The 56724-nt window shown below is 67.0% G+C and carries 55 protein-coding genes and 1 pseudogene (2 of these 56 running past the window's edge); 23 read left to right on the forward strand and 33 right to left on the reverse strand.

Features of this window, described 5'->3' with window-relative positions; genetic code table 11:
- A protein-coding gene (locus tag ABTW72_RS19440; protein ID WP_350860569.1) for a CATRA conflict system CASPASE/TPR repeat-associated protein crosses the window boundary here: on the forward strand, positions 1-1076 show its 3' portion. It extends 412 nt beyond the left edge of the window; only the last 1076 of its 1488 coding nucleotides appear in the window; its start codon lies off the left edge, out of view; the stop codon is at positions 1074-1076.
- Between the two features lie 142 nt (positions 1077-1218).
- Here ABTW72_RS19440 and ABTW72_RS19445 read toward each other — a convergent pair whose 3' ends face one another.
- Positions 1219-2091 (reverse strand): hypothetical protein, encoded by an 873-nt coding sequence (locus ABTW72_RS19445; protein ID WP_350860571.1) that lies wholly within the window; start codon positions 2089-2091, stop codon positions 1219-1221.
- Positions 2092-2259: 168 nt separating this feature from the next.
- Positions 2260-3405, reverse strand: coding sequence for a hypothetical protein (locus ABTW72_RS19450; RefSeq protein WP_350860573.1), 1146 nt, complete (start codon positions 3403-3405; stop codon positions 2260-2262).
- 1327 nt (positions 3406-4732) lie between these two features.
- Between ABTW72_RS19450 and ABTW72_RS19455 the strand changes: the two genes are divergently transcribed.
- Positions 4733-5353, forward strand: coding sequence for a hypothetical protein (locus ABTW72_RS19455; RefSeq protein ID WP_350860575.1), 621 nt, complete (start codon positions 4733-4735; stop codon positions 5351-5353).
- A gap of 629 nt (positions 5354-5982) precedes the next feature.
- Here the strand turns inward: ABTW72_RS19455 and ABTW72_RS19460 are convergent.
- Entirely contained in the window at positions 5983-6162 is a 180-nt protein-coding gene (locus ABTW72_RS19460) for a hypothetical protein (protein WP_350860577.1), read from the reverse strand.
- A 162-nt stretch (positions 6163-6324) separates the two neighbouring features.
- Between ABTW72_RS19460 and ABTW72_RS19465 the strand changes: the two genes are divergently transcribed.
- Positions 6325-7080 carry a hypothetical protein gene (locus ABTW72_RS19465; RefSeq protein ID WP_350860579.1) on the forward strand — a complete coding sequence of 252 codons (756 nt, stop codon included), beginning with the start codon at positions 6325-6327 and terminating at the stop codon, positions 7078-7080.
- An 89-nt stretch (positions 7081-7169) separates the two neighbouring features.
- On the opposite strand, the pseudogene ABTW72_RS19470 reads toward ABTW72_RS19465, so the two are convergent.
- The 3 genes and pseudogenes from ABTW72_RS19470 to ABTW72_RS19480 form a co-directional block, all read right to left on the reverse strand.
- Positions 7170-7289, reverse strand: a pseudogene (locus tag ABTW72_RS19470) (IS5 family transposase); the annotation flags it as partial.
- Between the two features lie 1035 nt (positions 7290-8324).
- On the reverse strand, positions 8325-8450 hold the full coding sequence (locus ABTW72_RS19475; RefSeq protein ID WP_350860581.1) for a hypothetical protein: 126 nt from the start codon (positions 8448-8450) through the stop codon (positions 8325-8327).
- 260 nt (positions 8451-8710) lie between these two features.
- Positions 8711-10399, reverse strand: coding sequence for a hypothetical protein (locus tag ABTW72_RS19480; protein ID WP_350860583.1), 1689 nt, complete (start codon positions 10397-10399; stop codon positions 8711-8713).
- Between the two features lie 301 nt (positions 10400-10700).
- On the opposite strand from ABTW72_RS19480, the gene ABTW72_RS19485 reads away from it, so the two are divergent.
- Positions 10701-10874, forward strand: coding sequence for a hypothetical protein (locus ABTW72_RS19485; RefSeq protein WP_350860585.1), 174 nt, complete (start codon positions 10701-10703; stop codon positions 10872-10874).
- A 260-nt stretch (positions 10875-11134) separates the two neighbouring features.
- Here ABTW72_RS19485 and ABTW72_RS19490 read toward each other — a convergent pair whose 3' ends face one another.
- The 3 genes from ABTW72_RS19490 to ABTW72_RS19500 all read right to left on the reverse strand — a co-directional run bounded on the left by ABTW72_RS19490 (position 11135) and on the right by ABTW72_RS19500 (position 13101).
- Complete coding sequence (locus tag ABTW72_RS19490) at positions 11135-11284, reverse strand: hypothetical protein (RefSeq protein ID WP_350860587.1); 150 nt, start codon at positions 11282-11284, stop codon at positions 11135-11137.
- 9 nt (positions 11285-11293) lie between these two features.
- Positions 11294-11635 (reverse strand): hypothetical protein, encoded by a 342-nt coding sequence (locus tag ABTW72_RS19495; RefSeq protein ID WP_350860589.1) that lies wholly within the window; start codon positions 11633-11635, stop codon positions 11294-11296.
- A gap of 1211 nt (positions 11636-12846) precedes the next feature.
- The gene (locus ABTW72_RS19500; protein WP_350860591.1) at positions 12847-13101 is read right to left on the reverse strand and encodes a hypothetical protein; all 255 of its coding nucleotides are present in this window, start codon (positions 13099-13101) and stop codon (positions 12847-12849) included.
- A gap of 722 nt (positions 13102-13823) precedes the next feature.
- Between ABTW72_RS19500 and ABTW72_RS19505 the strand changes: the two genes are divergently transcribed.
- Positions 13824-14222, forward strand: a complete 399-nt coding sequence (locus ABTW72_RS19505) for a hypothetical protein (protein ID WP_350860592.1) — start codon at positions 13824-13826, stop codon at positions 14220-14222.
- 131 nt (positions 14223-14353) lie between these two features.
- Here ABTW72_RS19505 and ABTW72_RS19510 read toward each other — a convergent pair whose 3' ends face one another.
- Together ABTW72_RS19510 and lepB are read right to left on the reverse strand one after the other, a co-directional pair.
- Complete coding sequence (locus tag ABTW72_RS19510; RefSeq protein ID WP_350860594.1) at positions 14354-15058, reverse strand: hypothetical protein; 705 nt, start codon at positions 15056-15058, stop codon at positions 14354-14356.
- Positions 15059-15386: 328 nt separating this feature from the next.
- Entirely contained in the window at positions 15387-15908 is a 522-nt protein-coding gene (lepB, locus tag ABTW72_RS19515) for a signal peptidase I (protein WP_350860596.1), read from the reverse strand.
- 331 nt (positions 15909-16239) lie between these two features.
- On the opposite strand from lepB, the gene ABTW72_RS19520 reads away from it, so the two are divergent.
- Positions 16240-17259, forward strand: coding sequence for a carboxypeptidase-like regulatory domain-containing protein (locus tag ABTW72_RS19520; RefSeq protein WP_350860598.1), 1020 nt, complete (start codon positions 16240-16242; stop codon positions 17257-17259).
- Between the two features lie 157 nt (positions 17260-17416).
- Here the strand turns inward: ABTW72_RS19520 and ABTW72_RS19525 are convergent, their stop codons facing one another.
- Positions 17417-17548, reverse strand: a complete 132-nt coding sequence (locus ABTW72_RS19525; protein ID WP_350861007.1) for a hypothetical protein — start codon at positions 17546-17548, stop codon at positions 17417-17419.
- Positions 17549-17582: 34 nt separating this feature from the next.
- Between ABTW72_RS19525 and ABTW72_RS19530 the strand changes: the two genes are divergently transcribed.
- Positions 17583-17927: a hypothetical protein gene (locus tag ABTW72_RS19530; RefSeq protein ID WP_350860600.1), complete on the forward strand. Its 345-nt coding sequence runs from the start codon at positions 17583-17585 to the stop codon at positions 17925-17927.
- 671 nt (positions 17928-18598) lie between these two features.
- On the opposite strand, the gene ABTW72_RS19535 is transcribed toward ABTW72_RS19530, so the two are convergent.
- The 9 genes from ABTW72_RS19535 to ABTW72_RS19575 all read right to left on the reverse strand — a co-directional run bounded on the left by ABTW72_RS19535 (position 18599) and on the right by ABTW72_RS19575 (position 28881).
- Positions 18599-18856 carry a transcriptional regulator gene (locus ABTW72_RS19535; RefSeq protein ID WP_350860602.1) on the reverse strand — a complete coding sequence of 86 codons (258 nt, stop codon included), beginning with the start codon at positions 18854-18856 and terminating at the stop codon, positions 18599-18601.
- Positions 18857-19403: 547 nt separating this feature from the next.
- Positions 19404-19607 (reverse strand): transcription antiterminator/RNA stability regulator CspE, encoded by a 204-nt coding sequence (gene cspE, locus ABTW72_RS19540; RefSeq protein WP_043326981.1) that lies wholly within the window; start codon positions 19605-19607, stop codon positions 19404-19406.
- A gap of 815 nt (positions 19608-20422) precedes the next feature.
- Positions 20423-21676 (reverse strand): iron-containing alcohol dehydrogenase, encoded by a 1254-nt coding sequence (locus tag ABTW72_RS19545; RefSeq protein ID WP_350860604.1) that lies wholly within the window; start codon positions 21674-21676, stop codon positions 20423-20425.
- Between the two features lie 66 nt (positions 21677-21742).
- The gene (locus ABTW72_RS19550; protein WP_350860606.1) at positions 21743-23203 is read right to left on the reverse strand and encodes an NAD-dependent succinate-semialdehyde dehydrogenase; all 1461 of its coding nucleotides are present in this window, start codon (positions 23201-23203) and stop codon (positions 21743-21745) included.
- 270 nt (positions 23204-23473) lie between these two features.
- Complete coding sequence (locus tag ABTW72_RS19555; RefSeq protein ID WP_350860608.1) at positions 23474-24550, reverse strand: ABC transporter ATP-binding protein; 1077 nt, start codon at positions 24548-24550, stop codon at positions 23474-23476.
- Complete coding sequence (locus tag ABTW72_RS19560) at positions 24550-25617, reverse strand: ABC transporter ATP-binding protein (protein ID WP_350860609.1); 1068 nt, start codon at positions 25615-25617, stop codon at positions 24550-24552. Before ABTW72_RS19560 ends, ABTW72_RS19555 begins: the two co-directional genes overlap by 1 nt.
- Positions 25617-26528, reverse strand: a complete 912-nt coding sequence (locus ABTW72_RS19565; RefSeq protein WP_350860611.1) for a carbohydrate ABC transporter permease — start codon at positions 26526-26528, stop codon at positions 25617-25619. Before ABTW72_RS19565 ends, ABTW72_RS19560 begins: the two co-directional genes overlap by 1 nt.
- A complete protein-coding gene (locus ABTW72_RS19570) occupies positions 26528-27394 on the reverse strand; it encodes a carbohydrate ABC transporter permease (protein WP_350860613.1) in 867 nt (288 codons plus the stop codon). The genes ABTW72_RS19565 and ABTW72_RS19570 overlap by 1 nt, the downstream gene beginning before the upstream one ends.
- Positions 27395-27474: 80 nt before the next feature.
- Positions 27475-28881, reverse strand: a complete 1407-nt coding sequence (locus ABTW72_RS19575; protein WP_350860615.1) for an extracellular solute-binding protein — start codon at positions 28879-28881, stop codon at positions 27475-27477.
- Between the two features lie 420 nt (positions 28882-29301).
- Here ABTW72_RS19575 and ABTW72_RS19580 point away from each other — a divergent pair, with 420 nt between their 5' ends.
- The 3 genes from ABTW72_RS19580 to ABTW72_RS19590 all read left to right on the forward strand — a co-directional run bounded on the left by ABTW72_RS19580 (position 29302) and on the right by ABTW72_RS19590 (position 31545).
- Complete coding sequence (locus tag ABTW72_RS19580; RefSeq protein ID WP_350860617.1) at positions 29302-30045, forward strand: GntR family transcriptional regulator; 744 nt, start codon at positions 29302-29304, stop codon at positions 30043-30045.
- A gap of 89 nt (positions 30046-30134) precedes the next feature.
- Positions 30135-30704, forward strand: a complete 570-nt coding sequence (locus tag ABTW72_RS19585) for a DJ-1/PfpI family protein (RefSeq protein ID WP_350860619.1) — start codon at positions 30135-30137, stop codon at positions 30702-30704.
- Positions 30705-30723: 19 nt separating this feature from the next.
- Positions 30724-31545 carry an alpha/beta fold hydrolase gene (locus ABTW72_RS19590; RefSeq protein WP_350860621.1) on the forward strand — a complete coding sequence of 274 codons (822 nt, stop codon included), beginning with the start codon at positions 30724-30726 and terminating at the stop codon, positions 31543-31545.
- Between the two features lie 111 nt (positions 31546-31656).
- Here ABTW72_RS19590 and ABTW72_RS19595 read toward each other — a convergent pair whose 3' ends face one another.
- Positions 31657-33228, reverse strand: coding sequence for a cell wall anchor protein (locus ABTW72_RS19595; RefSeq protein WP_350860623.1), 1572 nt, complete (start codon positions 33226-33228; stop codon positions 31657-31659).
- A gap of 196 nt (positions 33229-33424) precedes the next feature.
- On the opposite strand from ABTW72_RS19595, the gene ABTW72_RS19600 reads away from it, so the two are divergent.
- Both ABTW72_RS19600 and ABTW72_RS19605 read left to right on the forward strand, forming a co-directional pair.
- The gene (locus tag ABTW72_RS19600) at positions 33425-33766 is read left to right on the forward strand and encodes a VOC family protein (RefSeq protein WP_350860625.1); all 342 of its coding nucleotides are present in this window, start codon (positions 33425-33427) and stop codon (positions 33764-33766) included.
- A gap of 200 nt (positions 33767-33966) precedes the next feature.
- Positions 33967-34728 carry a hypothetical protein gene (locus ABTW72_RS19605; RefSeq protein WP_350860627.1) on the forward strand — a complete coding sequence of 254 codons (762 nt, stop codon included), beginning with the start codon at positions 33967-33969 and terminating at the stop codon, positions 34726-34728.
- 37 nt (positions 34729-34765) lie between these two features.
- Here ABTW72_RS19605 and ABTW72_RS19610 read toward each other — a convergent pair whose 3' ends face one another.
- The 4 genes from ABTW72_RS19610 to ABTW72_RS19625 form a co-directional block, all read right to left on the reverse strand.
- Positions 34766-35335 carry a DinB family protein gene (locus tag ABTW72_RS19610; RefSeq protein WP_350860629.1) on the reverse strand — a complete coding sequence of 190 codons (570 nt, stop codon included), beginning with the start codon at positions 35333-35335 and terminating at the stop codon, positions 34766-34768.
- A gap of 351 nt (positions 35336-35686) precedes the next feature.
- The gene (locus ABTW72_RS19615; protein WP_350860631.1) at positions 35687-37804 is read right to left on the reverse strand and encodes a double winged helix-containing putative transcriptional regulator; all 2118 of its coding nucleotides are present in this window, start codon (positions 37802-37804) and stop codon (positions 35687-35689) included.
- 272 nt (positions 37805-38076) lie between these two features.
- A complete protein-coding gene (locus tag ABTW72_RS19620) occupies positions 38077-38739 on the reverse strand; it encodes a response regulator transcription factor (RefSeq protein WP_350860633.1) in 663 nt (220 codons plus the stop codon).
- Entirely contained in the window at positions 38736-39884 is a 1149-nt protein-coding gene (locus tag ABTW72_RS19625) for a sensor histidine kinase (RefSeq protein ID WP_350860635.1), read from the reverse strand. Before ABTW72_RS19625 ends, ABTW72_RS19620 begins: the two co-directional genes overlap by 4 nt.
- A gap of 197 nt (positions 39885-40081) precedes the next feature.
- Between ABTW72_RS19625 and ABTW72_RS19630 the strand changes: the two genes are divergently transcribed.
- Both ABTW72_RS19630 and ABTW72_RS19635 read left to right on the forward strand, forming a co-directional pair.
- Positions 40082-40594, forward strand: coding sequence for a DUF1772 domain-containing protein (locus ABTW72_RS19630; protein WP_350860637.1), 513 nt, complete (start codon positions 40082-40084; stop codon positions 40592-40594).
- Entirely contained in the window at positions 40591-41100 is a 510-nt protein-coding gene (locus tag ABTW72_RS19635) for a hypothetical protein (protein WP_350860639.1), read from the forward strand. Before ABTW72_RS19630 ends, ABTW72_RS19635 begins: the two co-directional genes overlap by 4 nt.
- Before the next feature lie 101 nt (positions 41101-41201).
- Here ABTW72_RS19635 and ABTW72_RS19640 read toward each other — a convergent pair whose 3' ends face one another.
- The gene (locus ABTW72_RS19640; RefSeq protein WP_350860641.1) at positions 41202-42443 is read right to left on the reverse strand and encodes a PQQ-dependent sugar dehydrogenase; all 1242 of its coding nucleotides are present in this window, start codon (positions 42441-42443) and stop codon (positions 41202-41204) included.
- A gap of 184 nt (positions 42444-42627) precedes the next feature.
- On the opposite strand from ABTW72_RS19640, the gene ABTW72_RS19645 reads away from it, so the two are divergent.
- Positions 42628-43182, forward strand: a complete 555-nt coding sequence (locus ABTW72_RS19645; RefSeq protein ID WP_350860643.1) for a hypothetical protein — start codon at positions 42628-42630, stop codon at positions 43180-43182.
- A 3-nt stretch (positions 43183-43185) separates the two neighbouring features.
- Here the strand turns inward: ABTW72_RS19645 and ABTW72_RS19650 are convergent, their stop codons facing one another.
- Positions 43186-43599 (reverse strand): DUF6896 domain-containing protein, encoded by a 414-nt coding sequence (locus tag ABTW72_RS19650; protein ID WP_350860645.1) that lies wholly within the window; start codon positions 43597-43599, stop codon positions 43186-43188.
- 230 nt (positions 43600-43829) lie between these two features.
- Here ABTW72_RS19650 and ABTW72_RS19655 point away from each other — a divergent pair, with 230 nt between their 5' ends.
- From ABTW72_RS19655 to ABTW72_RS19670, 4 genes are all read left to right on the forward strand, one after another.
- Positions 43830-45065, forward strand: a complete 1236-nt coding sequence (locus ABTW72_RS19655; protein ID WP_350860647.1) for a low temperature requirement protein A — start codon at positions 43830-43832, stop codon at positions 45063-45065.
- 228 nt (positions 45066-45293) lie between these two features.
- Positions 45294-45593, forward strand: a complete 300-nt coding sequence (locus ABTW72_RS19660; RefSeq protein WP_350860649.1) for a hypothetical protein — start codon at positions 45294-45296, stop codon at positions 45591-45593.
- 80 nt (positions 45594-45673) lie between these two features.
- Positions 45674-46231 carry a hypothetical protein gene (locus ABTW72_RS19665; RefSeq protein ID WP_350860650.1) on the forward strand — a complete coding sequence of 186 codons (558 nt, stop codon included), beginning with the start codon at positions 45674-45676 and terminating at the stop codon, positions 46229-46231.
- 1 nt (position 46232) lies between these two features.
- A complete protein-coding gene (locus ABTW72_RS19670; RefSeq protein WP_350860652.1) occupies positions 46233-47672 on the forward strand; it encodes a dihydrolipoyl dehydrogenase family protein in 1440 nt (479 codons plus the stop codon).
- Between the two features lie 138 nt (positions 47673-47810).
- Here ABTW72_RS19670 and ABTW72_RS19675 read toward each other — a convergent pair whose 3' ends face one another.
- Positions 47811-48419, reverse strand: a complete 609-nt coding sequence (locus ABTW72_RS19675; protein WP_350860654.1) for a TetR/AcrR family transcriptional regulator — start codon at positions 48417-48419, stop codon at positions 47811-47813.
- A 244-nt stretch (positions 48420-48663) separates the two neighbouring features.
- Between ABTW72_RS19675 and ABTW72_RS19680 the strand changes: the two genes are divergently transcribed.
- A complete protein-coding gene (locus tag ABTW72_RS19680) occupies positions 48664-49437 on the forward strand; it encodes an alpha/beta fold hydrolase (RefSeq protein WP_350860656.1) in 774 nt (257 codons plus the stop codon).
- 97 nt (positions 49438-49534) lie between these two features.
- Positions 49535-49879: a hypothetical protein gene (locus tag ABTW72_RS19685; protein ID WP_350860658.1), complete on the forward strand. Its 345-nt coding sequence runs from the start codon at positions 49535-49537 to the stop codon at positions 49877-49879.
- A gap of 209 nt (positions 49880-50088) precedes the next feature.
- On the opposite strand, the gene ABTW72_RS19690 is transcribed toward ABTW72_RS19685, so the two are convergent.
- Positions 50089-50961 carry a DUF1152 domain-containing protein gene (locus ABTW72_RS19690; RefSeq protein WP_350860660.1) on the reverse strand — a complete coding sequence of 291 codons (873 nt, stop codon included), beginning with the start codon at positions 50959-50961 and terminating at the stop codon, positions 50089-50091.
- A gap of 162 nt (positions 50962-51123) precedes the next feature.
- Positions 51124-52170 (reverse strand): aldo/keto reductase, encoded by a 1047-nt coding sequence (locus ABTW72_RS19695; RefSeq protein WP_350860662.1) that lies wholly within the window; start codon positions 52168-52170, stop codon positions 51124-51126.
- Between the two features lie 71 nt (positions 52171-52241).
- Between ABTW72_RS19695 and ABTW72_RS19700 the strand changes: the two genes are divergently transcribed.
- Together ABTW72_RS19700 and ABTW72_RS19705 are read left to right on the forward strand one after the other, a co-directional pair.
- Positions 52242-52778, forward strand: coding sequence for a TetR/AcrR family transcriptional regulator (locus tag ABTW72_RS19700; protein ID WP_350860664.1), 537 nt, complete (start codon positions 52242-52244; stop codon positions 52776-52778).
- A 157-nt stretch (positions 52779-52935) separates the two neighbouring features.
- Entirely contained in the window at positions 52936-53301 is a 366-nt protein-coding gene (locus ABTW72_RS19705) for a VOC family protein (protein WP_350860666.1), read from the forward strand.
- Between the two features lie 202 nt (positions 53302-53503).
- On the opposite strand, the gene ABTW72_RS19710 is transcribed toward ABTW72_RS19705, so the two are convergent.
- Both ABTW72_RS19710 and ABTW72_RS19715 read right to left on the reverse strand, forming a co-directional pair.
- Complete coding sequence (locus tag ABTW72_RS19710) at positions 53504-55756, reverse strand: HelD family protein (RefSeq protein WP_350860668.1); 2253 nt, start codon at positions 55754-55756, stop codon at positions 53504-53506.
- A gap of 669 nt (positions 55757-56425) precedes the next feature.
- Positions 56426-56724 carry the 3' portion of a hypothetical protein gene (locus ABTW72_RS19715; RefSeq protein ID WP_350860670.1) on the reverse strand. Its footprint extends 256 nt past the window's final position, so the window shows 299 of its 555 coding nt (coding positions 257-555); its start codon lies beyond the right edge, outside the window; it ends in the stop codon at positions 56426-56428.

Below are 56724 nucleotides of genomic sequence, written 5' to 3' on the forward strand. Positions count from 1 at the left end.
GCTCGCCCGCCCAGCGGTGCCGAGCCATCGAGCGGGATCTCCCAACCGCACTCCGGCCGATCGACCCCCGATGGGCGGACTCTGCCGTCGATCTGGACGCAGGCGTAATCGCCCACCGGCTCGACCCGGCCCGAGACCCGGGACCGATGCGACTGCTCGCCGTCACCGCGCCAGTGCGGCGCGACCACGACCTAGGCGACCGCGTCTGGGCATCGGACCTCGGCCCTGTGGGGCGGTACCTGCTGCACGCAGGAAAGCTCGACTACCAGCGCCGCATCCTGGACGGCGACCGGGACGGCCTACGCGCACAGTTGGTGCGCGTCAACGAGGCACTGGACCGGCTCCAGGGGGAGCTTGCCGCCGGGCCCGGCGGGTTCGGTGACGACGCGCTGCACCGGGCGCAGGACGAACTGTCGCTGCTGCGGACCGATCGCTCCGGCATCATCGACACCTCAATCCAGGCGCGCCGGATGCGGCGTACTGTGCAGATCACCGCCGCCAATATGGCCGCCATGTTGCCGGCCGGGCCGGGTTTCGCCGCTGCCGACCAGCGCGCCGCTGCCGAGCTCGACCAAGACCTCGACGACCTGAGCGCCTACCTCGACGCCGCTGCCGAGCGTGCGAATCACATCGCCGAGATCGCCGAACGGGAGGTCACCCGCCGCGCGCAGCAGCGGACCGAAGCCGCCCGCCGCCGTCAGGAACGCTTCACACTGACCCAAACCGCAATTATCGGAACGCTGTTGATGGTGCTTACGGCCATCCAGGCGCTCAGTTACCGGGTCCCGCTTCCCGGGCCTGTCAGGCCCGCGCTGATCACCACGCTTGGCGCCGCGGTGCTCTGGCTGTCCGTCGTCGCCGTACGCCTGGTGGGCGCCTCCGCGTCCCGCGCAACGGTCGAGTGCGCCGCCTTCGGCGCGCTCGTCGCGGCGCTCACCTGGCTGGCAACCTCATGGCTCGCCGGGTCGGTCTCGTGGATTCCGGTGGGCCCTCTCGCCACCACGCTGATGTCCGCGGCCGGCCTAGTTATCGGATACGCCGCGGCGGCGTTCTGGTCGCGGCGGTCCTCAGTCTAGGTAGTTCCGCGTGTCCGGCAGCTTAAATCTAGCCAGGGCGTCGCCTGGCTGCCGCTTGCCACGGCGTCAGGTCGCGTTCCTCCCGGCGGATCGTGCCTGCACTGATGGTCAGTTCTGGGGTCAGATGCACTGCCCTGCCGCGTTAGTCGTTGTCCGGCGCTGGAGTTCCGGCCGCTTGCCGGATCAGGTCCAGTAGCAGCTGCTGGTGCGCGGTGATGTGGGCTGAGTTGACGCTCATCCGGTACCGGCCCCACCGCGCTGCGTACGACAACACATCGAGGCCGGAAGCCTCCAACAGGGCACTGGTTTCGTCGCTGCGTGGCAGCCGGATCTCCAACACCGCGTGGCTGCGCCGCGGTCGCACTTGCACGAAGTTGTCGGCGATGCCGTCGCGGGCCAGACCGATGTAGTGCTTGTTGTACTTCAGCTGCATACCGGGTGTGATGGCGTTGACCAGCGCCAGCACCTCGTCGGCGATCGATACGGACGCCAACGAGCTGCGTTGTACCCAGTACGACCGGTCGGTCGCCTGCCCTGGCTCGTCCTCTTCATCCGTGCCCAGCCGGGTTACGTCCAGTACGGTCGTGGCACTCAACGTCAGCGTCCCGCCCACGTCTAGAGCACGCATTTGGATCGCAACAAGCGGGATGGCCCGGTTGAACAGGCTGATCACGTTCAGGAACCGGCTGGTGATGTCCTCGGCGACCAGCACGGCGACATGCTCGTACTGCGGGTACCGGGACCGCTCGATGTCCCAGTACTCGATGGTGCGGATGATGTGCGCCTCGTCGGTGGGACCGAGCTGGATCTCCACCTCGTATCGGGTGGGCTCGTCCGGGTCTACCAGGAGCAGGTCCAGCCGGCCTGCACGCGGTTGCCGCCGCTCTGCCTGCATCAACACCAGATCGCCCAACCCGAGCAGGCTCGGGTCCTCGGCAATCAAACCTTGCAGCCACTTCTCCGAGAACCGCGGGTTACCCCGCAGGCTGATCGGCTTCGCCTTGCGAAACTCCACCTCCGGTGCCCCTTCCTCCTCTGCAACTACGCCCGCGACTCAAGCACTGACCATAGCTGAACTTTCGCCCGCGCTTCCTGAACCGATACTTGACCTTCTGCGGAGGCCAGCGGCGAACCAGTCCACCGCCTCTAAGTGAACAATACTGCGAAGTCCCAAAGCGATTTGTCAAAGCGCCTTCTCGGCATTCTTTTGCAGCAGCCAGAAGAAGTAGACGCCCTGCTGTCTCAGCTTGGAACGCTCTTCCCAATACTGGTCAACGGCGGAGACAATGGACCATGCCCCACCGCTCACTCCTAGGATCGGAATTATCGCCGCAAGCTCCGGCCCGGTAATCGCGACTAAGGACGCCGTAGCCGTCGCCAAGACGGCGCCACTCGCGCGGACGGCATTCCGTCTAAGCATCGCCTTCGACTCGGAGCGCAAGCTTCTTAGCGCCTCTTCGATCTGCGAACTTAGCCTCGCCGATGAGAGGCTTGCCTCATCGTCGGTTACGGAATCCAACTGAAGTAAAATCGATCTCAGGTAGCTCTGAGCCGTGCGAAAGTGTTCGCTTTCTCCTGTGGCTATGGAGCAGTAGTCGCGAAGGGAGGTTCCCTCCAGATATGGAATCTCAACTTGCAGCATAGGTTGCAGCAGCTTTAGCTTGGACGCCGCGGATGGGGCACTGTCGAAAACCCTCCGCCCGACTGTGAGAAAATCGACCAGGTTTCGCAGCTTTACCAGTTCGTCAGAACTGGCTGGACCATTTCCCAAATCACCACTTCCGAGTGAATCGGGATTGTCATCGTAAGTCCACGTACTGACCTCGATATCCGGCTGGTAGATCATCTGTCCGGTTTCTATGAACGGCATAACGTCTCGCAGATATTCTCCCAGTTCCGGGAGGTTGTACAGGGACTCGCCGTAAAGTCCGAAGCTTCTTGCTGGCCTTGAATCCACCGATCTCACGGTAATTTGCTGCCTTTGCCACAAGCCATGATTGTATCGATCAAGCTTTCTCTTTTCCTCCCTCAATGGCAGCGTCTGCATCTGTCCATCTAGCGCTTGGGCGAGTACAAGGCGATCGGAAATCAGGGATGCTCGCTTTGTGAGCGATGTTAGGTCGTTTTCGTGCGCAATTATTGAGACATCGTGCATGCGATTCAGTGCGAGATCGCCTTGAATTACGCGCGCCATCTTATGGTCCACGAACGCACAGATATACTGCGCCGCATATTCTGACGGATCCGTAGGCGAAATCCCACCGACCTTCCTCCTGAACTCGTCGAAACCCTCCGGTGTGCTCGCGTCGTAGATCCAATCGTCGCGCATCTCGGCACCGCCTTACCGACCAGTGATCGTCGCGGGCAACGATAGTCTGCGGCGTCAATATGGCAGGCCGCACACCTCCATCGATGTCTCGATCCGAGCATCCACATCTGCCGCCGGTCGGGTACGGCGCAGCAGTCACGCTACGTGCGGCCTACCCGCGCAGACTTACTCACAAGCTGCAGGTGGGAATGTGTCCAGCCGATGCACTCCGCAACACGACTGGAGTTGACAGGGAAAGTCAGGGGCGCGGAGACGGAGCTGGTCGCGCGCCCGTCCGGGCCGCATCGGTGACGACCACATCGTCAGCGTAGGCGTCGACAAGGTCGAGGGTGTCCGGACGAACGCCTCGCCGGGTGTGGCGCGGACGGCTGCTTCGACGGCGGGATTGGTGATCGCGCCGGCGACGTCGGTGGACAGACTGGGCACGTCGGCGAGGTTGCCGTCCGGGCTGCTGGCTATGGCCGTGTGCAGGTGGAGCCGGCGCGTCCGCCGGTCACCCACCCGCTTACCCCGTATCTAGCTCGATGGTGGAGCGGGGGAGAGGGGTCGGTCAGGCATTGCCGTACCCGGCGAGCCAGATCTCGTTGTCTCGGACGGGCAACCGATACCTGCAGGGCTTCGTGCTTGTGCCGGTGACGGCGCGCAGGGCTGTTCGCCGTCCCATGGCCCTTCGGCGGACCCACGCCGACGCCGGGTGGCTCGGTTTTGGGTAGGCATCACGACCTCGTCGGGACCAGGTCGTAGTACCTCACCGGCCAGCCTGAGCCGGTGCGGCGAAGGGTGCGGTAGGCGGCGGTGTGCTCGGTCCCTCCCCGCCAGTCGTCGATGCCGACCGGTGTGACGCTGGCCCGCTGGGCGGTACGCCTCGACGCTGCCGTCCGGCGGTTGATGGATATCGGCGTGCGCGAACTGCTCAACCCTCCGCCGGGCTTGATGCAGGACCGGGCCCCGCGCCGTACTCCCCAGCTCACACCGGCCGCCGAGCGCCGCCGGGTGGACCTGCGCCTTCGGAGTGCTCGGCGGGATCCTCACTCTGCTCGGCCTCGGCATGACCGTGACTCACCCGCTGGCACAGGCAGCAACGCACATCGACACGCTGTTCGGCGAAACCATCGCTCATGCTTGGCGCGTCGTGGTGGCATTACCGACCAAGCGCGGGTGATGCTCGGAGTGTTGCCGAGCCGAGCGGTGCGCGTGGACGGACGGTGGCGTCGGTGGTTCATTGACGGGATCCTGCAAGCTGCATACACGGTGCGGGACATCAGTGGCGGTCCGCCTGCTTGTTATTCCACAGCAAGATGGAAGGCCGACCCGGGAGGGGCCTGCGATGCGACGACCGGTGCGGAAACCGCGGGCGCGGAGGCGAGGGAGGGATGAGCCCCTCAGGTGGACGGAGAAGGTTCACGCACTGTCGTCGCTGGTAACACTGGTAGTGGCGTTACCAGCGCTGGTCGTGGCCGGTGTGACATACCGTGACCAGCAGGAGATCAACCGAGCACAGTTAGAGTCGACGCGGCTGGAGTTCGAGCGGTATAAGCAGCGTTTCGCGTCGCGGGTAGCGGTGTGGATGACCAACGCCACGCCGCCCGGACAAAGCCCAGCGTCCCTGACGCTGCGGGTTCAGAACCGGTCGCCGGTGCCGGTTAGGTGGATGCGTTTCGACCTGCGTTACCAAATAGGGGCCACTGAAATGTCCTCCGGGTCGTATGAGGCAGGTGGCGATGCGCCGCCATGTTCTCTCATGACCTTCAAAATTGACATCGTCGGCTCTCCTCCCTCGACGAGTTTTCTTCAGCTCAACCTCGTGTTCACGGATGTGGTCGGCGGATGGGAACTCGGGTCATGGGGTCTTAGAGCGGGGCGCCCTGACTCGATGAGCAGAGATCGGCAGGCAGTTGAGATTCCAGAGCAGCGGGAGACGGTGGGTGACTGCGGCGAGGGCAACTGACGCTGCCGGCTACAGACCAGGCGTTGCTCTCTGCTCAGCGATCCGGTCCTTGTCTTCGGCCTCGTTTGCCGCCGTCAGCCCTAGGGTCCTGCTCGCGTGCGCTCTCCTCTTAGGATCGCCGCAGCTGCCGCCGCTCTCCTCCTCACCGTCGTGACCGGATCGGCCATCGTCCAGGCGGTGCCGGCCCTGACCGCCACACAGGCGCCCGTGTAAGTCCAGACGAGCGGCAAGCGAGATGCCACATCTTCCGGACCAGCGCCGACTGCGGTCCCCTCTATGTCGGCTACGACAAGCGTGAACGCGCTGCCATCAAACTGTTCCTGGTCGTGGCCGACGCCCATGCGACCGCAGAGCTGAAAGGCGACGGAAGCGCGGCCCAGCGTGGAAAAGGAATCAACGTGTTGCGGCCCGGCCTGCCCGACGGTGCGGAGCGAGTCAGCATCACCCGGAACTTGGTCTTGAAGGACTGAGCAGGGCCGACAGGGTGGCCAGGACCGGGTCTTGGCCACCCCGCCGCGTACGGGATCAGAGCTTGCCTCAGAGCTGGTCGGCGGCGTCGGCGCAGTCCCCATACCTGCCGGCCGGTTGAGCGGGGATTGGCGAGGATCGCCGCGACACCTCGGAGGGGCTCACCTTTCACCGGTGCGGTGGTGGTTGCGGCCGGGTCGGGTTCGAGTCGCCGAAGTGGCGTGGTCAAGTGCCGATAGGTCATCGAACGCACCCCGGGATAGCTCATGCAGCACCGTCGACTCGTCCGCGATGACGAAGCACGCCCCGACAACTCCCGCCAGCATGATCAGGATCGCCATGATCAACAACCTTTGCCAAGCGCCTCACCGCCGAAAACGCCCCAAGTTGGCGCGAACCCTTAGAAAAACAACACACACAAATCACGTGAATCAAACCTCCTTTAAGGTATTCCTGGATATGTCTGGGACAGGGAGACACGCGCTTGAAGGAGTATGAGGCATATGCGGTTCTTTGAACGGATGGTCGCACACGTCGGCCTAGCCGCTATCGGCGCAGTGGCACTGTTGTGGGGAGTATTCGATGTGTGGGTGCCGGGCCAAGCAGACTTAAGTAGGGTATTGGGCTTCATTCTCGGCCTCATGGCAATCGTGGCGACTTACACTTGGACACGACTTTCGGACACCAAGGAATCTCTTGATGCCTTCCGTCGGGAGATCACATCGCTCACTGAGAGGATAGCGAGCCTCACTGACTCCCTCGATTCACGTCGCGACTCCCTCACCATGAGGGAAGCGTTCGACCTCGCGTATCTCCGCTGCCCCTCGTCCGGCAGGGTGAGGATTTATGCGGTGACCAGCCAGGTTATTCAACAGAACCTCTTTGCCCACGACTTCCAGATTGCGAGATGTGACGTATTGGTTTTTGAGCCGGCCAACGGTGAGAAAGATGACCTAAGAGAGAACATCAGTTCCGTTGTCAGAGATTGGAAGGACCGATACGTAAGGCGCGGAATTGGGAGATTGGAAGTTCGGCGCTACACAGACTTTCCTACTGAATTCATGGTAGTTTTCGATGACCGACTAGTCCTTTGGGGAATGTATATAATTGATCCAGTGGACCGCACGGGCGTCCGCTACAGCAAAATATCTTTCCTGGGCGCCCTTGGGGGCGCAAACAGGAACATGATTCAAGACTTCATAGAGAAATTCGACGGACTCTTCGATCTGAGTCGGAAAGAGTTCTCTAGCCAGGACTGATTACATCCGCTACACATCTGCGGTAACAGCGAACTCCGCCGAAGCCTAAGGGGGTGCCTAATTCATGAATTTTGTGAGTGATTCCGTCTTCAGTCGGCTCGCCAGGTTGGGATGGTTTCGCTGGTGCCGCGTTTGTTAAGATTGTCGATCACCGCGATGCGGATCATGCTGGTGGAGTTGCCCGGCAGGGCTTCGTATTCACGGGCCAGAGTGCCAGAGGACTGACAACGACGCGCCCGTCAACCACCACGGGAATGTTCAGGGCCCGGGCTCGCCGCCCGTGTTGGCACGGCGTGATGGGCGCAACAGGGACTACGGGGCAGGACTTCGCTGCGCCTCATGGCAAAGCGCCACGTGCTGGGCGCCGAACATGCATGCGCCCCCGCTTACCCTCGAAAACCCCTGCGAGCATGACCTCCAGTGACTGGCATTGACCAGTCATCGACAGGGTTCGAGCCGGTCAATGTCAAGATTTGACGACTAACGACAAGCTCAGGGCCGAGACGCTCGGTAAGTGGAGTTGACAGACGGTTCGATTGTCGTACCGGCACGCGGGCTCCGCTTCAGCGCACCAGCCAGGGGACCAGGCGAGGCGGTCGGCAAGGTCCGTATTACCGACGGCTACCGTCTAAATTCGATAACTACGTCATCGTCCATGGACTGTGGCGGTGAGGTTGCGGTATCGATCGCCAACGACACATACCCCCACGGCTGCAGTAGGCGGGTCGCGATGGACGGGGGTACGTCGTTCTCTTGGCGACGGCAGGCCCCGACGGTGGGGCGGTGGGCGCGGTCGGACCCTGGCGACCTGTCCGTCTGCCCCCGCTTACCCCCAAGAACCACCACCCGCGCTTGACAACCACCCAGGCCGATCGCGGCGCGGCTCATTCCGACCGCCTGAAGGGCGACCGCCCGGCGGCAGTCAGCACGCATGCCGTAAGGCGGGCGCGACACGGCGGCAGGGCTAACGGGGGCGATCAGACCTGGCGGGTCCTGTTTGCGACCCCCGTTTACCCCCCGAAAACCCCGCCCAATTGTTGACGAAGGGTGACAAGGGGCGATGAGCGCCTGGCGGTGTCTTCGCAGCTCAGCGACCACTTTCGGCAAACAATGGCAAGCTTGGTTCGGTTACTGTTGGCAACAAGGGGTCGTCGGTTCGAATCCGGCCGTCCCGAGGCAGGTGAGGGGCCATCTCGGAAGATCGAGGCGGCCCCTTTGTCGTACCTGGGTGGCTAATTGAGTGACTACGCCTCAGCGTCGAAGATCCGGTCCGTCGCGACTGCGCCGGCAGGCTTGCCGAGCAGGATCTCGTGCAGTCGTTGCCATGCGCTGGCGTCGTTCCAGTCCCGCACCCTGTGCCAGCAGGTCATGCCAGAGCCGAACCCAACGCCTTGGGGCAGGTACCTTCACGGAATCGCGGTGTGAAGCACGAACAGGATTCCGCACAACACTCTGCGGTCGTCGAGGGGTTTACGCTCGGGAACCGGTGCCGGCGTGGTGGTCGGGGCGGCAACAGTGGTTCGATCTCGACCCAGAGTTCGTCCGAGACGATCCACGGCGGCTGCTCACCCCTTTTCACGCTCAGACGGAACGATCCTCGTGTCCCGAGGGCACGCCCAACATCGTTTCGTTAGGGGTTCTTGGTGTTGGTGTCGATGGTGTAAACCACGTCTGGCCCGACGTCACGGCGGGTGATGCCGGGTACGTCCGGGATGTAAAGCAGTGGTTCGTACGGGGTGCCTTGGACCCGGTCGCGCAGCAGGACGACGCTGCGGATGCCGAGCTGGTGTAACCGATCCAAGGCTTGCTGGCTGGGGAAGGTCGCCATAACGTCGCGGATCGCCTGGCGGTTGGGTGTGGTGTAGCTGGCCGCACCGTTGACCATGGTGGGAAAACCGTTGGTCGACCAAAGGAGGACGTTGAGGTCGATGCCGTCGTTGGACGGCAACACCATGATCGGAGCGTGCGCGGAGGCTAGCGCCATCGCGGCCGGTTCGGCTGGGGTTTTGGGGTGGTTCAGGTCAGGCAGGCCCTCAGCTAGCACGAGGACCAGCAACGGAACGGTCAGCAGCCGTGCCGCTCCCACCGACCATTTCGGCTTGGCGCCCCTGCGAGCCACCTCGGCCAGGTGGGTGACCAGGCCAGCCGCGAGGATGGCCAGGCAGAGGGTGGGCCACAAGATCAGCCGGCCTGGTGTACGGGATCCATCGAACCCGGGCACGTAAAGATAGAGCAGGCGGTAGATCGGCCCGTTCGTGCCCAGCGCGAACAGCACTCCGACGACCGCCCCAAACAGCAGCAGAAGCCGTTGCAGCGGTGACCAGCGGGATAGAAACAGGCCGGCGAAGGCCAGTAGATACAGTGCATACCCGCATAGCAGCACTTTCTCAGTCGGTACGCCACCAAGAGCGGTGCGGGCCTCGTTGTGCAGGGTGCCCCAGGGCAGCGAGGACTGCGGCGCCACGAGAAGCCCGCGCAGTGTCGGGGAGAAAAACGCGACGTAGTCCCAGTCCCGGGTGACATCGGGGTTGAGCTCGCGCACGTGTTTGTACGCGTACGCGAAGTATCCGGTCACCGCGGTGAAGACCAGCCCGCCGATCAGATCACCGACGATCAGCCGAAGGCTAAGGCGTGGGCGGTGAATCAGCCAGGCTGTCAGTGTGATCAGGCTGAGGGCGGCAAGGACGTATACGAATCCCAGCCCCACGCCGAAGCCTAGGCTGACCTGCCAGGCCGCGACCAGCCAGCCAGCGAACGCCCAGCCCGGCCGGACTCGTTCGGCAAGGTAGCCGCGGGTGAACGAGAGTCCGTGGCCGCGCGCCAGCATCGCCAGGGCCAGAGTGATACCACCGGTGGAGAGAATGTTCAAATGGCCGTCGTGGCCGTAGCGCCAGGGCGCGTAGGCGAGAGCGGCCCCGGCTACCGCGGCGGCGACCTTGTTCGCGCCAAGCTGGCGCAGGAGCGCATAGCCGCCGAGGAAGGCGAGCGCGAAAGCCAGCACGAACAGGATGTTGTAGCGCAGCACGGCACCGACTACACCGGTGCCTATCAGCCCTGCCGGGGCATAGCCGAGCAGGCTGTCGTTCAGGGCCAGGCCGTACGTGTCGGGATAGAAGGCGTTGGTATCCCACAGGCCCCGCAGACCGTGGGTGAGAGCGTGGCCACCCCATCCCACCAGCCATGCTTGGGCCGTTGGGTCACCCACGTCACCGACGATGGTGTGGGCCGGGTCGGCGATCGGCACAGTCTTGGCGCCGGCAGTCACCACGCGAAGCGCGTACGGCGGAATCAGCCAGATCATCGCGACAGCGAGGAGCACCGAGCCGAGGCTCGCGATACTCAGTTCCCGCCGATGGGCCCCACGCGTCAGCCAGTCCCTCGTGCCTCGGCCCGCGCGCGCGAGTCGGCCAGTTTGCCCAAGCTCGCTTGGAGCGGCGGTTGATGTGGGGCCTCCTGCCGCTGGCTCTACCTGCGTCATCACATCCACCCTCACTTTGAACCGCCGCAGTAAATCATCAGCAGGCCGGCGCATAGAGTCAAGACCATCGATCAATGTCTTTCAGGTAGCTGGGCCGTACGCTGTTTATCAAAGGCGCCTTGTCAGGCAGGAGTCGCGATCGGTGCAGCGGCGAATATTGCCGCTGTCGGAACAGGACACGCCAGGGTTGCTGCAGGCCCTCGCCCCGGGTTCCGGCCCACGGGACGCCGGCGGCCGGATCCATCCGCTGCCGGGACTGCTCGCGATCGCGGCGGTGGTTTCGGGATCGAGCCGCGTCGTGGAGATCGTCGAATAACCCGCCGACCTGCCGGAGCGGCGTGGGAGCGTCTCGGTGCATCCCGCGACGCGTTCACCGGTGTCCGGCGGGTGCCTGACGACAGCACCCTGTCCCGGGTACTGACCGGTATCGGCGCGGACGCCATCGATGCTGCGGTGTGCCGGTGGCTGCTCAGCCGGCCGGGTCTGACCGGGGCCGGCAGACGAGTGATCGCGGTCGACGGCAGGACACTGCGCGGCAGTGGGCCAACCGGGGCCCAGGTGCACCTGCTGGCCGCACTAAACCAGGCAGGCGATGGTCGGGTCGGTGAGGTCGGGGATGAATGTGGCGTCGTGCCGGTGGTATTTCATCGACTTCGTGTAGTCGCGCAGCACGGCGGCGCCGGTACCGAGCCGGATGCGGGCCTGGGCGAATGCGGCCCGTTCCATGCTGGTGGTTCAGGTGGAGGTTGGGGTGACCGGGGCGAGTTGGTGGTTCCAGCTGGGAAGTTCGTGCGCGCGGCGGTAATCATCGCCGCTGGTGCGGAGGGTTACGCCACGAGCGGCGATGGCGTCGTCGAAGGCCGCGTACTGGTCGCTGCAGAGCATCCACCAGTGGTAGACCGCGGCGTCGTCGGCGGGCACGGCCGCGATCGCGCGGTGCGGCTCTTCGCGGGTCAGCGCGTCGTGGTCGATCGCCGCGACGTCGATTCCGGCGGCACGGGCCGCGTGGGCTTCGGGCGCGAAGTGGTCGTCGGGCCGGCGTGGCTGTAGGGGGTTCGCAGGGACCAGCAACATCATCGAGGCATCGTGCCGGAGGGGCGACCCCGGGTGCAGAAGGGCGGGCAGCAACAACTGTTGGAGATGCGTCACGGTGAGCCATGCCCACTGCCGAACGGCGGTCATGGATTCGGGGTCGAGCCTCCTCGATGTTGCACTGGATTCACATCATCGAGGCCGGGGTCGGCATCTTGGCGACCGCCCGCTGCTGGTACCCGTGTCAGTGGATGGCCGCATCGATGCCTTGCCTCCCTTGACACGCTGCGCGTCGCTAAGTTGACGGCGTCCGTGATTGCGTCGATCTCTGCGGTGGATGTCGCCAGATGGCAGAGGAGGGTTAACCATGCGTATCTGCGTCGCCTGTCGACTGGACCAGCGCACCGTTGTTCGTATCGGCAGTTGGGGCGTGCCGCACGGTACTCCCGGGCACCAGGTCAACCACCGCTGGAGCAGCCTGTTCGCCTGTCCTCAGTGTGGGACCGGCCTTCTCGTGCACTTCGATCATGACTGTTTCCACCAGCCCTGGGAGGAGCCGTGGGACATGGACTGGTCGTGGCCGGTCGCCGTTGACGGGGTCCAGCAGCTGAACGTTGCTCTTGCCCGGTGTCCGAAGCCGCTGCATCCGTCGTGCGAGTGCCCTGTGCACCGGTCGTTGCGGGACAGCATCGAAAGCACGCCGTCACGTGAGGTTCCGCTGACGGTTGCGCTGACCGAGGAAGGGCTGCCACAGATTCGGTCAGCAGGGGTGCCATAAGGCCAGCGGACACGGTGGCAGGGCCAGCGGGGGCGATGAGCGCCTGGCGCTGTCTCCGCAGCTCAGCGACCACTTTCGATAATCAATGACAAGCTTGGTTCGGTTATTTTTGGTAACAAGGGGTCGCCCGTTCGAATCCGGCCGTCCCGACGCAGGCGAGGCGCCATCTCGGAAGATCGCGACGGCCCTTTTGTCGTACCTGGGTGACTAACTGAGTGACTACGCCTCAGCGTCGAAGATCCGCCCCATGGCGACCGTACCGCCCAGGAGCACCAGCCGTAGTGGGTGCCGGTAGACGCTCTCGGTGACCGTCGTACCGGAGTGAGGGAGCGCACGCCGGCCGCGCCGGCGAGCTGGCGGCAGTCGGGGGTTGCGGTTAGAGCGCCTCCGTCGGGGCGCTCCGGCTCCAGGATGGCCAAGCCACCGTCGGCGGGTCGCGGTCCGTGGGTGGCCTGCTGTCCGGCGGTGGCGGCCGGTGCTACCGGTCGGCCCTTGTGCGAGCGATCAGGGGAGATCCATGGTCGGGCAGGACGACGATGAACTGCCACGGTCCGTGCTCGACCCTGGCAAGCCCGACGGATCCGTTGACGCTGAGCGCCGCGATCAGGGCGGGGCTGCCTTCGACGATCCGGTCCAGCTGGGCGTAGTGCTTGGCCAAGCTGGCGGCGGGGCCGTTGATCCACAGCTTGATCTCGGCACCTTGGCGCAGAGCGTCGAGCAGGTCCTCGCGCATCGGTCCCGCCGCAGCCGCCAGAAGCCGGGTCGTGCAAGCGTTCCTGTTCGCAGGGCCAGGTCGGCGCGGCGGTGGCCTGCTGCCGGCAGGTCGGGCACGCCGAGGCGTCCTCACGGTCGAAGAGGTGCCGGTACAACTCAATCTGGTCCTCGACGAGGCCGCACAGGGTTTCCTCGTCGCCCAAGCGTGCTGCACAGCGGGTGTGAGCGGGTGGATCGCAGCGCCGAACTGGGCCGGAACCCGTGCTGTGGCAAACGACCAGCCTTCTTGATTATCAGACGTCACGGCGCGAGGTTACTGACCTAAGGCTTGAGGTGCTGCGCCTCTGCCGCCAGGACCCAAGGCCCGACGCGGGCAAAGAGCCTCCCGGCAGCGCCGGGGCACACAGGGGGCACAAGATGACGTGAAACCTCGTCAAGCAACGATCAACGCTGGCAACCCGGAATGCCGTGTGAGCAGGTGTTGAGCGTCGTCTCCGCTGGTGGCGGAGTAGTGGCTCTGGGGTTCCGCTTCAACGTCTGTCGTTGGCGGTTGGTGACCAACTGGGTGACAACCAACGCAGGCAAGGACGGACGAAGGTGAACGCTGGCGGACCGTTCGGGCCGCCGCTCTTGCAGCTATCGACGACTGATCGTTCCTTCGGGGACGAAGAGTTGCTTCTCTTCTCGTATACCCGTGGCCGATGGAGGAACCGCGCCAGGCCGTGGGGGCACACTTGGAACGTGCAGAGGTCTCTGGGCGATGGTTGGTCGATCGAGCTTTCTGATACCTGGACGAGGGGTTCCGCCAAAGACGGCGTCACGACGTGGCGCGCACCCGGCCGTACAATGTGGGTCGGACCGGGAGGTTCATGGCGGTGCGCCAACGGGGCCGACATCATCGCCTCGCTCGATGCCGAGCTACCGCCAAACCCAACAGGCAAGGTGGGTGAGGGTGGCCGAGACGGGGTCGGTCATCGTGCCGCCTGGTTCTACCGCCAAGACGGCGACGTCAAGTTCACCCTCTACGGCTTTAACTTCATCGACGGAACATACCTGGAAACGATCTTCATCAGCGCGGACACGGCCGACCTCACATGGGCCTTCGACGCCTGGCGTTCGGTGACTCGATCCGACGGTTAGCGATTAAACGACTTGCCGGGCAGGTGACTAACTGAATGACGATCGGTGCGGACGCCAGTGGACAAGCTCCGACGACAGCGGACCGCGCTCCTAGATCAAAGGCCAAAGAGGTCCCCGCAGCAGCGCGGTTGTCAAGCGTTGCCACCGGGCCCCAGTAGCAGACTGACCTGAGCCAGCATGTCTGACGACATGGCCCCAGGGCGGCGGAACGCATACCTGGTCTCGCTGATCCGCCCGGCCGGGGTCAGGGTCCAGTGCTGCGGACCCCAGCAGCCCTGCTCCTCAAGGAGTATCCGAGCCAGCGCCCCGGTCTCTCCAACGGCGCCGCAGGCGGTCAACATCGCAGCGAGGACGTCGTCCGCGTCTAAGGGGAGGTCCGCGTCACTCATGATCGGCAACAACAGAAGGAAGGTGTGAGGGTCAAGGCGCGGGGTCGATCCGGCTTCGGCCGCCTTATGCGCGACGGTGAGCAACTCTGGCCAGCACAGCCCAGGCCCCCTGAAGCAACCTTCGACCCTTGCCAGGGGAACGGTCGCCTTCCAGTCAGGATGGTGCAGCAGATAGTCGTACCCTCCTTCGCCGGGAAGGTTGCGGTACAAGACATGAAGCACGTGCCCTGCCGAGAGCGGGACTGTCAACGTTGGCCACTGGTGCTCAGCGCTGACCCGTTCGAAGAACTGCAACAGGTCGGTCTTGCTGACCCCGAATCCTGCACACAGCGGCTCTTCGACGCCGTTGGTGCATTGCAACAGGTGGCTCGCCCAGAACAGCGGCTCGTCCATCAGGTACGCCCCATCGACCAAGGGGTCGTCTTCATAGCCTGGAATCATGGGCATCGGCCGATTCTGGCAGAGATCGCTGGCCCCAGCCTGACCCCCCGATGACGCCAACGGCTGCCACTAGATGAACGCTGGCCACGAGCTAGCCGGAAGACGAGGCCGGTGTCGGTGGATGCGACGCTCCTATGGATCAGATGGCGGCGGTGTGCCAGCTATATGGTGGTGCGCATACGGCGCGGAGTGGTAGGGCGACTGGGTGGTGCCTATGGCTACGAGTGGTGCCGAAGGTTGAGAGGCCAGTACTGGACGTACCCTCTGCCGCCGTCCGGGCGCCTGGCGTCAGCCACCTCGGTATGTCCGTGGCAAGTGTCAGGTGCGCCCCGGGTCAGCCGACCATTACCGCGAAGACCGACGACACCGGCAGCGGCCCGGCACACCGGGAGTCGTTCGACCGGGCGCGGCTGTCGCCCATCAGGAAGACGGAGTCGGCCGGCACGGTAACCGCGGCGAACCGCCGCGGGCCGCAGTAGTCTGCGTTCGGCGGCTCGTCGAGCGACGCGTCCTCAGCCACATACGGCTCGGCCAGCGGCTTACCGTCGACCGTCACCTTGCCCGAGGTATCGCAGCAGGCGATGGTTTCGCCGCCAACCGCGACGACGCGTTTGAGTAGCGGCACCTTGCGGTCACCCCAGAGGCCGCCGGGGGAACGAATCAGGACGACATCGCCGCGTCGTGCCTCGTACCTGCCGGTTACTGTCCGTGCGGTGACGACCTGGCGGGCCTTGACCGTCGGCTCCATACTGACGCCGCCCTGGGTGAACTGTTCGGTGGCTCCCGTCTCGGTCGCAATGTCGTCGCCGCAGCCGGCAACAGCCATCAGGAGAAGGAGGACTATCAGTTTGCGCATCCGGCGGATCCTGCCAGAAGCGGCTGTGCCGTGCGGTCCGTCGGGCGCGGTGCTACCCGGCACTGCACGGGCGAGGCTCCTGGTCGCGGCGCGGGGTCCCTGTGAGAGGCCGGGTAGGGGCCCGCCAGTCGCAACGCATCCCGACAGGGCATAGTGTCCTGCGGTGTCATCGGGCGATGTCGCCTGCCCGTGGAGAGGGTGGTATGAAGTGACGGCACGCTTACCTGCTCGATGGGCCCGAGCCGCCGCATTGATCGCGCTGACCGGGGGGACGCTCGCGGTGTCCGCGGCACCCGTGGCGGGCGCCCCGGCACCCATCAGCATCCTGAGCGTGTCGGCGGAGAACGTGAAGCCCGGCGAGAAGGTTCGCGTTCAGTTCCGCGTCACGAACAACGGGAGCAGGGCCGAAACGGCCATTGTGGTGGTCAGTGGCGGCCTGCAATGCGCCACCGGCTGCCGTGTGGAACCGAATCTCAAATCCGGCCAGAGCCAGGACTTTCAGGCCACCGTCGTCGCGCCCCAGGTGAGCGCGGGCGAGATCTCCGGTCGCAACATCTCGGTCGCCGTACGGCTCGGCGGAAAGAACAGCTTCGACTACAAGATGGTCTACGTTTTCGGCCCGGGCACGTCGTTACCCGGCGGGGGCGCGCCGCAACCCGGTGCGGACAAGCCGTCGTCCGAGGTGGAGGGGGTGTCCGGCCAGGTCCGCGACACCAGCGGCAAGGGGATCGGCGGCGTGGCCCTGACCGTCCGGGACAGCGCCGGGCACGAATACCGTACGACGAGCGACCGGAGCGGCCGATTCTCGATCAAGTCGGGTGCCGGTAAGACGATCGCCAAGGGCCGGATCACGATCGTCGCAGCCCTGGACGGCTATCGCACCACCCGCACGACCGTACAGGGCCCCGCCGGTGACATCGCGAGCGTGCGGCTGACCTTGGCCGCCGTGGCCGCGCCCGCCAATACCCCGCCCTCGCCCACCGCAACGGCGGCAGCGGACGGGAATCCCGAGCCGGAGATCGGCGTAGTCGCGGCGGCACCCCCCGCTCTCGAACCGGTCAGCAACGAGGGCAGCGGTTCCCTGCCATACATCCTGGGCGGCCTGCTGGTCGCCGCCGGACTGGGCACACTGGCCCTGATGGTGAACCGCCGTCGGAACACGCCGGACCAGCGGGCTCCGCACGCGGCGACTCAGCTGGCGGCGCCGGCCGGAGCGGGCATGAGTGACACGCCGACCATGGTGTTGCACACGAGGCCGTCGGCCGACGGGTTTCCCGGCCCGTACGGCGGGCCGCCGCAGGGCGGCGTCCAGCAGTTCAGCCACGACCCCTATGGCGGGCCGGCCCTCTAGCTGATTGGCTACGCCTCAGCGTCGAATATCCGGTGCATGGCGGTTGCGCCACCCTAGGTGCACCGGCCCGCGAGGTGAAGAACCGGCGGTTCTCCAAAGGGCGAACCCTTGCGGTACGGGAAGATGGCGCCTTCGCAGTGGGCGCGTTTGCCAGGCATCAGGCTGCTTCCTGACGATCGATCTGAGTCTGGTTGTGTTCATCGATCCATTCCGGCAGGATGCGGCGGTACTCGCCGTCCTTGACCGAACGTAGTTCTCCGGTGGCGATCTTCGTCTTCACCTTGGACAAGCCGTAACCTGGCGGATCTGCGTACGGTGATTTGGTGAGCACTGATGAGGATCGCGCCCGACTCGCCGAGCAGCTCGTGGCGCTCCCGGTCCATGAACTCGTGGATGTCATGCGGCGGGTCTTGCCGCACCACACCGAAGACGAGGGCGGCCTTCGATCGGTGTTGCTCCTGGCTACCGCGACCATCGACGAGGACGCCCCAGACGTGCCCGAGCTTGCACTCGTCGCATGGCCCGACCGGGACTACTACGAGGGTGGCCTCGGAGCCGACCAGGGCCTTTGGAACGAAGGCGACTGTGCGAAGTGCAATACCGCCGTGACTTCAAACGCCAAGCGCGGGTACTGCCCGGTCTGCGGCTCCAGGTGTGGCTTTACCTGATCATCGGACGGTAGCCGTCCGCGGATGTCACTGTGGAGTTGTCCAAGAACGGCGTCACGGCGGACCGCGGTAGATGTGGGCACAGCGCGGAGCGCTGCCAATCGCCACTGGGTTGGGCGAGGCGGACGGCTTCGCCGAACAACGGCCGGGGGACCGGCTGCGGTGCCGTAGCGGGCACGTGATCGATCAGCCGGCCCATGCCAGCCTCGACGCTGTCGGTATAGGCGACGGCGATGGCTGCGACTTGTGCGGCGACCAGCTCCTGCCGGCTCGGGCGTGCGGGTTGGCGCAGCTGTGTCAGTACGGAGTGGGTGTTGGCGATGAAGACGCTTCGGCAGCTTGCATGGCAGATCCGGGTCCCCACCGGCCGGTCTCCGGGTAGGAGGTGGCGTACTACACCTCCTGCAGCATGCCGCGCACTCGCAGGTCGTCTGCCCAGGCCCTGACGGGTTCGGCTGTCGGCCCGAACGCCGACGGGTGGGAAAGAGCGATGCGAGGCCGTAGCTGGGCATCCACCCCTCCGGGCATCGCTTCGGGTGAGCGTCAACCTCCTGCAGTTCGCCAGGCGGCGCGACACGCCAGTAGTGCGGTCAACAGATCCACGGATCGCTACGTCCGATGGCGGTCACCTGCCCAGCCGTGTCAGGTCCGGCAGGGGCCGAAAGCCCTCGTCACCGTTTGCGCATGAAGGCGTAGACGACCTTGTTGGATGCGAATTCCGAGATGTTGACGAGGTCCCAGCCGAACTGGCCGAGGACCTCGGCGGCAGCAACCGCCTCGCTGACCTTGTCGCCGCCGAGGCCGTGATGGGAGATCACGGCCAGTAGGCGATAGGGGTACGTACGAAGATCAGCTTGGCCCTGCAGGACCGCCCGGGCGGTGACCATGCGGGTCCGGGTGATGTGCTCCGGGGTCTCTGCGGCGGTCATACCCGGCACCATAGTGGCTCGTCGCTCGGGCAGTCTGCCAGCTTCGCAGCCGGTATGTTCGAGACGTCGAGATCGCCGATTCTCCTGCCGGCGTGGCGAGGAACGTCACGGTCAGAGTGACCTGGCTGGCCAGATGGCGGGCGAGGCCGCCGATGGAGAAGTCCGGCAGTGCGCTAGGCAAGGAGCCATTGCTCGGCCAGTATCGGATTGCGCCGCAGGGCCATGGGTGGTCTCGGCGGCGTCCCGGAACGCGGGTCGGATCATCGAGTGCACGTTATGCGGGCACAGGAACTTGTCATCCCCGCACGCGCCGGCGAGGAGCGCCCCGTTGCGAGTGGGTGATCATCGGCATGAGCGCGCACGGCGTCGGGTCGTGGAGGCGCGTCCGACTGAGAGGGCTTGTGGCAAACACGGGCCCCGAACTTTCTGGCAATCAGAGATGGCCGGACTTCTGCCGATCAGACGATTTTGAGATGCCGTGGTGACCGCATGAAACGCCGAACGGCGGCCCGCTGAATCAGTCGGGCCGCCGTTCGCAGAGTGTGGATCAGAGCGGGCGGATGTTCTCCGCCTGCGGGCCCTTCTGGCCTTGGGTGACGTCGAACTCCACCTTCTGATTCTCGTCGAGGCTGCGGAAGCCGCTCGCCGAGATCGCGGAGAAGTGGGCGAAGACGTCGGCGCCGCCGTCGTCCGGGCTGATGAAGCCGAAGCCCTTGTCGGCGTTGAACCACTTCACGGTACCTGTAGTCATGTCTGCTCCTCGCAGGCTGTTAGAGACCGCACTGTGCGGACCCTTACGCCGCCGCGTTGATCACCCGCGTCGAAACGACACGAAAAACGAAAAGCGCCTGGATGGTTTCAGATACCCCATCAGGCGCTGGAAAACGTCTACGGAAATCAAAACTGCAACTCGGCTACCGTAGCACATGATCCGTCGTCGATCCGGTGGAGGTGAGTCGACCTGGTCAATTGTCTGCTTCCCTGGTCACAACCGTGAAGCGAACGTCGACCAGGCCGTCGTCGCCGCGACCACCTCTGTGGCCGGTTCTGCTCGCCTTGGCCGCCATGCACGCTGCGCGCAACAGTCAGACCCTCGCGTTGCGCCTTGATGACGTCGACCTCGACAACCGGCGCATCGCCGCCGCCTGCTGGGCCCGGCCGCTGGACGACCTCACCTGCCAACTCCTGCGCCAGTGGCTGGATTTCCGGAACCGTCGCTGGACAGGCACCGCGAATCCATGCCTCCTGATCAACCAGCAGGCCGCGCGGGGGTCGGCCCGAGCACCTCCTGGACCACGAACGCGCTCCGCAGCCACACCGCGGGAAACACCAAGAGTCCGACAGGATCAGGCTCAGGGCAGCGCAGTGAGGAGTTCTGCTGGCGGAGTGCGGAGTTGGGTGTCCTTGCTGGGCGGTGTGCCGAACATGCGGCGGTATTCACGGCTGAACTGGGAGGGGCTGTCGTAGCCAACGCTCATCACAGCCTGGTCGGGGTGGGTGACCCGAGCAAGGCTGCGATGGCGTAGCCGAGCGTTCCGGCACCCAGGGTGGGCAGCGAACTCGTCGTCATGTGAAAGGCCGGTCAGTGTCTCTGCTCGGAGTCAGGGCGTATCGGGTCCGGTCCCCGGTCCAGGCCGCTTCGAGGATCGCGGTCAGGCTGGCGGTGTCGGTCGGGCCCGGATGGTTCTGAATCAGGCGGGTGACCCCACTGGCCATCTCCGCGAAGCGCGGGAGGTCGGCGCGTGACACGCCGATGTCCGCCAAGGTGGGAGGGATGCCGATGTCGGCGAGGAGCCCGTCGAGCCAGGTGAGGAACGTATCTGCGGCCTCGGCGTCCGAGGCGTCGGCCACGTCGAGCCCGCACACAGCGGCGAGGATGGCCAACCGGTCGCCGATGGCATCCTTGGCCGCGTCCAGCGCGTAGGGCAGTAGCAGCCCGACGCCCAGGCCGTGCGGCGTGTGCGTGGCTGCGCCGATGGGGTACTGGAGAGCGTGCGGGGCCGCGTTGCCCGCGTGGGAGAAGGCTAGCCCGGCGAGCATGGACCCGTAGGACATGTCCGCGCGCGCGTCAGTGTCGCCTCCGTCCCTGACAGCCCGACGCAGGCTACGGGCGATCCGTTCCGCGGCCAGGAGGGCGTAGTGGTCGGTGATCGGGTTGCGGCCGAGGAACACCTGCTCCACCGGGTCGCGCGGTCCGTGGGCCCGGGGTCGAGCGGTGTAGCTCTCCACGGCGTGACAGAACGCGTCGATGCCGGAGTGGGCGGTGACGGTCGCAGGGCAGGTGTAGGTGAGTTCGGGGTCGACGATGGCGAAGTCGGGCACGATGTGGACGCTGGAAACGCCCACCTTCAGTTCGCGGTCCGGGTCGGTCAACACCGAGACGGGTGTGAGCTCGGAGCCGGTGCCTGACGTGGTCGGGACCGCGACGAGGGGAATCGTCGGCCCCGGCACCTTCGACTCGCCGTAGTAGTCGCGCGGCGTCCCACCGTGGCGGCGGATGACGCCGACGATTTTGGCGAGGTCGATCACCGTGCCACCCCCGATGGCAAGGATCACGTTGGCGTCCACCTCGGCGGCGACCGCGACGGCCACTGCGACATCGGCGAGTGGCACGTCCGGAGTCGCGTCGGAGAACACCTCGACGACAGTGACCTTCTCCCGTACGGCGGCCACGATCTCGGCCACGCCCGGCTGCCCCAGAAGAACCTGGTCGGTCACGATGAGGACTCGCGAGCCGCTCTCGGCCACCACTCGTGGGATGTTCTGCGCGACCCCTTCGCCCACTATCAGCTGGCGTGGTCCGCGGACGGTCTCAAGCATGTCAGTGCCTTTCCGGAACGTCGGCGGCGATGTGCGGGTCGGCGGGCGCCCGGCGCGGCGGGCCGGTCACGGGAGGTCGATCGCCACGTAGGTGAGGTCGAGGTACTCGTGGATGCCCTCGTGCGACCCCTCCTTGCCGATTCCGGACTGCTTCACGCCGCCGAACGGAGCAGACGGATCCGATATCAGACCGCGGTTGATGCCGAGCATCCCCGTGTCCAGCCCTTCGGCGAATCGGAGCGCCCGCTGGAGGTCACGGGTGAAGACGTATCCGGCCAGGCCGTGCTCGGTGTCGTTGGCCTTCGCCATCACCTCGTCGTCGGAGGTGAACGAGATGATCGGCGCCACCGGGCCGAAGATCTCCGCCTCCAGCATCCGCGCATCGTCGGGCACGTCGACGAGGACGGTAGGCGGGTAGAAGTGGCCCGGCCCGTCCGGACGTTCGCCGCCCACCAGGACCCGGGCGCCGCGATCGACCGCGTCGGCGACGAGCTCGTCGATCTTGGTGACCGAAGCCTCGTCGATCAGCGCCCCGACGTGCACGCCGTCGTCGAGACCATGGCCCATCGACAGCGCGCCCATCCGCTCGGCGAAGCGTGCCGTGAACTCCTCGCGTACCGGCTCCTCGACGTAGATCCGGTTGGCCGCGATGCAGGACTCCCCGATGTTGCGCATCTTGGCCACCATGGCACCGTCGAGCGCGACGTCCAGGTCAGCGTCGGCACACACGATCAAGGCCGCGTTGCCGCCCAGTTCCATGGACGTGCGCAGCACGTTGTCCGCCGCCTGTCGTAGCAGTACGCGCCCGACCTCGGTCGACCCGGTGAACGAAAGCTTGCGGGTCCGACTGTCGGCCAACAGTGCCGAGACCACCGCGCCGGAACGTTTGGTGGTCACCACGTTGACGACGCCCGGGGGAACGCCGACCTCCTCCATGATGCGGGCCAGGAACAGCATGGTGAGTGGCGTCTGGCCTGCTGGCTTGGTGATCGTCGTGCAGCCCGCAGCCAGCGCAGGAGCGATCTTGCGGGCACCCATGGCCAACGGAAAGTTCCAGGGCGTCACGAAGACACACGGTCCGACCGGCTTCGGCACGGTGAGGATGCGATATCCACCTGCGGGAGCGATGCTGTAGCGCCCCTCGACGCGCACCGCCTCCTCGGCGAACCAACGGAAGAACTCGGCGCCGTAGGCCACCTCTCCCCGAGCCTCGGCGAGCGGCTTGCCCATCTCGAGCGTTATCAGCCGGGCGATTTCCTCGGATCGCTCGGTCAGTGCCCGGTACGTCGCTGTCAACAGCTCTGACCGTTTCCGCGGCGGGGTGGCCGCCCACTCCGCCATTGCCGTGCTGGCCGCGTCCAGGGCGGCGAGCCCGTCGACGACGTCGGCGTCCGCCACCTCGGCGATGGTCTTGCCGGTGGCCGGGTCCTCGACGGCGAAGGTGGCTCCGCTTGCGGCGTCGCGCCAGGCGTCGCCGATCCGGAGCCGCCGATGCTCGGGAGCCAGCACGTTCATCGGGTCACTCATCGCGTCGCCTCCTGTGATCTTCCTGGTGATGTCCGGCGTGCCCAGCGATCGCGCTGTGCACGTGGACGGACGGGTCACACCCCTCGTCGGGGGCGAGGTTGCCGAGCGGGTCGAAGGTGGCCTCGGCCCGGTGGTGCGGGCCGACGCCCCGCACCACCGATCGCCTTCTCGGGCCACGGCCGTCTCCGCGTCGTCAGGTCGGGCGCGCTGGTGACGGTCCGAGGCTCGGTTGCCACGTGTGGGCGCATGGTGCCGTCGCCGCCGGCGCGGTTACCGCCCAGCCTCGGACAGCGACAGCCCGGTGTCCGCATCGAACAGGTGCGCACGGTCCAGGTCGACAGTGACGAGCAGCCGCTCGCCCGGCGTACCGGTGACGGTGGGTCGTGCCTTGACCTTGACGATCTCCGTCCCCACTCGGACGTCGACCACCGTTCGGTCACCGAGCGGCTCAAGCCCGTAGAGCTCCCCGGACAACGACGCGTTCCCACGCTGCTCGACGGACAGGTCCTCCGCGCGCAGGCCCAGCAACAACGGACGACCGTCCTCGGCCGTGGTCCAGCGGGGCCGCGGCAACGTCCAGCCTTCCGCACCGACCAGGCGATCTCCCTCGGCGTGACAGGCGAGCAGGCTGATCGGCGGGCTTCCGACGAATCCGGCGACCCACTGGTTGGCTGGACGCTCGTACACCTCGGTCGGCGTTCCGACCTGTTGCACCTTGCCCTCCTTGAGGACCGCGACCTGGTCGGCCATGGACAGGGCCTCGACCTGGTCGTTTGTCACGTAGACGAAGGTCGCTCCGATGCTCCGGTGGATGCGGGTGAGCTCGGTGCGCATCTCGACGCGGAGCTTGAGGTCGAGGTTCGTCAGGGGCTCGTCCATGAGGAACGCGCGCGGGCGACGGACCAGCGCCCGGGCCAGGGCGACGCGCTGCATCTCACCGCCCGACAACTGCGCGGGGCGACGCTGCACCAGACGTTCGATGTGCAGCAGGCTCGACATCTGCTCGACGGCAGCGGCGATCTCACTCGAGGAACAGCGGCGCGCCCGCAGCGGCGAAGCGATGTTCTCGTACACCGTGTGTCGGGGGTAGAGGGCGTAGCTCTGGAAGACCATGGCCAGGTCGCGTGCGGCCGGGGCGTCACCGGTCGCGTCCCTGCCGTCCAGATGCACCGACCCGGCGTCAAGCTTCTCCAGGCCGGCGATCGCACGCAGGGTCGTCGTCTTGCCTGCCCCGGAGGGCCCGAGCACGACGAAGAACGAGCCGTCCGGCACGTCCAGCGTCACCCCGTCCAGGGCCTGGACCTTGCCGAAGGACTTGCGCAGCCCGTGCGCTGCCAGGGTTCCCATCAGGCCACCAGCTCTTCCGTGCTCACGTCGTAGACCGCCGGGGTCCCGCCGGTGTGCCGCAGCCCGACCGTTGCGTCAGCGGCGAAACGGACAGTCGGTGGCATCCGAACCCGTACGTCGCGCTGGCCGCCGTGGTCGACCACGTAGATGATTTCGTCGCCCAGCCACTCCGCCGAGACCACGCGGGCCGGGACCGAACGTTCCGCCCCTGGTGCGGTGACTTCCAGCGCCTCCGGCCGGACGCCTGCGACCAGGCAACGGTCGCGCGGCAGGCCTGGCGGTGGTGTGAGAACCAGTCCGCCCTTACCGCGCAGCTCCCCGTCGGCCACCTCCACCTCGATCAGGTTCATCGGCGGGGAGCCGATGAACGCGGCGCAGAAAAGACTCGCCGGACGGTCGTACACCTCCAGCGGTGTGCCGATCTGCTCGACGCGGCCCTTGTTGAGGATGGCGATTCGGTGACCGAGCGACATCGCCTCGACCTGGTCGTGGGTGACGTAGACCATGGTCGCCCCCAGTTCTCCCTGCAGGTGCTTGATCTCCGTGCGCATGTCCGCCCTCAGCTCCGCGTCCAGATTGGTGAGAGGCTCGTCCATGAGGAAGGCGCGTGGTCGTCGCACCAGGGCCCGAGCGAGCGCGACGCGCTGCTGCTCCCCGCCGGACAGCTGGCGGGGGCGCCGGTCCAGGAGTGGACCAAGCCGCATCAGCCGAGCGGCCTCGTCGACCCGCTCGCGCACCTCCGGCTTGGGCAGTCCCTCGGCCCGCAGTGGGAACGCCAGGTTGTCGCGGGTCTTCAGATGCGGGTAGAGAGCGTAGAACTGGAACACCATGGCGATGTCGCGCTCGGCGGGCGGCAGGTCGTTGACCAGCGTGTCGCCGATGCGGATGTCGCCCGTCGTCTGTCTCTCCAGCCCGGCTATGGCCCGCAGCGTGGTCGTCTTGCCGCAGCCCGAAGGGCCGAGCATCACGAACAGCTCGCCGTGGCCGATGGACAGGTCCACGTGGTCAACTGCGACCGTTCCGTCCGGGTAGCGCTTGTGCAGGGCGGTCACCTCGATGCCGGCCATCAGCGTCGCACCGCCCCGAGCGTCACACCGGCAATGAGGTGCTTGCGCACCAGGTACGCGAAGACGAGCACCGGTAGGGCGAACACCACGGAGGCGGCGGCCACGAGACCCCAGTCGGTGGTGGTGCCGCCGATGAGGCCGGCGATGGCGGGTGGGGCCGTCCGGACACTGTCGCTGGAGGTGAGGAAGGTGGCGAACACGAACTCGTTCCACGAGAAGATGAGCGCGAAGACCGCCGTCGCGGCGATGCCGGGCACGAGCAGGGGAAGGGTGTATCGCCAGAACGCCTGTAGACGGGTGTAGCCGTCGAGCATGGCGGCGTCCTCGTACTCCGCGGGCACCTCGTCGACGAACCCCTTCATCATCCAGATCGTGAACGGGACGTTGAACGCGGTGTAGATGAGGATCAGGCCGAGCTTGTTGTCGATGAGCCCGACCTGGCGGTACATGAGGAAGATCGGAATCACGACCACCACGGGCGGCATGAAGCGGGTGGACAGGATGAAGAACAGCTGGTCCTTCTTGGCCTTCACGGCGAAGCGCGAGTAGGCCCAGGCCGCCGGGACTCCCAACACGGTGGCCAGCACCGTGGAGGCTCCGGCGACCACGACGGAGTTGAGGAACGAGGCGGACAGGGCCGAGCGCCCGCCGTCGGGGGCGACGAACACGTCCTTGTAATGGTCCAGAGTGACGGTGAAGTCGAAGAACCTGGCCGGGATGGCGTAGACGTCCCGGTTTTCCTTGATGGACGTCTCGATCATCCAGAGCACCGGAAAGAGCATCACGACGGCCAGCACGGTCAGCAGCGCGACCTCCAGCGCGGAGCGGCCGCGGCCGCCACGGCGGCGCGGGGGAGACGTGTGATCCCGGGCAGGACCTGTGGACACGGCCTCGTCGACGGAGACGGCCATCAGCCCTCCTTGAGCTTGTTCAAGTAGCGCAGGTAGAACTGCGTGAGGACGATGACGACGAGGACCATGAGGATCCCGTACGCCGAAGCGGTTCCGGTGTTGAAGCCAAGGAACGCGACCTTGTAGATGTGGAACGACAACGTCTCGGTGGAGACACCTGGACCCCCGTTGGTGAGGATGTAGACGAGGTCGAACAGCCGGAATGCCTCGATGGCCCTGAACATCACGGCAATGAGGAGCAGTGGCCACACCAGCGGAAGAGTGATGGTGCGGAACCGGAACCATTCGGACGCCCGGTCGATCGAGGCGGCCTCGTAGAGGTACTTGGGAACCGCGGTAAGGCCCGCGAGCGCGATGAGCATGATGAACGGCGTCCACTGCCAGGTGTCGACCACGATCAGGGAAAGCAGCGCTGTCCGCTGCCGGGTGAGCCACTCCACCTGCCCCAGGCCGATCGAGCCGAGCATGCTGTTGACCACGCCGAATTGCGCGTCGAGCATGAATCGCCAGAACAGCCCGACCACGACCGGCGACAGCATCATCGGAACCAGGAACAGAGTGGTCAGCACTCCTCGCCCATGCGTACGTCGTGAGATCAGGTAGGCGATGCCGAATCCGAGCACCGTCTGCAGGCCGACCGCGCCGACCACGTAGATCAACGTCGTCAACGCCCGCGTGTGGACCTGCGCCGACGACAGGATGGCGGTGTAGTTCCCGAACCCGATGAAATTGGCGGGCCCCCCGCGGGTGGCCGAGTAGTCGGTGAAAGACAGGTACAACGCCCACAGCAACGGGAACACCGACATGGCGAGCAACAGCAGCATCGCGGGGGAGATGAAGGTGACGGCGAGCCAGCGGTCGCTCAACCGGCGGGACCGACCCGGTGCAGGTGGCGTCGCCGACGCCACCTGCCCGGGGTGATCGGTCGTCAGAGGGACGGGCTCACTCACAGTCCGCCGCCGCCCTTGCGGCTGCTCGAGTCGAGCACGCTCTGCTGCTCCTTGGCGATGTCGTCGAGCGCTTCCTTCGGCTTCTTCGCGCCGTTGAGAGCCGCGTTCACGTTGGTGTTCTCGATGTCGACGAGGCGCGCGTACTCGGGCACGTTCCACATGTCCCGCATCCGCGGAACCGAGTCGGTGTACACCTGGTTGAACGGCCCGGCATTGAGGAACTCGGGCGAGTTCAGGGCATCCGTACGCGATGGCACACCGCCGGCCGCGGCCCACTTCTTCTGGATGTCAGCCTGCTCGAACCACTTCATGAAGTTCAGCGCCTCCGCCTGGTTCGCCGTGGAGGAGTAGGCCGACACGTGCATCCCCATACCGCCGAGCGGCACCAGGTTCGTCTTCTGGCTCGGCAGGGTGGCAAATCCCAGCTTGTCGAGAATCTGCTCCCGCGTGGTACCGAGCGTCGACTGCTTCGGATCGAGCAGGCCGCCGCTCGCGGCGATCCAGTTGAACGCGATGCAGGCCTTGCCCTGGGCGACCGCCGCGTTCACCTCGTCGATGAACCAGTTGCCGGAGCCCTTGGCGGTCAGCGGCTTCATCTTGTTGACCAGGACGTCCATCGCCTCCTGGCCCGCAGCGTCGTTGAGGACGCCCTCGATCTTGCGGTTCTTGGCGTCCCAGAGGTTGCCGCCGTAGACGCCGTTGACCGTGTTGTAGGTGACGGCTGCGGCGTCGGACCCGTTGGCCTGGTGGAAGGCCAGCCCGCTGACGCCCGGGTTGTCCGCCTGGCACTTCTCGGCGGCTGAGATCATCTGGTCCCAGGTCTGCGGTGGCTTGTCGCCGATCAGGTCCTTGCGGTAGATCATCGTCCAGGTGTCGCCGAGCAGCGGCAGGCCGTACAGGCTGGCGTTCTCGTCGCGCTTGCCGGTCTCCGCTTGGGGGAACTGGCCGTACGCCGCCAAAAGGTACGGGTTGTAGGCCGCAACGTCGATGTTGTTCTTGACGAAGTCGGTGAGGTCGAGGATGTTGCCGTTCGTCACGGCCTCGCCGATGTGTTGCGAGTCCAGGATCGCGATGTCGAAGTCGGTCTTGCGCGCGGCGAACTGGGTGAACATCGCGTCGTGCCAGTTCGCGTTCGGCACGGTGTTGACCTTGATGGTCGCGTTCGGCCGTTCCTTCTTGTACTCCGCGTTCGCGAAGGCTTCCAGTGCCTTCGCGGGGGGCCAGTCGAACCAGACGAAGCTGAGGGTCAGCGGGTCCTTGGTGAGCTCCGGGATGGTCGCCGGCGCCTTGGGGGCGCTCGCCTTCTCGCCGCCGTCCTTGCCATCGCCGCAAGCCGTCACGGTCGTGGCCACCAGCAGCATGGCCGCTGTCGCCAGCCCTACCTTCCGGCCGGGAGCGGACATTCTTCCTATTCGCTTCGGAGAGCGCATCTTTATGCCTGCTTTCTGGGTGGGGACTTCTAGAACCTCGCTATGTGCTTCGCCGAGCAGTTGCTGGGTTGTTCAGGCGTGCTGCCGGGCCGTCGCGGGGGCCGACCCGCGGACCGGCGTCACGAGTGCGCCGCGATGTACTGGGTCTTCATGTTGTCGAAAAGTCCGTCGGCCCATCTGCGGCCCGGTGACGAACCGGGCAGGACGTCGAACATGCTCAGGGGAGCTTCAGGTGATCGAAGTAGAGCGATGGCGGGCGGCTCCGCCATGGGTGCAGGATGGCGACCATTCGCCACCTTTCCTATACGATCCCGGTGGGGGCGTCAGCATCCCGCAGCGTTGCGATCGATGTCAACAGCTTCCCGAAGGCGCAAGGAAGGACCTCACGTCACGATGGACGACGAAGCGATGATCGCGCGGGGCCGTAGGGCGGTGACGGGCGCAATGCCGCCGGCAAGATCTGGTGGCCGGCTCGCCGACGAGGTGTACGACACGCTGCTCGGACAGCTGATGTCGCTACGGATCGAGCCTGGCTCCCGCGTCACGATCGACGTCCTGGCGCGAGAGCTGGGGGTCTCGCAGACGCCGATCCGAGACGCTCTGAACCGCATGGAGGCGGAGGGCCTGGTCGTGCGTGTGCCCCATGCCGGCTACCGCATTCCTCCCCAGATCACCCGTCACCGATTCGAGGACATGATCGAGGTCCGCCTGCTCCTTGAGCCGGCGGCGGCGCGCAGATCCGCGGAACGCGCGTCCTTGGAGCAGGTGGCCGGTCTGCGTCGCATGCTGGAGGAGATGGAGGAACTGGAGGGGGGCAACGGGCCGATGGCCTATGGCGCCTTCGGGCTACGCGACGCCGCTTTTCACGATCTCGTCGCCCTGAGCGCGGAAAACCAGGTCATCCGTGAAGCGCTCGCTCGCCTGCACAGCCACGTGCACCTCTTCCGGCTGCACCACGACACCCAGGTCACTCACCTGGCCATGGCCGAGCATGAGGACATTGTGGCCGCGATCGCCGCGCGTGACCCGGACGCCGCCGCCTACGCGATGCGTCGGCACATCCTGCGGTCCGGCGAGCGTTTCCGACGATTGTTCGACGAGATCGAGGGCGCGGACGGAATGGCGGTAGAGGCTTGACGGGCACGCTGGGCCCAGGAATGCTGACTCAATCCTGATCGGATCGGATTGGATCCACCTCACCCGCCCCCAGATGCGAGGAGAAGCAGGTGCCCAGAGCGCTGCTCCTGACCGGCGACGCCGCCGAGGAGCTCGACACGATGTATCCCTACTACCGCGTGAAGGAGGGCGGCTGGGACGTCGACGTCTCGTCACGGACGATGCGCGACGTGCAACTGGTCATCCACGAATTCGACCCCAACTCCGACGCCTACGTGGAGAAGAACGGCCGCAAGCTGCCGGTGGACGTGCCCTGGGCCGAGGTCGACGTCGAGCGCTATGACGCCCTCATCATCCCCGGGGGACGTGCCCCCGAGTGGATCCGGGTCGACGCCGACGTCAGGCGTATCACCGAGCACTTCTTCGCGCGCAACCTCCCCATCGCGCTGGTGTGCCACGGCGCGCAGGTGCCAGCGGTGTACGGGCTGCTGAAGGGTCGAAAGACCGCGTGCTTCCCCCCGATCACCGGTGACATGGAGAACGCGGGCGCGACGGTCATCGACGCTCCCGACGTTGTCGACGGCAACCTCGTCTCCTGCCGGGGGTGGCCCGACATGCCGCAATTCGGCAGGGCGATGATGGAGCTCTTTTCGAAGTCTGTCGACCCCGCATCGGCATGAGCACACCTGGCCTGCCCCGGTGACGGCACTTCGGACCGTCGCAGTCGACGGTTCCCCCGTCCACGTCCTGGAGAGCGGCACGGGGCCCGCGGTGCTGATGCTGCACGGCTCCGGACCCGGCACGACCGGGTCCGGCGCTTGGGCAACGACGGCGCAGGCGCTGGGCGCGTCCTGGCACCTGGTGGCTCCTGACCAGGCGGGGTTCGGCCGTACACCCGTCCCGGAGGGCTCCAGGGGTGGGCTGCGGCTGTGGACGGAGCAGGCCGCTGGCCTGATGGATGCTCTCGGTATCGAGCAGTACGCCGTGGTGGGTCACTCCATGGGCGGTGCCGTGGCGCTGGCATTGGCGGCCGCGCGCCCCCGGCAGGTCACCCGTGTGGTGGCGGTCTCGACGATGGGTGCCCCCGGGGCGCCGCTGTCCGCCGACCTCGACGCGATCTGGGCCGCCCCCGCCGGCCCGATCGGGGCACGAGACATGCTGAGCCGCCTCGTCCTCGACCAAGCGCTCGTGACCGATTCGGCCGTCGAGGCCCGTGCAGCCGCGATGCGAGCGGGGGAGGGCGCATTCGCGTCGTTGTTCCCGCCACCCAGGGCACGATGGGTCGACGAGCTCACCCTCTCGGCGCAAACCCTGGCAGCGGTGCACGCGTCCGTGCTGCTCGTCCACGGCGCCGAGGACCGGGTCACCCCGCTCGAGACGGCAGCCCAGCCCCTGCTCGAACACCTGGCCGACGTCCGTCTGCACGTGCTCGGCCGATGCGGACACGTGCCGGCGATCGAGCACCCGCAGGAGTTCAGGCAACTGCTGTCGTGCTTCCTCCGCCCGGACGGAGGTCACTAGATGCTGCGGCATGCCAGGACGACGACCGTGCGGAGTCACGGCAGTTCATGAGGGCGAACCCGTGCCCCGCCGACCTGAGGTCGACGGGGCACGGTTGGTGCAGGGAATTGATCAGGCGACGAAACGGGTCTTGCGGCGGCGGGCCACCACGAAGCCCACAGCGCCGGCGGCGAGCAGTACGGCGCCGATGCCGGCGGTCAGGCCGGCCTTGGCACCGGTGATCGGCAGCGAGCCATCGGTGTCCCCGCCTCCCTGGCCGTTGTCCCCACCGGGATTCCCGCTCCCGCCGTCAGCGCTCGCGATGATGGTGATCTTCGCGCTGTCGTTGGCTGGGTTGAGATCCACGCCCGTGTCGAAGGTCAGCCGCACCTCTGCGGCCCGGGTGCCGGCCTCGTCGAGGCGTAGCTCGAACTCGTACTCGATTTTCTCGCCCTGCGCCAGGCGCTTGTGCTCGACGCAGTGGTACACCTTGGCGCCGAGCTTCCCAGGCACCCAGTCGCCGTAGCTCGAGCAGGTCATCGGAACGCGTACGGCCGTGACGCCACTCGGCAGCGAGAGCACGGTACGGGCCCGGAGATCCTTGGCTCCGTCAACGTTGACGGACGCCGGGCCGTTGTTGACGTAGCCGACCTTCAACGGCACCGTGGCGCCGACCTTTCCGGTTGCGGTCGCCGGCGTCCCGAGCGCCGCCACCTCAGCCCCCTGGTCACCGCTGACCTGGAGTCTCATCACCGTATCGAGGTTCTGGCCGTTGACGTCTGTCTGCTGCGACCTGCTGTGCGGGCCAACCGGCTCAAGCCTCAGTTCCCCCTCGGTACCCTGCTGCCCAAGTCGCGCTGGGTTGAAGGACTGGGACTCCTCCCAGTCTGCCGGCGTGTACCAGCGCGCCGAGCCGGTGTGACCGTTCGGGGCCGGATCGTCGGCCGGCACGGTGAAACCGAAGCTGGAGTCCAGCCGTGCGGCGCCGCCCGGCTCGATGGTGTTGGGGAACCGGCAGGCGAAGGCGTGGCGGAAGGCGTCGGCGGGGCTGTACTCGCAGTTCTTGTACCGCTTTGACGGGCCGTAACCGTAGCCACCTTCGAAGAACAGCACCACGTCGTGGACGGCCTTCTCGCCCCGGTTCGCCACCGTGAGCGGGACGTCGAGCGTGCCGCCGAGGACGCCTGTCAGCTCGAGCCTCTGCTCGATGGCGGCGAGATCCACGCCCTCACCGATGCTGACGGTCGAGTGGTGGGTGGCCGAACCGCCTTCGGCATCGGTGATTGTGAACGTGATTTCACCCTGCTGGTCGGGCGTGGCACTGTCCTTCGCCCGCACGACCAGGTTGACCATTGTGATGTACGTGTAGTAGTCGTTTTCCTCCGCCACCACCTTGCAGGTGAGGATCGCACCAGACTCGGTGCAGGGGGCAGCACTGTTGGCGTCCCGTACGTCGGCGAAGCCAGCGACCTTGCTCCGGTCCACCTTCACGGTGTATTCGCCCCACTCCGAGTTGCTGGTGCGGGGGCGGGCAAAGAGGTTCGATCCTTTTGCAGGGCCGCCGGGGGCGACAACCACATCCTTGGCGAAGAAATCGAGGTCCTCGGCGGCAGGGGCGGCGAAGGCGGGGATGGCGGAGGCGGCGAGGAGCACGCCTACGACGCCGAACCCGGCAAGCCAGCGTCGGGCGAGTTGCTTGGGCATTACCGGGTTCCTCCGTGGTGTTGATCAAAGGGGCCCGTGGAGCTTATGAGGCCGTTAGGGGCTGATGCCGCCCCACTCGGGCGCCAGCGACGGATACCGGCCGAACGGAGGGCCAGCATCGCCGTACGGCCGACCGCCGCACCAGGGCGATCGTCATTTTTCTGATCTTCCGGGGCCGAGCCCCTAGCATGGCGTCATGACCGTAGATCTGTTCGCGGGCATCCCCGTTCGCGACTACGCCACCGCGGCGGCCTGGTACGAGCGACTCCTCGGCGCCCCGCCGTCGTTCCTACCGAACGACACCGAGGCGGTGTGGGAACTCGCCGAGCACCGGTACCTGTTCATCGAGGTGCGGCCCGACCATGCCGGGCACGCCATGCACACCGTCTTCGTCAGCGACTTCGACGCCCGCACCGCCCAGATCGCCGAGCGTGGCCTGGAGCCGGCCGGGCGCGAGACCTACGACAACGGCGTCCGCAAGGCCATCTTCCGCGACCCGGACGGCAACGAGATCGGCTTCGGCGGCGGGCCGGTCTGACGGAGGCCGGCGGCGTCCGCAGACCTCTGTAGGTACACGCGAAAGCTCCGGCCGGAGATCCGGTCGAGGCATCTCGCCGGTACGGTCCACTACCACGTGTCTTGGCCCCGCGAAGGCCCCGCCAACGGGTTGAAGGGCAATGGCGTTCGTACGATTCCAGCGCCGGGACGACTTCGCTACAGTGCCGGTCATGGTGCGCAATGGCTAGCGTCAGAGGCAGTTTTGAGTATCCCGATGGGCTGATTCCAGGAACGTCCAAAGCGGGTGGACTTCACCAGAATCTGTACGACAGCGCCGGGAAGCTCGTTGACCACGGCACGTTCATCCCGGATGGTGACAGCACGGGGTCGGCAGGGCCGGGGAGGGCGTCCTCGGAGTTCAAGGATCTGGTCAGGACGCTGGCTCTGGAGGCCGCCACGAGGGCTGCCAAGGCGGCCGCGCCGCATGTCGAGAGATGGTTGGTGCAGCAGGCACTGCCGGCTGCGAAGACCGCGTTGACCCAGCAGGCGGTCCCAGCAGTGAAGTCGACATGGAACAACCAGGCGCTCCCCGCCATGCGGTCGACGTGGAACTTTGTGTCAGGGAAACGATCCTCTCGCGGTGCCATTGCCGCCGAGTCGGCGCCGGAGGCGGGTCCGATCCGGGTCACGGCGACTGTGGGCGGGGAACCGTCGCCAGAACTGGTTGCGGCGCTTGAGAGCTTCAGTGCCGGGTCCAGCGAGGCCGAGGCGAGGGAACGCTTCGTCGCGGCGATGATGGCCCAACTGCTCACCGAGGACGGTCGACTGTTCAACGAGGTGCAGGCGAGGGTAATGCTCAACGTCGGTGCCGAGGAGCTGAACATGGAGAGCGCGCTCGGCCCGGAGCAGGTGGGCGAAAGCATCAAACGGATGCTGGAGGAGGATCCGGCATTGATCGATGAGCTGGTACGGGCTCTGGGGCCGCGCCAGATCGAGGGGTGAGCGACGCACTCCGCTTCGGCGATGGCGGTGCAGCCACCTACCGGTGGAAGCGGGCGCTCACGGCTGAGTCCTGCCAGCGGTAGAGGTCGCGCAGTAGGGAAATCTCGGCGCCGTGATGGATCAGCTCCCTGTTGACGTGCAGGACGATGCCCTCCATGGGAAACCGCTCGGGACCCACAGGGGGCGGATTTTCCAGGTCGGCGTCCGAGAGTTCGCGGACCCCCGCGTTCCATCTGCCATACGTCTCATCGAGCTGTTTCAGCGCCTCGTCGGCGGTCCCCGCGTAGGCGAACGTCTGGGAGTCGATGTCCTGGCCGCCGAAGTGCCATCCGACCCGATAGCCCAGGCAGGAGACGATGATGTGCGCCAGCCGCCAGGCAATCGTTGTCACCGGCGCCGGCACCGGGTCAGGAGACGCGGAGTCCATCGTCCATTTCCCCGAACCCGCCGACATGGGTGCGGCGGACGTGCCACGTGGGCGGATGCTCCAGCAGCCACGCACCGGCTCCCAGAAGTACTCCTCATCAGCGAGACCGTCCAACCGCGGCCGCAGGTTCTTGTGCCAGTGCCGGTCCAGCTGGTCCGCGATTCGCTCACTTCTTGTCATTTCCGCACGCTACATACAGCAGAGACCTGGCTGCGACCCCACCGTTGCTCGTATTAGCAGCTGGGCATGCCGCACGGTACCTCCGGGCACCAGATCAACGGTTGGACCAGCTTGTTCGTCTGCCCTGTCTGCGGCCGGCCTTCTCGTGCGCTTCGATCAGGCGGCCCGCGCCCGGTGTGGTGAACAGGTCGGCGTCGGCCGCCGAGTCGGCTGACCTGGAGTGGTTGGACACTGTGGTCGGTATCGGTGAGGTAGCGGTCGGTGGGGACGGCGTGAGTCGCAGTTCCGCCTGAACGACGATCAGGGGGTTCGTGATCGATGCCGCCCCACCGGCACGAATTCCCGCAGGTTCTATTGGGCCTCGCGGTGTCGGCGGTCCATGGCGTCGGCGAGTGCGCGGAGGCGCCTTGCTCCCGCTCGAGCATCGCCGAGAACGTACGTGGCGAACTTCGGGTCGTCGACCGCGTTGACCAGCTGTAGGGCGCCGACGTGCAAGCCTGACATGACGTCGATCGCCTTGACGATCTCTTCAACGCTCGGGCGGAGTTCCGTTCTGCGTCCGTCCCGGGAGATGTCGCGGGCGGAGATCGGCTCGCCGGCGTCGCTCTCCTCCTCGGCGAGCTTGGTGAGCAGAAACGACACGATGTCCAACTCCCGGCGGCGGTCCGCGATCAGGTCGTCGACATCTGAGAGTCCATTCGGAACGAGGAACATCTGCCCTATCTCGTAGGGCCGGAGCCCCAAGGCGATCGAGGCCTCCGTCAGCGTTCCCAACCGGTCGGCGTCCAGCAGCACCCACTTTTTCTGCGACGCCATGTTCTTTATGGTGTCACCGGTGAAACCCGGTCCGACGATCGCGATGCCGCTGGCATGATGGCGCCCCTTGTGGGTCTCGATCGCCACATCGCTGACGTCGGTGTGGGTGACATGGCCGGACGACCGCGCCTTCGCTTCGATGATCGCTGTCGACCGTGAGCCGTCGGCGTTGCGCCACTGGACAAGGATGTCCGTGTCACCGGATCCGCCGACCGTCCGGGCCTCGAAGCCCATAGCGAGGAAGGCGTCACAGATGGCCTTCTCGAAGGCTCGGCCGTTACCTTCGCCTCCGGCCAGGGGTTCCCTGGAGAGGTGGACCAGGTTTTGCTTCACCGGAAGGGGCTGGGTCTCTGCCGGTACCAGCCGAGCGTCCTGGGTCTCGTCCGAACGCTCCTGTGGAGCACTGGGGATGTCGGCCAGAGGCAGCTCGGCCGCCAGTGCAGTCCCTCTTGGCGTGGCCCGTAGACTCCCGTAGCGCGGCTCCTCTATCAGTCCGGTGTTGAGAAGGAAGCTGGCGATCCACCGGCACTTGTCGATATTCAAGCCGAACTTGGCAGCTTCGGAATACATGTCGTTCCGGGTGACGTCGTTCTCGACCGTGCGGATCATTTCGCCGACGAACCGCATGTTCGCATGCAGGATTCTTACAAAGTTGAGGTCTTCACCTGACTCGACCCAGGCTCTCGCTGCCGGCGTGGCCTTGAAAACCCCCCGGCCCACCTCGACGAGAAGCCCCGACGCCCGCAGGAACGGCAGCATCGACTCCACGCTGCTGCTCTTCAGGTCGAACGTCTCGCTGATGAACGAGAAGAGCTCTCTGCGCTCGATCCTTCCCAGAGCCGCGTTGATGATGGTTCTGAGGTTCTCAACCTTGTTGGGATTCGACGGTGGGCTCGGAACCCAGATGTTGTAGGTGTTTCGCGACTCGTGCGTGCGGGCCGATGTCGAGAACTCCTCCAGAAGACCAGCAATTTCGGCCGGAGCCTCAGGAACCTCGACCAGGCTCACAGGTGCTTCTCCGAAAGCGTCCGGCCCCACCAGCACGCGATCCGCAAGTACGGTCCGCCCAGCCTCTGTGATGCCCCACCGCCGGCTGCCAACTGCCTCGATCAGGCCGAGGACCTCCTGCCAGTCCATCCGGATGCGAGTGTTTCCCTTGCTCTTCCAGGACTGCTTGTAACGCGCTCGGATGCGCTCATCGACCTCGTCGATGGTGAGCGGTTCCACGGCTACCAGCGACAGAACCTCCGCGAAGAGCCTGATGCGATCGGCCAGGATCGTGGCCAGACGTGCGGGCGTCGGATCGGACTCGAGCTTCAACCCGGTCGCGGTGAGGCGAAGCTCGTCGGCGGTGTTTTCGACGAGCTGGAGGCCCCGAAGGAAGCCGTAGTAGTCACGCCACGTCGCAGGCTCCAGTCTGGGGGCTGCGCCACCTTGGCGCCGTTCGATGCTCTCGATGTCGAACGACAACTCAGGCTTCGTGTCGAGGCCGACCGCGCGCCCCTCGCCGACCTGCTTGACGAGCTCGAGGACTAGGGGGAGCCACACCGCTTTACCGCCGAGCAGACCCGGGACCGCGCTGGCCTGCCTGCGCCAGAGCGCTCTCTGTTGGGCGACAACTTCGGGCCGGCCGGACGGATCACCATGCGTCATGGGCGACATCCTAGATACACATTCAAGCAGTAATCAATGTCATCAAGGAGTACGTCGGCCTGATTAGGCATCTACTATGAGCGATCACGACGGTCTACCCAGGACGGCCCTGGCCCTCACGGCGGGGGCACCCGGGACATCCTCGGCTTGTGCGCCAGCGAGAGCGGTGAAGGCACCAAGTTCTGGCTGCAGACCCACGGAATTGGTCGTACGAGCGGGTGGGGCGCGACCAACACCGAGGTGGTGCCCTGCTCTTCGCCGTCGCCGGAGGCTCAGCCGTCGCCGGGGCGGACCAGCCCGCTCTCGTACGCGATGACCACAAGCTGGGCGCGGTCGCGGGCGTTCAGTTTGTGCAGCAGACGACTCACGTACGTGCGGGCGGTGTCCGGGCTGAGATGCAGGGCCGACCCGATCTCCACATTCGATCGTCCGGTGCCGACCTGTGTCAGGACGTCTCGTTCCCGCGCGGTGAGCCCGGTCAACCGGGCGGGGTCCGCGACGGGGGAGCGGGCGGCCGCGGCGATCACCCGCCGGGTCACCGCCGGTGACAGCAGCGCGTCCCCGCCGGCCACCACGCGGACGGCGTCCCGCAGGGCGTCGGGCGGGGTGTCCTTGAGGAGGAAGCCGGCGGCGCCGGCGCGGATGGCCTCGAAGAGGTACTCGTCGTCGTCGAAGGTGGTCAGCATGACCACCCGGACGTGGGTCAGCGTCGGGTCGGCGAGGATGCGGCGGGTGGCCTCGATACCGTCGCCGCCGGGCATCCGGACATCCATCAGGACGACGTCCGGCCGCTGCTCGCGGGCGACCCCCACACCGGCCCGGCCGTCGCCGGCTTCGCCGACAACGGTGATGTCCGGGGCGCGTTCCAGCAACGCGCGGAGGCCGGTGCGGACCAGGTGCTGGTCGTCGACGAGGACGACGCGTACGTCGGTCATGCGGCGACTCCGGCCAACGGTAGGTGGACCGAGACCCGGAAGCCGCCGTCAGCGGTCTCGCCGGCATCGAGGGTCCCGCCGAGCAGGGCGACCCGCTCCGACATACCGCGCAGCCCCTGACCCGTCTCACCCGCCGTGCCGCCGGCGGATCCCCGGCCGTCGTCAATGACCTCCACCGACAGTCCGGCCGGGGCCACCCTGATCATCACCGTGGCGCGGGTGGCGTGTGCGTGACGTAGCACATTGGTCAGTGCCTCCTGCACGATGCGGTACACGGTGCTGCCGACCACCGTGGGCAGGGCGTCGACCGAGCCGTCGATACGCAGTTCGACCGGCAGCCCACCGCGGCGGACGCCCTCAATGAGCGTACGCAGCTGGGTGAAACCGGGGGCCGGCTCGCGCGGCCCGGGCTCGCGACGCAGCGTGCCCAACGTGGCACGCAGCTCGGCCATGGCGCTGCCGCTCACCGCGTGGATCGCGGCCAGAGCGGCCTCGGCCCGCTCGGGCTCGGCGTCAGCGAGTGCCTCCCTCGCCACGGCCGACTGCAGGGTGACCACCGACATCGTGTGTCCGAGTGTGTCGTGCACCTCCCGGGCAATGCGCAGCCGCTCGGCCTCGACCTGCCGGGCCGCCTCCCGGCGGCGTTCCTCGGACGCCGAGGCGGCCTGCCGGGCCAGCGTGACCCGTAGCGAACGCCGGTTGCGGACGGCGTCACCGAGAGCGATGACGGCGAGTATCAGGGCCGCCTCGGAGCCGAGACCAGCACCGATCACGACAGAGATGTCGTCCCGCTCGACGAGCCGGGCGGCCACCGAAACGGCCAGCAGGCTCCCGCCGACGGCGGCGGCCGGGACCACCCGGCCCCGCTGGGCGGCCACGTAGAGGATGGCGGCGGCCGGCGCGGCCACGCCGACCGGCGGCAACTCCAGCGCGTAGTAGCCGAGGATGCCGGCGGCTGTCGCCAGCAGCGCGGGGACGGTCCAACGCCGGGCTACCAGCAGCAGTACGGCGAGGCCGACCCCGAACCCGCCAGCCAGCGCCGCCTGGGAGGGCGGCGCGTCCTCGGTCGCGATCGCCGCCGCGACCAGGCCCAGGATGGCCACCGCGAGCAGCGCCTCGGTTCGGGTGGGTGAGGTGGCCTGCACATCCGTGAGCCTAAGTCGGTGCGGGCCCGCGCCGCTGCCGTCCGCAGGCATCACCCCCGCCCCCCGCACGTACGTCGAGAAGCGATGCCAGCTCACGCGGCTGCGCGGCAGACGGCCCCGAATTGGCGACCTAGCGTCAACGGCGACATCACAGGACGTGCCCGCAAGGGGTCCGATAACCAAGGAGAAGTACTGCTGTGTCCCGTATCAGGCTGACGTGGATCGTGCTTGTCGTGCTCGTCTGGGCGGCGATGATGTCCTTTGGTGGGGTCGCGGCCGAGACCGTGATGCTCTACCCGAACATCTTCGGGGACGCACCCGCCTCGCTGGACCGGGCCCGTGAGTTCCTGGTCGCTGGAGGCCCGAGCGACTACTTCCCGCCACTGGGCGCCTCGGTCGTGTTGATGAGCCTCGCCGCGACCGCCCTCACGTGGCGCAATCGGCGACTGCGGTGGTACGTCGCCGCCGCCGCGGCGGTCTTCATCGCCTGCGAGTTCCTGTTCTCGGTGGTGTTCTTCTGGCCACGCAACGAGATCATGTTCGTCGACCCGGTCGGCACGCATTCCCCGGAGTACCTACGCCAGGTCGCCGACGAGTTCGTCGCCGGCCACTGGGTGCGCCTCGCCGGCGGAGCGGTGACATCCGCGCTGGCATTCACCGCCCTGCTGCGCTTCGCCAGGGAAACCGCGCCGGTACGGGTCGAGCGATGAGCGCCGGGCGCCGTACTCTCGGGTTCTCGTGGCCGGCCCTGGTCGCGCTCGCCGTGTTGGCCGCCCCGCGGGCGGTCCTGCACGACCTGCACGTCGTGGAGGAAGGGCGGCCCGCCGCCGCGCTGCTCGCGGTCGTACCGCTGATCTGTTGGGTCGCCGCCGTGCTGTGGCGGCGACCGCCGCGTCCGTTCCTGACCGTGGTGGTCATCGGGGCGATCTACGGGGTTCTTCTCGCGGTTGGTCACCAGATTCTGTGGGACGAGGCGTTCGGTGCGACCGGGCCGAGGCTCGGGGACATCGACCCTCGGGCGCAGGAAGCGATCCTCCGGGTGGCGGCGGTGTTCTCCAGCCTTGTCACCGGAATCCTCATCGGGGTGGTGGCCGGGGCGGTGGCGGCGGTGCTGAGCCGGCTCGTCATCGGGCGGCAGCGCGCCGCCGAGCAGTCGGTCGAGACGGTGTCGCGCCGACCGGACGAAACGGGTGCCACTCGGCCACCGCAAGGCTGATCCGTCAACCGGCGAGCACCAGGCCGGCGCGAGCTGGGGACGGCCGCCGAACGCGGCCGTCCCCAGCTGGTGGTGCGGACGTCAAGGGCATGTCCCGAGGTTCAGCGGATCGTCGCCCCGCCGGTGGGGGTCGGCTGGACCCGCTCGAACCGCACCTTGCTCAGCCATCCCGGGAGATCACTGAGCACGTACAGCTCGCCGTTCACATCGGCACCGAACGCCGTCGGCTGGGTGGGGAAGGTGCCGATCTCAGCGGACTCGTAGCCACCCGTGGACTTGGGTCGCACGGCGAAAGCGCGGGTCGAGCAGTAGTCGCTGGCGATGTAGGTGCCCCGCGCCTCCGGGGTGACGGAGCCCCGGTACACCAGGCCGCCGATGATGGAGCAGTTCTCCGTCATGTAGTGGTCGTACTCGACGACCGGGTCGGTGAGCCGCACGCCCGGCCGGCACTGCGTCTCGTCGAAGACCGGCGTGCCCTCTCGACAGGACCAGCCGAGGTTCGCGCCACGCTGCGACGGGCGGACGTGGTTGATCTCCTCGATCAGACCCTGGCCGACGTCACCGATCCAGAGCGAGTTGTCGGCGGGGTCGATGGAGAACTTCCACGGGTTGCGCAGCCCGTAGACCCAGATTTCCGGTCGCGCGCCCGACGTGCGGACGAACGGGTTGTCGTAGGGCACGCAGTAGGGCTTTCCCCCGCAGCTGCGGTTGACGTCGATCCGCAGAATCTTGCCGAGCAGGGTGCCGAGGTTCTGCCCGCTCTTGAACGGGTCGTTCGCGTAGCCACCGTCGCCGAGGGACCAGTAGAGGTAGCCGTCGCGGCCGAAGGCCACCTGTCCGCCGTTGTGGTTGCCGTACTCGGCGTGCTCCTGGGTGAGCAGCACCTGTACCCGATCAGGAGCGTTGATGGGGACTCGCGCCAGGGTCAGCGCACCGGCCGGCAGGCTCGTGTAGGCCACGTAGAGCATCCCGGTCCGCGCGAAGTTCGGCGCCGGAGTGATGCCGAGAAGGCCGCGCTCGTTGTCCGACGTGTCGATCCGGGCGGTCAGGTCGAGCACAGGGTCGGGTGCCAGGCCGGTGTCGGGGTGGTAGGCGCGGACGGTGCCGTTCTTCTCCGCGATCAGCATCCGGCCGTCCGGCAGCCCGGTGATCGCGATCGGACGCTGGAGACCGAAAGCCACCTGTTCGGATACCACGGTCAGCTCAGCGAGTGGTGCAGCACGGAGTTTGGATGGGCCGGCCGCGGCGGTGCCCGCCACCGCCGTCGGTGGCGACAGGGACGCAGCCAGGGCCAGAACGAGCAACCCGGCCAGCATGGCCGGACGACGACGTCGTCGTGACATGTTCAGCTCCTCGAGCAGGTGGGTGGTGGACGCGGTCTGGGAGCGTTCCCACGATACATTGGCTGAAATCGATATCCAACCCACGTCTACGCGTTCGGTCCGTAGCTGGGCCGTCCCGTGACTTCCGAGGCGGGTGACAACGGGCGATAGGGTGAGTCACCGATCGATGCGAACGGTGGTGCCGGTGAGTCTGATCCAGGCGGGTGTCACCGCGACAACGACAATGCTGGCCGTCCTGATCGGTGGGTGGCTCACCGTCCGGGCTCAGGATCGGCTGTGGCGGCGCGACCAGGATCGACAGTGGCGAGACATCCGGCTGAACGCGTACACCGACTTCATCGGCGCGGCCCGGGAGTACGTGGCCCACGTCCTCAACCCGGCGGCGCGCATCACCGCGGTGCCGCGCCCGCGTGATCCGGGTGATCTCATGCCGTTCTTCGACGACGAGGGCAGCCGCTACCGGGAGCGGCTGGAGAGCACCAAGACCGCGCTTCGGCTGGTGGCCGGCCACGTCGAGGTGGTGAGCGGCTCGTCGGAGCTGGTGCGCCAGGCCCGGCTCCTGGCGGCCACACGAGCGGGTAGCGAGGCCGGGGCGTTGCCCGCCGATCGGTTCGACGCCCTCTGGGAGGCAGAGCGCCGATTCATCGAGGCGGCGCGGACGGAACTCGGCCTGCCCTCCGCGTTCCACGCCGTCGATCAACGCGCTGTGCAAGCTGAGGGTGAGGCGCCTCCCGGCTGACGGTCAGTCGCCCTTCCGCCAACGATCGGGCAGGGCATACCAGCGGCCTGCCTGCACCTCCAACAGTTCGCCGGTGCTGGCGAGGCGCGAGCAGGCTGTGCGCAGCTCCTCGACCGAGGGCCGGGCGTCCGACTGTTCGTCGAGGAACCATCTGATCCGCCAGGCGTCGAAGGCTTCGACGTCGTCGACCACATCGACGTCGACCACCCGGCCCAGCTCATCGATCATCTGACAGCCCGCTCCGTGGACCGCGTACTCGACGCCTGTGCTCGACGTGCCCGCTCGCGGGAGCGTTTTCGCGTGCCGCACCGCCACCATCAGGTCCTTGATGCCGTCGACGTCCGGATAGGCATCGAACAAGCGTGACTGGATGCACCGCAGAGCGGCGGCGTAGCGGCGGACCGCTGCGATCGCCAACTCAGATTCCTCGCCCACGACATCAGTATGTACGGCCGCGCCTCGCGGGCGGTTTGGGTCAACGGCGGCGTGTGCGCGAGCAACTCGGGTGCCGCCGAGGCCCTGCGATCGGGCCGTCTCGCTGATCTCCCGAGGCCAGTCGTACGAGGTGTGGTTGCGGCGGGGTGCGCGCTGACGCAACTCCGTTGGCGGCCGGCTCGTTGGTAGCGAGGGGCGGACGGAGGCGGACGATGGCGGCGGGGCGGGGTGCCGAGCTGCTGCGCCCTCCAGTGAGCTCGGGTCGGGCGACGTTCCTGGAGCTGTTCTTCGATCTGGCGTTCGTTGTGGCCCTCACCCGGGTCTCGCAACGATTCGCGGGGTTGGGCGACGACACCGGCTGGGCGCTCGTCACGGGGTTCGGGCGTACCCTGCTGCTTTTTCTGGCGCTCTGGTTGATCTGGTCGCACACCGCCTGGATCACCAGCCGGTACGAACCGGAGCAGCCGATCATTCAGGCCGTCGTGGTCGGCACCATGTTCGCCGGCCTGATCATGGCGGTGACGCTGCCCCGCGCCATGGAGGAGCGAGCGCTGCCGTTCGCGGTCGCGTACCTGATGGTGATGGTGGTGCGGCCGCTCGTGGTCGCCGTCGCGCTGCGTGGCCATCCGCGACGGCTGGTGCCCCTCCGGCTTGTCGTGTGGGCTCTGGCGAGCGCCCCGCTGTGGCTGGCCGGCGCGTTGGGCCCGGATCACCTCCGCCTGCCACTGTGGGTTGTCGCCCTCGCTGTCGACTACATCGCCTGGACACTGGGCTGGCCGCTGCCGTGGCTCGGGGTCGCGAAGGTGGGTCGGTGGCGGATCGCGGGGACCCATCTCGCCGACCGTTATCAGCAGATGTTCCTCATCGCGCTCGGTGAGTCGATTCTGGTCATCGGCGTGGTTTTCAGCGGCGCGGACTACTCCGCGGAGCGGGCAGCCGCCTTCGCGGTCGCGTTCGCCACCAGCGCGCTGCTCTGGCGGATCTACTTCTACCGCGCCGGTCTGCTGCTGACTGAGGCGTTCGACCGGGCGGGTATGCCCGGCCGGCTGGGCGCGGTGTCGGAACGGACGCATCTGTTGATCGTGCTCAGCGTGCTCGTCACGGCGGTCGGCTATGAGCTGGTGATCGATCATCCGTTCGGGCAGCCGCGGCCCGGTTGGCTGCTGTTCGTGGTGGGCGGTCCGATGCTCTTCCTCGTCGCCCGTATGCGGCTGGAGTACGAGATCTTCGGCCAGGCTTCCCGATCCCAGATCATCGGCTTGGTCGCCCTGCTGCTGTTCGCGCCGTTGTTGGCCCGCTGGGCACCGATGGCCGGGCTGAGCGTGGTGGCCGGAGTGCTGGCCCTGGTTGCACTCACCGGTGCGCTGCGAAGGCGGGGACAGTCGCTGGAGGTTTCCGCCTCGCCGATCGGGCGGGAGACGTCCGGGGATCGCGACTCCGAGGAGTGAGGCGCCGGTCGGCCGCCGGGTAACCGCTGGCCTGGCAGGACACCCCGTTCATGTCGAACCGGTGCTTCTTGTTAGCCAGAAAGTGGCGAGCGCCACAACACGTCACAGGTTATAGATAGAACGGTCGGTCTTGACGATGAGGGGCCGAGTCGATATGGTTCTCCGAGACAGAACGTTCGTTCCACCTGGTGATAGCCGGGTGTACGGCTGCGCCTGAAGGAGACCGCCATGCCTACCAAGATCACCCTCGTCATCGGTAACCCCGCAGACCCCGACGACTTCGAGAAGACCTACGCCGACGTACGCCGGGCCGCCGAGACGTTCCCGAAGCTTCAGCGGATCGAGTCGGCCAGGGTGTGGCCGAAGGAGGACGGCACGCCCACTCCCGCGTACCGGACGCTCGACCTGTACTTCGCCAGCTACGAGGACGCCTCCGCCGCAGTGGCGACGCCTGCCGCCGGTGCCGTCTTCGGTGGGCTCCAGGGCGCTCAGGTGGAGATCACGGGGCTGTTCTCAAACATCGAGTAGCACCGCCCTTCCCCTCCCGGCGGCGGCCCGCACCCCCGCTGGGCGTCCCCCTTCGCTCCGGAATCACCGAGAGGATGACCATGACCACCGTTGCCGTTCCCGGCATCTCGACGACGGCCGCTGCCCTGCGGCGGTTGTACTTCGGTCGCTTCGCCTTCGCAATCGTCTGGGCTGCCGTGACGTTTCCACTCGCCAAGCACCTCAACCCCCTCACCGCCGCGCTGCTCGTGCTCTACCCGCTGTTCGACGTTGCCGCCGCCATCGTCGACGTCCGCGCGTCGCGGGCCACCGGATCGCCCACCCTGCTGTACGTGAACGTCGCGATCAGCCTGCTCGCCGCGGTGGGCCTGGGCGTCGCCGGCGCGTCCGGCGTCCCTGCGGTCCTGCGGGTCTGGGGCGCCTGGGCGGTCGTGGCCGGACTGGTGCAGCTGATCGTGGCCGTCACCCGCCGCACGATGGGTGGCCAGTGGCCGATGATCATCAGCGGTGGCATCTCCGTCATCGCCGGTGGATCGTTCGTCGCGGCCGCCTCCGCGGACAACCCGGCGCTGACCAACGCGATCGGCTACGCCATCCCCGGCGCCATCTTCTTCCTCATCGCGGCCATCCGCCTCGGCCGCGCCGCGAAGGGAAACTGACGTGCAGAACGCCACGTACGACGTCATTGTCATCGGCGCGGGGCCGGTGGGGGAGAACGTCGCCGACCGCGTCGTGCAGGGCGGCCTGACCGCCGCGATCGTCGAGCGGGAACTGGTGGGTGGCGAGTGCTCGTACTGGGCCTGCATGCCGACCAAGGCGTTGCTGCGCAGCCAGGCTGCGCTCCGGGCGGCTCGCCAGCTGCCCGGTGCGCGCGAGGCGGTGACCGGCGAGCTGGACGCGGCGGCAGTGCTGCGCCGCCGGGACGCCGTCGCCTCGCACTGGAAGGACGACGGGCAGGTGTCCTGGCTGGACTCCGCGGGGATCGCCCTGTATCGGGGCCAGGGGCGGATCGGCTCCGACAGGATCGTCGAGGTGACCGGGGCGGACGGCGCCACCACCTCGCTCACCGCCCGACACGCGGTCGTCATCGCGACCGGAAGTAGCGCACTGGTGCCGGACATCGCCGGTCTGCGCGAGGCGGCACCATGGACCAGTCGTGAGGCAGCCGCCGCGAGCGAGGTTCCCGGCCGGCTCGCCATCATCGGTGGTGGTGTGGTGGCCACGGAGATGGCGACCGCGTACGCCGGCCTCGGATCGGCGGTGACGGTGCTCGTCCGCGACGGAGTGCTCACTCTGGCGGAGCCGTTCGTCGGCGAGCGGGTCACGCAGTCCCTGCGGGAAGCTGGCGTGTCGGTCCAACTGGGTGCCGAGGCCACGTCGGTGAGCCGCGACGGCGACGGCACTGTGCACATCACACTCACCTTCGGCGACCAGGTCGAGGCCGACGAGATCCTCGTCGCGATCGGCCGTACGCCGAACACGCACGACATCGGCCTCGACCGGATCGGCCTGAAGCCGGGCGCCTGGCTCACGGTCGACGACACCCTGCGGGTGGTCGATTCTGCCGGCGCGTTGATCGGCGACGGATGGCTGTACGCGGCCGGCGACGTCAATCGTCGTGTGCTCCTGACCCACCAGGGCAAGTACCAGGCTCGCGCGGTGGGCGACGTGATCGTGGCGCGGGCCACTGGCGAAGCGGCAGACGACCGCCCGTGGGGTCGGCACGTCGCCACCGCCGACGAGCGCGCCGTGCCGCAGGTCGTCTTCACCGACCCGGAGATCGCGTCGGTGGGGCTGACCGCAGCCGCCGCCGAGGCCGCCGGACTGCGGATCCGGGTCGTCGACTACGACCTGGCCGCCGTAGCCGGGGCCGCGCTGCACGCCGACGGCTACCAGGGGCAGGCCCGGATGGTCGTGGACGAGGAACGACGGGTGATCGTCGGCCTCACCCTCGTCGGCCCGGACGTCGCGGAACTGATCCACGCCGCGACGATCGCCATCGTCGGCGAGGTCCCACTGGAGCGGCTGTGGCACGCCGTGCCCGCGTACCCGACCGTCAGCGAGGTCTGGTTGCGCCTGTTGGAGGCGTACGGTCGCTGATCAGAGCCGTGCGGTCGTCCGCGCCGTCGCCAGCGAGCGAGGGCGGGCTCAACCGGTGGCGGCAACACTGAGGAACTGGGTCATCCCCTCACCGGGGGGATGACCCAGCTCCAGGTCGTGCGGCGTGGTCGTGCTCGGCTAACGGGCCGACTCTGCCGACTGGCGCTCCGAGTTGATCCTGAGGAGTCCTTCGACACCGCGCAGGAAGGTCTCGGACACCAACGTGGGGTCGGAGAGGCATCCGGCCGCCATGGCGCCGTCCCGGAGCATGACGAAGTGGCGCGCTGCGGGATCCGCCGTTCCTTCGTGGACCTGTGCCATGAGCGTGGTGATGGTGCCCAGGAACCATTGCCGGTGGGCCATGAGTTCTTGGTGCACGGGATGGTTCGTGTCGGGGTACTCCGCTGCGGCGTTCAGGAAGGCGCACCCACGGAACCCGGGGGACTGGATGTTCTCAGCGATGGAATTGGCGATTGCCAGGAGCGGCTCGACCGGCGATCGGTTGGCCGCGAGGGCCTGGTCGACCATGCCGCGCTCCAGCTGATGCACCTCACGCAGGTAGGCCAGGATGAGGTCGTCCTTGCTGGGGAAGTGCCGGTAGAAAGTAGCCCTGGTCACCTTCGCCTCGGCGATGATCCGGTCGACGCCGACGGCGTGAATGCCCTCCGCGTAGAAGATCCTGGTCGCCGTGCGCAGAAGCTTGAGACGTGCCTCAGAGGGTCGGGCATTGGGTTCGTCGCTCGCCATCCCACCATCTTAGCGACAGAACGTTCGGTCTGATCTGTACCTGAGGGCATTGGGCGTGGCACCGTTCTTCGATCTCGCTGACAGTGGCCTCATCAATGCTGGATTCTGGATGCGGCAACCCCATCGGAGCCGGGATCGCGCGGGCTGATTCGCAATGCCGGGGAAATGCTCCGTCGACCGTCCTCGTCGGCCCGGCCTGCATACCGCAGGCAGCGGGTGGCGAGCCCCTCGAAAGGAACTTCAGATGAGCGCTGCTTCTGACATGTCTGCCCAGGAGATGCCGACAGTTGTGCTGATCCACGGGGCATTCGCCGGCTCGTCGAGTTGGAACGGGGTGATTGCCAACCTCAAACGTCGGGGTTACCCGGTCATTGCCGTCGCCAACCCGCTGCGCGGTGTGCAGAAGGACGCCGCTTACGTTCGGGCGCTACTGGACAGCTTGCCCGGACCGGTCGTGATGGCCGCCCATTCCTACGGCGGGCTGGTCATGACCGAAGCCGCGGCCGGTGCCTCCAACGTCAAGGCCCTGGTGTACGTCGCCAGCGTGAGCCCGGACGTAGGCGAAAGTGTGATCGGGTTGCTCACCAAGTACCCCGGCAGTCAGCTCGCCACCAGCATCAATATGGTGCCGATCCCCTCCGACGACGGCGGCACGACCATGGATCAGTACATCCTGCAGGACAAGTACCCCGAGGTGTTCGCCGCCGACGTCGACCCCGGCACCGCCGAGATCATGGCGGCAACGCAGCGGCCCGCCTCCGCGAGCGCCCAGGAGGAGGGCGTGACCAAGGCCGCCTGGAAGACGATTCCCTCCTGGACTCTGATCACCACCCAGGACCAGGGCATTCCGCCGGACCTGCAGCGCTTCCTGGCCGACAGGGCGGGCTCCACAGCAGTGGAGATCGCCGCTTCCCATGCGGTGGCGGTCTCGCAACCCGGCCCGGTCGCAGATCTCATCGACACCGCCGCCCGCGCCACCGCACGCTCGATGCAGCTGTCCAAGAGTCGTCGGGCTTGACCAGGCTTGCCGAAGCGGCGGTCCGGTTCGTTCCACCGCTGTCGGTGCGGGCAGAAGGGTGCCCAAACCGAGCGTCCGAAGCTGCGATGATGCCTCGGTGAGTCAGACAGCGGAATGGGACCGCGTGGTCGAGGGCGCTCGTGTTCATTTCATGGCCGGCCAGGACGTCGAGCCGGAGACTGCCGACAACATCGATGCGCACCTGAACTTTGCTGACGGCACCCGTCGGTGCGCCACGTTCATGACGACGGATGAGATCGCCCGTCTCCTGCAACGCTGGGCTGGGACCGGGGAGGTGGGAGGCGGCCGATACTTCTGGTGCTCCGACCTGGTCATCATTCCAAGGCCCGGAGTCGAGGCGATGGTGGCGGCCCTGGGAGAGATGATCCGATCCGGCGACATCGACGTGATGCTCAGCAAGCTGGAGGACGGCGCGGTCTAGCTGAGTGACCAACCGCCGCGCCGGCTTGCGTCGACTTGCCGTCGTCAAAACGGTGCCCGGGCCACAGGTTTCTGGGCGAGGAGATATCCCTGGGCAGGGCTGTCCGGTCCATCGGCAGGGACGCCACCCCAGAACACGGTGGTGAAGCCAGCGTCGGTGACACCGCACCAGCAGCCCATGCCCACCCGCACCTGCCGCCGTCCGGACGATCAGTGCGGGAAAGCGCGGGGGATACGTGCGTCGAGAAGTTCGTCGCGGAACGCTTGGATGCGTGTGATGACCTGCCGCCTGCCGATGGTGTTCTCGATGCGGTCGAGGTAGAGGCATCGGGCCGCGAGTTTGTCGAGATCGACGGTGAAGTAGATCGCCATCAGCGGGTTGACGAACAGGTCGCCGCCGCCGGTGCGCCGGGTGAATCGGACGTCCCCGAACTCGCCGCTGGTGGCGGCGGCGATCTGTCCCTGAACGATGCTCGGCCGCTGCGGGGTGGCCGCCTGGGCGTGAGCGACGGCAGCGCGGTAGAGCTCTGCCTCCCGGCTGGAACCGGGAATGGACAGAGCGCCGAGGTAGCCACCCTCGCGGTCGAGCGCGGCAAGGTTCTCCAGCACCTCGACATGGTTGACGCCGTCGTAGGCGTCGATGCCGAAGCCCAGACTGGTCACCAGCTTGACCGGTACGTCCAGCGCGGCCACAGCGGCCAGGCTGGTCACGTCCTCCACCGGTGTGCCGAGATTGCTTTCGTCGCCGCGCAGCAGCACATCGGCGCCGCCGTCGACCAGCACCACCGCGTCGATGTCGAGGTGTTCCACCAGGCGCCGGTACGCCGTTCGCAGCGGCTGGACACCGAGCGGCGGAAACGCGTACACCGTCGACGGCAGTTGCTCAGCCGCCAGCCATCGGGCGAGCGTTCGCTCCGGGAAGTACCAGTCGGAGCTGGTGGTATCCGGCTGAACCGCTGCGACGTGCTCCACCACCCACGCGTCTCGGCCGATCAACTCGAGTTCCGAGAAGGAGAGGCTGGCCAGGTGCACCTGCGCGCCGGCACGCCACAGGGCTAACGCCAAGGGCAGGCCCGCGTACACGTCAAACCCCCCGCCGGCACCGGCGATGAGGATGCTCCGCGCCGGAGCCAACGCGGCGAACAGTGGCGGAACTGCCAACGAGAACGCACCGGAGTCGGCCGGCGGCGCCGTAGGGGTCATCACCGCTCAATGATCACTGACGCGCGGCGGACACCGGCAACGCTAGATGACGGGAACGGGGGGAGGATCGAGCAGCGTGCGGTCACCGTCGAAGCCGTGGTTCAGTGCGGCGGTGACGTCCTCGTGCGGGGTTCCTGGCCGGATGGCACTGACCTCGTCCAGGTGTTGGTAGTGCTGGTCGCTGAGTTCGAGTTGGAGAGACTTCAGGTATTCCTCCAGCTGGGTCAGGGTGCGCGGGCCGACGATGGGGATCAGGGCCGTGGGGGCCAGTGCGGCCCGGCGACGCAGCCAGGCCAGGGAGACCTGGACCGCGCCGACGCCGAGCTCCTCGGCAATCGCCAGTACGGCGTCGACGATGGCGGTGCGCCGGGCGCTGCCCTCGATCGCGTTGCCTCGGGCGGTCAGCCGGCCTTGTTCACCCTGCCGATACTTGCCGGTGAGCAGTCCGCCGGCCAGCGGGGAGTAGAGGACCACGCCCAGACCGTGTGCCTGCGCCATCGGCAGTAGCTCCCGCTCGGCGGATCGTTCGGCCAGGCTGTATTCCGTCTGAATGCCGACCAGGGGGGCCAGGCCGCGCAGGTCGGCGCGGACGGCGGCGCCGGCGACCCGCCAGGCCGGGAAGTTGGACAGGGCGCCGTGCAGGATCTTGCCGGAGCGGATCAGGTCGTCGAACCCGGTCAGGATCTCCTCGATCGGCGTGATGCCGTCGGGAAAATGTGGCATGAAGACGTCGACGTAGTCGGTGTTGAGGCGGCGCAGACTCGCTTCGAGGGACCGGACCATGATCTTGCGGCTGTTGCCGGTCGTGCCGGGTCGAGGCTGAGCTTGCCTGGTCCCGCTGTACTTGGTGATGATCACAACGTCGTCCCGCTGAGGCCCGATCAGCCCGCCGAGCACGGTTTCGGCCTGTCCATCCTGGTACAGGTTGGAGGTGTCGAACGTGGTGCCGCCCGCGGTGACGAAGGCCTCGAAGATCTGTCGTGAGGCCTCGGGGCCGGCGCCGGTGTTCGAGGTGCTGAAGTTCGCCGTCCCGAGCGCGTACTGCGACACACGCAGTCCGGTCAGACGGCCGAAGGTCTGGTAGCGCACGGTGGCTCCTGGGGTCGGGTGCGGCGAGGTAGGCTTCCGACAGTAGCAAATAAAGCGAGGGGTCACTCTTTATGCCCAGGGTCAGTCAAGCTCATCTCGACGCTCGCCGCCAGCAGATCGTGGATGCCGCCCGGGCTCGGTTCGCCAGTCACGGCTTCGCCCACACGTCGATGGCCGACATCGTCACCGAGTCCGGGCTCTCCAACGGAGCCATCTACCGGTACTTCACGAGCAAGGACGAGATCGTCATCGCGGTCTGCGAGCAGGGAACCGAAGCGCTGCCGAGGGCGCTCACCGCCGAGGCGGTGGGGGGTTTCCTCGAACACGTCCGGGTCCGGGCCCGGGACACCCATCATGCTCGGCTGGTCGCCCAGATCTACGCCGAAGCTGCGGTGTCACCCCTGCTGGCAGCCGTGGTGCAACGACAACTCGCTGCCATGCGGGCCGCGATCGCCGAGTTGGTGCCCGACTCCCGGCGCCCGCAGGCCGGACAGATCGCCGAAGCGTTCGTGGCCCTCAGCACCAGCTACAGCCTGCAACTGGCGATCCGCGGCGACCTGGACCCCGCACCCTTCACCACCGCGCTGATGGCGATCATCAAGGGCTAGGCGAGCGTGACCCGACCGCCGTTCGTGGACGCTCGACCGGCGTCCCCATGCCGCCGGCATCCTCCGGGACGGGTCGATCGTAAAAAGAGTGAACCCTCATTTTGAATGCTAGGGTGGGTCACTGTCGGCCCACACGATCCCGCCCACTGGAGGACCCATGCCTGTAGCTCACATCGCTGCGATCAACCTGGAATGCCCTGACCCAGCCGACCTGGCCCGCTTCTGGGCCGCGATGCTGGATGGCGAGGTCGCGGTCCAGACCCCGGACTTCTGTGCGGTCAAGGCGGGTCCGCTATACCTCGGCGCCGTTCGCGTTGACGGTTACCGGCAACCGACCTGGCCCTCGGGCGAACGATCACAGCAGATCCACTTCGACCTTGCCGTGGACGACCCCGATGATCTCGACGACGCCGAGGCGCGTGCGATCGAACTCGGAGCAGTCAGAGAAGAACAACAACCCGCGCCGGAACGCTTTCGCGTCCTGCGTGACCCGGCTGGCCATCCCTTCTGCCTACGCGGCTGAGCCGCACAACCTGCCTACGCGGCTGAGCCGCACAACCTGCCTACGCGGCTGAGCCGCACAACCTGGCGGCGCCTCACAACGAACTCAGCAGGCCGCGCTTCAGCGGTTACACCGCTCCCGAGCAGTGAATCGGGAAAGCCCGTTCAGGATCACAGCGTGCCCCTCGGACCGTCGCCAGCGGTACTCCCGGCCTTCACAGACGTCATGGGCGTGGCGACTGCTGCGTGAGTGTCAGCTGTCCGAGTTCCTGGGTACATCGGGTGAGCGCGACGTAGAGGCCGTTCCAACCGCGCGGTTCCGCGGCAATGCCCTGAGGATCGATGAGGAGCGTCGCGTCCCATTCCAGTCCCTTGGACTGGGTTGCGGTGAGCACTGGCACATCACTCAGTACGGTTTGGAGTGTGGCGATGCGCTCCGCGGGGGCGATGACGCCGACCGTGCCGCCGTGCCACCGTTGCCGCAACTGCCGTACCGCTTCGACGGCGGCACCGGCGAGCTCAGCGGGGGTGATCGTGAGCTCCCAGGGTGCGATGCCGGAGGAACGTACCGCTCGTGGCGGAGTGTTGTGGCTGCCAGCCTTCTCCAAGACCGGTTCGGTGAGGTCCATGACCTCGCGCGGGGTCCGGTAGCAGATGGTGAGTTCCGCGGCGGCCCAGCGGTCTCCGAAGGCAGCCCGCACCGCCTGTGCCCAGCTGGTGTGCCGGTGCGCTGCCTCAGCCTGGTCGATGTCGCCGACGGCGGTGATGGAGCGACTGGGACAGCGCCGGAGAACCATCTGCCACTGCATTTCGGAAAGCTCCTGCGCCTCGTCGATCACGACGTGGCCGTACACCCAGCCACGCTGGCGGCGAGCGCGATCGGCGAGGAACTCGCCCTGTGGTTGCGGGGTGTCGACCTCGCCGAGCAGGTCGGCGAGGGCGTCGAGCAGCGGGATGTCGCTTGATGCCCATGGAGTGGGCTCCGCTGCGACGGCCGCGATCTCCTCGGGGGACAGCTGCGGGGCGAACCGGGCCAGCAGGGTGCGGTCGGTCAGGAAATCACCCAGCAGGGTTTCGGGGTCGAGAGTGGGCCACCATGCCTCGATGAACCGGGCGATGGTGGCGTTCTCGGCGATACGACAACGAAGCTGCTCGACTTCCTCCTCGGAGAGCAACCCGTCGATGTCGCTGCCGGTGGACGTCCGGGTGGAGTGGTGGTCATGTTCCATGCCCTTGTCGACGCGGGCGAGGATGTCCTCGAAGCCTTCCTCCATCTCCTCCATCAGCGCCTCGCGCTGCTCGGCGACGACATCGGCCAGGAGGTGGTGCAACTGCTCGGCGAACGCCGCGCGGGCCCGGTGGTACGGGCGCCCCTGCACCGCCGAGGCGAGCGCCTGCGCCACAGTTGCGGCGGGAATGACGTAGAACTCGCCCTCCCAACGCAGCTTCAGCTCGCGCGGTCGGGGGAGCAGCGACGCGACGTAGCTTTCGAGCGTGGGCTGCCAGAGGGCGCGGCCCTTGATTTCGGCCAGAAGCCGGCTCTCGTCGCGGCCTACCTGAACGTCGGCCAGCAGGGTGTCGCAGGTCGCCGAGACGACGGCGGTCTCACCGAGCGCGGGCAGCACCTGGGCGATGTACCGGAGGAACCGCGGCGAGGGGCCCAGGACCAGGACCGCCTGGTCGGCCATCTTTCGGTGGGTGAACAGCAGGTACGCGACGCGGTGCAGGGCAACCACTGTCTTGCCGGTGCCGGGACCGCCCTGGACGATCAGCGGGCCGGTCGCCTCAGCCCGGATGATGTCGTCCTGTTCTCGTTGCAGGGTGGAGATCGCCGTCGACATGCGACCGGTGCGGCGCTGGTCGAGGGCGGCCAGGAGAGCGCCTTCGCCGACGAGGTCCGCGGTTGTGCTCCCGTCCAGGGGCTCGTCGTCCACGCCGAGGACGGCCGATCCCGTCGTGCGGATGTGCCGGCGCCGTGCCTGGCCCTGTGGGTCCACAGCCGTCGCGGTGTAGAAGGGCCGAGCTGCGGGAGCGCGCCAGTCCACCAGCAGTGGCTCAGCGCCCTCGCCGTCGTTGCGGAGACCGACACGGCCCACGTGGCGCACGGTGCCGTCAAGGCCGTCGAGGCGGCCGAAGACCAGACCGTCCTCTGCTCGCCGTAGCTCGTCGTACTGCTGGCGGAGCATGCGCTGCCGGGCCCGCTCCAACGCGTCCAGGGGCTCTGACGAAAGCTCGACCTCTAGGTGATCGGCCAGTTTGTCGCGCCGGGCCGTGGCCAAATCCAGAAACGCCTGCTCCTCGGCGACCGCGGATCGACGCGCGGCATCCTCTGAAGTGGAGGCCGGTAGTTGGGCGTCAGGTGCTCCTTCGTCGACGCCAGCGGTGCCGTTGCCCAGGGCAGACTTCTGGTGCATTCGCAAATCCTTGTATCGGGGTAACTCTCGGCCCGGACGAGCCGCAGCGCATTCGGCGGCCAAGCATAGGGTTGGTTTCCCTCACCCGCCAGGAAATCAGCCGGCAGAGATCGGCATCTCAATGCCTTGCGGTTCCGGGGTTGCTTGTGGCCTCACCAATCCCGATTTTCTTATTGACAGTCCAGTCTTCATCTGTTCTGTGGGTTTGTTCCGAGCAGTGTGGTGCTCTTCGGCCTCGGCGCGCCGGCACGAGGGCCCTTGCCGCTGACCTGGCTTGCAGACGAGCTGCATCGCCACCGGCTCGAATCCGGCGACCTCGCGCCGGGATCATCGGAGGCATCAACCTCGACGACGACACCACCGACACTGGTATTCCCCTGGGCGTCGTCGTCCGACCGGGAAGTCCATGGCGACGGGCGCTCTGGTCGCAGCATCCCACCGAGGGACAGGCATCGGATCGGAGTTACCGCCAAGCCACCGCTGGTTCCCACAGCGCAGTTGGCCCTACCCGTTCTCGCCGACGAATCTGTGGCCCACCGACCGGTCCTGGTTCGTCTGGACGGACTACGACCTACTCGGCACCAAGGTCAGCGGGTCCGCGCGACTGGTCGAGGCGGTCAAGAGCCGGTGGAGTGGCCGGCTCAACCGCGCTGAGGCGACCTGCGGCAGACGTTGGCCAAGGTCGCGCGGCGCGAGGACGATCACCGGGTCGGCGAGGGCCGCCCGCGCGGGTCAGCTCAACGTGAAGGACACGTCGTCGACGTCGAAGGCGGTGGCGCCGTTGCCGGCCGCCTCGCTGGCGAGGAAGCTGACCGTCGCGGTGCGTTCGGTGGTGGCGGTTCCGCTCGACATGACGTACTGCCGCCACTCCGCCCCGCCGTCGAACGCCAGCGAGAACCTCGTCTTCGGGGGTATCCCGGTGACCGCCAGTCCGACGTTCAGGTAGTCGCCGCGGCTGGTCTCCGTGGTGGTGGTCCGCACCCAGAAACGGACCGTCAGGTCGCAGTTGGCCGGAACGGTGACGGTGGTGC

Origin of the sequence: Micromonospora sp. NPDC127501 (assembly GCF_040302185.1) — a bacterium.
In the GTDB taxonomy this organism is placed as follows: domain Bacteria; phylum Actinomycetota; class Actinomycetes; order Mycobacteriales; family Micromonosporaceae; genus Micromonospora.

Coding starts and splice junctions, on each gene's coding strand:
- ABTW72_RS19600 (WP_350860625.1), top strand. CDS start 33,425: ATGACCGTAGATCTGTTCGCGGGCATCCCCGTTCGCGACTACGCCACC.
- cspE (WP_043326981.1), bottom strand. CDS start 19,607: ATGACTACAGGTACCGTGAAGTGGTTCAACGCCGACAAGGGCTTCGGC.
- ABTW72_RS19500 (WP_350860591.1), bottom strand. CDS start 13,101: ATGCGCGAGGACCTGCTCGACGCTCTGCGCCAAGGTGCCGAGATCAAG.
- ABTW72_RS19560 (WP_350860609.1), bottom strand. CDS start 25,617: ATGGCCGGCATCGAGGTGACCGCCCTGCACAAGCGCTACCCGGACGGA.
- ABTW72_RS19455 (WP_350860575.1), top strand. CDS start 4,733: ATGCGACGACCGGTGCGGAAACCGCGGGCGCGGAGGCGAGGGAGGGAT.
- ABTW72_RS19620 (WP_350860633.1), bottom strand. CDS start 38,739: ATGACCGACGTACGCGTCGTCCTCGTCGACGACCAGCACCTGGTCCGC.
- ABTW72_RS19460 (WP_350860577.1), bottom strand. CDS start 6,162: ATGGCGATCCTGATCATGCTGGCGGGAGTTGTCGGGGCGTGCTTCGTC.
- ABTW72_RS19555 (WP_350860608.1), bottom strand. CDS start 24,550: ATGGGAACCCTGGCAGCGCACGGGCTGCGCAAGTCCTTCGGCAAGGTC.
- ABTW72_RS19565 (WP_350860611.1), bottom strand. CDS start 26,528: ATGGCCGTCTCCGTCGACGAGGCCGTGTCCACAGGTCCTGCCCGGGAT.
- ABTW72_RS19610 (WP_350860629.1), bottom strand. CDS start 35,335: ATGACAAGAAGTGAGCGAATCGCGGACCAGCTGGACCGGCACTGGCAC.
- ABTW72_RS19580 (WP_350860617.1), top strand. CDS start 29,302: ATGGACGACGAAGCGATGATCGCGCGGGGCCGTAGGGCGGTGACGGGC.
- ABTW72_RS19510 (WP_350860594.1), bottom strand. CDS start 15,058: ATGCCCATGATTCCAGGCTATGAAGACGACCCCTTGGTCGATGGGGCG.
- ABTW72_RS19655 (WP_350860647.1), top strand. CDS start 43,830: ATGGCGGCGGGGCGGGGTGCCGAGCTGCTGCGCCCTCCAGTGAGCTCG.
- ABTW72_RS19535 (WP_350860602.1), bottom strand. CDS start 18,856: ATGACCGCCGCAGAGACCCCGGAGCACATCACCCGGACCCGCATGGTC.
- ABTW72_RS19545 (WP_350860604.1), bottom strand. CDS start 21,676: ATGCTTGAGACCGTCCGCGGACCACGCCAGCTGATAGTGGGCGAAGGG.
- ABTW72_RS19665 (WP_350860650.1), top strand. CDS start 45,674: ATGACCACCGTTGCCGTTCCCGGCATCTCGACGACGGCCGCTGCCCTG.
- ABTW72_RS19635 (WP_350860639.1), top strand. CDS start 40,591: ATGAGCGCCGGGCGCCGTACTCTCGGGTTCTCGTGGCCGGCCCTGGTC.
- ABTW72_RS19575 (WP_350860615.1), bottom strand. CDS start 28,881: ATGTCCGCTCCCGGCCGGAAGGTAGGGCTGGCGACAGCGGCCATGCTG.
- ABTW72_RS19550 (WP_350860606.1), bottom strand. CDS start 23,203: ATGAGTGACCCGATGAACGTGCTGGCTCCCGAGCATCGGCGGCTCCGG.
- ABTW72_RS19615 (WP_350860631.1), bottom strand. CDS start 37,804: ATGACGCATGGTGATCCGTCCGGCCGGCCCGAAGTTGTCGCCCAACAG.
- ABTW72_RS19465 (WP_350860579.1), top strand. CDS start 6,325: ATGCGGTTCTTTGAACGGATGGTCGCACACGTCGGCCTAGCCGCTATC.
- ABTW72_RS19705 (WP_350860666.1), top strand. CDS start 52,936: ATGCCTGTAGCTCACATCGCTGCGATCAACCTGGAATGCCCTGACCCA.
- ABTW72_RS19450 (WP_350860573.1), bottom strand. CDS start 3,405: ATGCGCGACGATTGGATCTACGACGCGAGCACACCGGAGGGTTTCGAC.
- ABTW72_RS19475 (WP_350860581.1), bottom strand. CDS start 8,450: ATGACCTGCTGGCACAGGGTGCGGGACTGGAACGACGCCAGCGCATGG.
- ABTW72_RS19605 (WP_350860627.1), top strand. CDS start 33,967: ATGGCTAGCGTCAGAGGCAGTTTTGAGTATCCCGATGGGCTGATTCCA.
- ABTW72_RS19660 (WP_350860649.1), top strand. CDS start 45,294: ATGCCTACCAAGATCACCCTCGTCATCGGTAACCCCGCAGACCCCGAC.
- ABTW72_RS19640 (WP_350860641.1), bottom strand. CDS start 42,443: ATGTCACGACGACGTCGTCGTCCGGCCATGCTGGCCGGGTTGCTCGTT.
- ABTW72_RS19675 (WP_350860654.1), bottom strand. CDS start 48,419: ATGGCGAGCGACGAACCCAATGCCCGACCCTCTGAGGCACGTCTCAAG.
- ABTW72_RS19595 (WP_350860623.1), bottom strand. CDS start 33,228: ATGCCCAAGCAACTCGCCCGACGCTGGCTTGCCGGGTTCGGCGTCGTA.
- ABTW72_RS19680 (WP_350860656.1), top strand. CDS start 48,664: ATGAGCGCTGCTTCTGACATGTCTGCCCAGGAGATGCCGACAGTTGTG.
- lepB (WP_350860596.1), bottom strand. CDS start 15,908: ATGCGCAAACTGATAGTCCTCCTTCTCCTGATGGCTGTTGCCGGCTGC.
- ABTW72_RS19700 (WP_350860664.1), top strand. CDS start 52,242: ATGCCCAGGGTCAGTCAAGCTCATCTCGACGCTCGCCGCCAGCAGATC.
- ABTW72_RS19495 (WP_350860589.1), bottom strand. CDS start 11,635: ATGATGTTGCTGGTCCCTGCGAACCCCCTACAGCCACGCCGGCCCGAC.
- ABTW72_RS19490 (WP_350860587.1), bottom strand. CDS start 11,284: ATGGAACGGGCCGCATTCGCCCAGGCCCGCATCCGGCTCGGTACCGGC.